At 69.9% G+C, this 57671-nt stretch carries 42 protein-coding genes (1 of these 42 cut by a window edge); 22 read left to right on the top strand and 20 right to left on the bottom strand.

Features of this window, described 5'->3' with window-relative positions; all coding sequences use genetic code 11:
- The first annotated feature begins 320 nt into the window (after window positions 1-320).
- Together WMF44_RS21945 and WMF44_RS21940 are read left to right on the top strand one after the other, a co-directional pair.
- Window positions 321-608 carry a hypothetical protein gene (locus tag WMF44_RS21945; RefSeq protein ID WP_437301054.1) on the top strand — a complete coding sequence of 96 codons (288 nt, stop codon included), beginning with the start codon at window positions 321-323 and terminating at the stop codon, window positions 606-608.
- Window positions 609-914: 306 nt separating this feature from the next.
- Window positions 915-1073 carry a hypothetical protein gene (locus WMF44_RS21940; protein ID WP_437301053.1) on the top strand — a complete coding sequence of 53 codons (159 nt, stop codon included), beginning with the start codon at window positions 915-917 and terminating at the stop codon, window positions 1071-1073.
- A 600-nt stretch (window positions 1074-1673) separates the two neighbouring features.
- Here WMF44_RS21940 and WMF44_RS21935 read toward each other — a convergent pair.
- Window positions 1674-3287: a hypothetical protein gene (locus WMF44_RS21935; RefSeq protein ID WP_437301052.1), complete on the bottom strand. Its 1614-nt coding sequence runs from the start codon at window positions 3285-3287 to the stop codon at window positions 1674-1676.
- A 368-nt stretch (window positions 3288-3655) separates the two neighbouring features.
- Here WMF44_RS21935 and WMF44_RS21930 point away from each other — a divergent pair, with 368 nt between their 5' ends.
- Window positions 3656-4477, top strand: a complete 822-nt coding sequence (locus WMF44_RS21930; protein WP_437301051.1) for a hypothetical protein — start codon at window positions 3656-3658, stop codon at window positions 4475-4477.
- Window positions 4478-4598: 121 nt separating this feature from the next.
- Here WMF44_RS21930 and WMF44_RS21925 read toward each other — a convergent pair whose 3' ends face one another.
- From WMF44_RS21925 to WMF44_RS21915, 3 genes are all read right to left on the bottom strand, one after another.
- Window positions 4599-4985 carry a hypothetical protein gene (locus WMF44_RS21925; RefSeq protein ID WP_437301050.1) on the bottom strand — a complete coding sequence of 129 codons (387 nt, stop codon included), beginning with the start codon at window positions 4983-4985 and terminating at the stop codon, window positions 4599-4601.
- A gap of 426 nt (window positions 4986-5411) precedes the next feature.
- Window positions 5412-6353: a formylglycine-generating enzyme family protein gene (locus tag WMF44_RS21920; protein WP_437301049.1), complete on the bottom strand. Its 942-nt coding sequence runs from the start codon at window positions 6351-6353 to the stop codon at window positions 5412-5414.
- Window positions 6354-6359: 6 nt separating this feature from the next.
- Complete coding sequence (locus tag WMF44_RS21915) at window positions 6360-6866, bottom strand: hypothetical protein (RefSeq protein WP_437301048.1); 507 nt, start codon at window positions 6864-6866, stop codon at window positions 6360-6362.
- A gap of 110 nt (window positions 6867-6976) precedes the next feature.
- On the opposite strand from WMF44_RS21915, the gene WMF44_RS21910 reads away from it, so the two are divergent.
- The gene (locus WMF44_RS21910) at window positions 6977-7423 is read left to right on the top strand and encodes a hypothetical protein (protein WP_437301047.1); all 447 of its coding nucleotides are present in this window, start codon (window positions 6977-6979) and stop codon (window positions 7421-7423) included.
- Between the two features lie 87 nt (window positions 7424-7510).
- Here WMF44_RS21910 and WMF44_RS21905 read toward each other — a convergent pair whose 3' ends face one another.
- From WMF44_RS21905 to WMF44_RS21895, 3 genes are all read right to left on the bottom strand, one after another.
- On the bottom strand, window positions 7511-8170 hold the full coding sequence (locus WMF44_RS21905) for a hypothetical protein (RefSeq protein ID WP_437301046.1): 660 nt from the start codon (window positions 8168-8170) through the stop codon (window positions 7511-7513).
- A gap of 231 nt (window positions 8171-8401) precedes the next feature.
- On the bottom strand, window positions 8402-9010 hold the full coding sequence (locus tag WMF44_RS21900) for a 50S ribosomal protein L11 methyltransferase (RefSeq protein ID WP_437301045.1): 609 nt from the start codon (window positions 9008-9010) through the stop codon (window positions 8402-8404).
- A 133-nt stretch (window positions 9011-9143) separates the two neighbouring features.
- Window positions 9144-9998, bottom strand: coding sequence for a fibrinogen-like YCDxxxxGGGW domain-containing protein (locus WMF44_RS21895; protein ID WP_437301044.1), 855 nt, complete (start codon window positions 9996-9998; stop codon window positions 9144-9146).
- Window positions 9999-10702: 704 nt separating this feature from the next.
- Here WMF44_RS21895 and WMF44_RS21890 point away from each other — a divergent pair.
- The 11 genes from WMF44_RS21890 to WMF44_RS21840 all read left to right on the top strand — a co-directional run bounded on the left by WMF44_RS21890 (window position 10703) and on the right by WMF44_RS21840 (window position 30465).
- Window positions 10703-12022, top strand: coding sequence for a CmpA/NrtA family ABC transporter substrate-binding protein (locus WMF44_RS21890; RefSeq protein ID WP_437301043.1), 1320 nt, complete (start codon window positions 10703-10705; stop codon window positions 12020-12022).
- Window positions 12023-12100: 78 nt separating this feature from the next.
- Window positions 12101-12898 carry a nitrate ABC transporter permease gene (ntrB, locus tag WMF44_RS21885; RefSeq protein ID WP_272092815.1) on the top strand — a complete coding sequence of 266 codons (798 nt, stop codon included), beginning with the start codon at window positions 12101-12103 and terminating at the stop codon, window positions 12896-12898.
- A gap of 5 nt (window positions 12899-12903) precedes the next feature.
- Entirely contained in the window at window positions 12904-13734 is an 831-nt protein-coding gene (locus tag WMF44_RS21880; protein WP_437301593.1) for an ABC transporter ATP-binding protein, read from the top strand.
- On the top strand, window positions 13731-14612 hold the full coding sequence (locus WMF44_RS21875; protein ID WP_437301042.1) for an ABC transporter ATP-binding protein: 882 nt from the start codon (window positions 13731-13733) through the stop codon (window positions 14610-14612). The genes WMF44_RS21880 and WMF44_RS21875 overlap by 4 nt, the downstream gene beginning before the upstream one ends.
- Window positions 14613-14995: 383 nt before the next feature.
- Window positions 14996-16726, top strand: a complete 1731-nt coding sequence (locus tag WMF44_RS21870; RefSeq protein WP_437301041.1) for a hypothetical protein — start codon at window positions 14996-14998, stop codon at window positions 16724-16726.
- A 56-nt stretch (window positions 16727-16782) separates the two neighbouring features.
- Window positions 16783-18024 (top strand): vWA domain-containing protein, encoded by a 1242-nt coding sequence (locus WMF44_RS21865; protein WP_437301040.1) that lies wholly within the window; start codon window positions 16783-16785, stop codon window positions 18022-18024.
- Window positions 18025-18385: 361 nt separating this feature from the next.
- On the top strand, window positions 18386-23455 hold the full coding sequence (locus WMF44_RS21860) for an AAA family ATPase (protein WP_437301039.1): 5070 nt from the start codon (window positions 18386-18388) through the stop codon (window positions 23453-23455).
- A 185-nt stretch (window positions 23456-23640) separates the two neighbouring features.
- Window positions 23641-24663: a sugar-binding protein gene (locus tag WMF44_RS21855; protein ID WP_437301038.1), complete on the top strand. Its 1023-nt coding sequence runs from the start codon at window positions 23641-23643 to the stop codon at window positions 24661-24663.
- Between the two features lie 79 nt (window positions 24664-24742).
- Complete coding sequence (locus WMF44_RS21850) at window positions 24743-26269, top strand: sugar ABC transporter ATP-binding protein (protein ID WP_437301037.1); 1527 nt, start codon at window positions 24743-24745, stop codon at window positions 26267-26269.
- A gap of 45 nt (window positions 26270-26314) precedes the next feature.
- Window positions 26315-27451 (top strand): ABC transporter permease, encoded by a 1137-nt coding sequence (locus WMF44_RS21845; RefSeq protein ID WP_437301036.1) that lies wholly within the window; start codon window positions 26315-26317, stop codon window positions 27449-27451.
- Between the two features lie 386 nt (window positions 27452-27837).
- Complete coding sequence (locus WMF44_RS21840) at window positions 27838-30465, top strand: glycoside hydrolase family 15 protein (protein WP_437301592.1); 2628 nt, start codon at window positions 27838-27840, stop codon at window positions 30463-30465.
- A gap of 31 nt (window positions 30466-30496) precedes the next feature.
- Here WMF44_RS21840 and WMF44_RS21835 read toward each other — a convergent pair whose 3' ends face one another.
- The 3 genes from WMF44_RS21835 to WMF44_RS21825 all read right to left on the bottom strand — a co-directional run bounded on the left by WMF44_RS21835 (window position 30497) and on the right by WMF44_RS21825 (window position 33898).
- A complete protein-coding gene (locus WMF44_RS21835) occupies window positions 30497-31687 on the bottom strand; it encodes an ATP-binding protein (RefSeq protein WP_437301035.1) in 1191 nt (396 codons plus the stop codon).
- Complete coding sequence (locus tag WMF44_RS21830) at window positions 31684-32970, bottom strand: sensor histidine kinase (protein ID WP_437301034.1); 1287 nt, start codon at window positions 32968-32970, stop codon at window positions 31684-31686. The genes WMF44_RS21835 and WMF44_RS21830 overlap by 4 nt, the downstream gene beginning before the upstream one ends.
- Before the next feature lie 187 nt (window positions 32971-33157).
- Window positions 33158-33898 (bottom strand): cobalamin B12-binding domain-containing protein, encoded by a 741-nt coding sequence (locus tag WMF44_RS21825; RefSeq protein ID WP_437301033.1) that lies wholly within the window; start codon window positions 33896-33898, stop codon window positions 33158-33160.
- Window positions 33899-34116: 218 nt separating this feature from the next.
- Between WMF44_RS21825 and pucL the strand changes: the two genes are divergently transcribed.
- Window positions 34117-34962, top strand: coding sequence for a factor-independent urate hydroxylase (gene pucL / locus WMF44_RS21820; RefSeq protein WP_437301032.1), 846 nt, complete (start codon window positions 34117-34119; stop codon window positions 34960-34962).
- Between the two features lie 59 nt (window positions 34963-35021).
- Window positions 35022-36227 carry a PAS domain-containing protein gene (locus WMF44_RS21815; RefSeq protein WP_437301031.1) on the top strand — a complete coding sequence of 402 codons (1206 nt, stop codon included), beginning with the start codon at window positions 35022-35024 and terminating at the stop codon, window positions 36225-36227.
- A gap of 5 nt (window positions 36228-36232) precedes the next feature.
- Here the strand turns inward: WMF44_RS21815 and WMF44_RS21810 are convergent, their stop codons facing one another.
- The 4 genes from WMF44_RS21810 to WMF44_RS21795 all read right to left on the bottom strand — a co-directional run bounded on the left by WMF44_RS21810 (window position 36233) and on the right by WMF44_RS21795 (window position 40518).
- A complete protein-coding gene (locus WMF44_RS21810) occupies window positions 36233-37573 on the bottom strand; it encodes a hypothetical protein (RefSeq protein ID WP_437301030.1) in 1341 nt (446 codons plus the stop codon).
- A 37-nt stretch (window positions 37574-37610) separates the two neighbouring features.
- Window positions 37611-38648, bottom strand: a complete 1038-nt coding sequence (locus WMF44_RS21805) for a hypothetical protein (RefSeq protein WP_437301029.1) — start codon at window positions 38646-38648, stop codon at window positions 37611-37613.
- 345 nt (window positions 38649-38993) lie between these two features.
- Entirely contained in the window at window positions 38994-40121 is a 1128-nt protein-coding gene (locus WMF44_RS21800) for a hypothetical protein (protein ID WP_437301028.1), read from the bottom strand.
- A gap of 61 nt (window positions 40122-40182) precedes the next feature.
- The gene (locus WMF44_RS21795; protein ID WP_437301027.1) at window positions 40183-40518 is read right to left on the bottom strand and encodes a LysR substrate-binding domain-containing protein; all 336 of its coding nucleotides are present in this window, start codon (window positions 40516-40518) and stop codon (window positions 40183-40185) included.
- A 638-nt stretch (window positions 40519-41156) separates the two neighbouring features.
- Between WMF44_RS21795 and WMF44_RS21790 the strand changes: the two genes are divergently transcribed.
- The 3 genes from WMF44_RS21790 to WMF44_RS21780 all read left to right on the top strand — a co-directional run bounded on the left by WMF44_RS21790 (window position 41157) and on the right by WMF44_RS21780 (window position 45871).
- Window positions 41157-42671, top strand: coding sequence for a DUF1592 domain-containing protein (locus WMF44_RS21790; RefSeq protein WP_437301026.1), 1515 nt, complete (start codon window positions 41157-41159; stop codon window positions 42669-42671).
- Between the two features lies 1 nt (window position 42672).
- On the top strand, window positions 42673-44058 hold the full coding sequence (locus tag WMF44_RS21785; RefSeq protein WP_437301025.1) for a DUF1552 domain-containing protein: 1386 nt from the start codon (window positions 42673-42675) through the stop codon (window positions 44056-44058).
- 115 nt (window positions 44059-44173) lie between these two features.
- Entirely contained in the window at window positions 44174-45871 is a 1698-nt protein-coding gene (locus WMF44_RS21780; protein ID WP_437301024.1) for an RICIN domain-containing protein, read from the top strand.
- Between the two features lie 118 nt (window positions 45872-45989).
- Here WMF44_RS21780 and WMF44_RS21775 read toward each other — a convergent pair whose 3' ends face one another.
- A complete protein-coding gene (locus WMF44_RS21775; protein WP_437301023.1) occupies window positions 45990-47933 on the bottom strand; it encodes a hypothetical protein in 1944 nt (647 codons plus the stop codon).
- Window positions 47934-48190: 257 nt separating this feature from the next.
- Window positions 48191-50653: a heavy metal translocating P-type ATPase gene (locus WMF44_RS21770; protein WP_437301022.1), complete on the bottom strand. Its 2463-nt coding sequence runs from the start codon at window positions 50651-50653 to the stop codon at window positions 48191-48193.
- Here WMF44_RS21770 and WMF44_RS21765 point away from each other — a divergent pair.
- The gene (locus WMF44_RS21765) at window positions 50652-51488 is read left to right on the top strand and encodes a cadmium resistance transporter (protein ID WP_437301021.1); all 837 of its coding nucleotides are present in this window, start codon (window positions 50652-50654) and stop codon (window positions 51486-51488) included. The genes WMF44_RS21770 and WMF44_RS21765 overlap by 2 nt on opposite strands.
- Window positions 51489-51514: 26 nt before the next feature.
- Here the strand turns inward: WMF44_RS21765 and WMF44_RS21760 are convergent, their stop codons facing one another.
- Together WMF44_RS21760 and WMF44_RS21755 are read right to left on the bottom strand one after the other, a co-directional pair.
- Window positions 51515-52507: a hypothetical protein gene (locus WMF44_RS21760; protein WP_437301020.1), complete on the bottom strand. Its 993-nt coding sequence runs from the start codon at window positions 52505-52507 to the stop codon at window positions 51515-51517.
- A 68-nt stretch (window positions 52508-52575) separates the two neighbouring features.
- Window positions 52576-53991, bottom strand: a complete 1416-nt coding sequence (locus WMF44_RS21755; RefSeq protein WP_437301019.1) for a protein kinase domain-containing protein — start codon at window positions 53989-53991, stop codon at window positions 52576-52578.
- Between the two features lie 306 nt (window positions 53992-54297).
- Here WMF44_RS21755 and WMF44_RS21750 point away from each other — a divergent pair, with 306 nt between their 5' ends.
- The gene (locus WMF44_RS21750; protein ID WP_437301018.1) at window positions 54298-55065 is read left to right on the top strand and encodes a hypothetical protein; all 768 of its coding nucleotides are present in this window, start codon (window positions 54298-54300) and stop codon (window positions 55063-55065) included.
- 231 nt (window positions 55066-55296) lie between these two features.
- Here WMF44_RS21750 and WMF44_RS21745 read toward each other — a convergent pair whose 3' ends face one another.
- Together WMF44_RS21745 and WMF44_RS21740 are read right to left on the bottom strand one after the other, a co-directional pair.
- Entirely contained in the window at window positions 55297-56703 is a 1407-nt protein-coding gene (locus tag WMF44_RS21745) for a glycosyl hydrolase family 18 protein (RefSeq protein WP_437301017.1), read from the bottom strand.
- Window positions 56704-57196: 493 nt separating this feature from the next.
- Window positions 57197-57671 carry the 3' end of a sigma 54-interacting transcriptional regulator gene (locus WMF44_RS21740; RefSeq protein ID WP_437301016.1) on the bottom strand. Its footprint extends 923 nt past the window's final position, so 475 of the gene's 1398 nt are visible here — the last part of the coding sequence; its start codon lies beyond the right edge, outside the window — the gene reads right to left on this strand; it ends in the stop codon at window positions 57197-57199.

The raw sequence follows: 57671 nt of genomic DNA, 5'->3' as shown, positions 1-57671 counted from the left end.
GCAAGAACTGGGGAGAGACCGGTACCTGCACCTCGCTCTACCAGGGCGATCATGCGAGCCTGGACGAGGCCAAGGAGCGATGTGAGTATGCCAACGGGGTGCACCTCGGCTCGGGAGCGCAGTCGTGCGGCCCGTGCCGGTGGGTGAATGGCGCGAATGGGGATTGCAAGGAGCGCTGCAAGCTGAACTGTGACGCGATTCACGACGGTTGTCATGACGACTGCACAAAACGTGACCCTACGTCAACGTGTCGCGCGAAGTGTAATGCCGAATATTCCAAGTGTCTTCGCAAATGCGAGGATAGCTGCAGGTGAGGTCCCATGCTTGAGCTGACCACGATATTTACCCCGGTGGACGGTAGTCCGAAGCGGACCATCACGCTTCGAATCAGTGATGTACGGCTCGATTCCGATGGCGCTTCGTGGTCTGTTGCCGTGGAGATTCTCGGGTTCAAGGATGATGACAGGGTTCGTCTGAAACAGGTAGACTGGACACAGGCGATCGTGGATGGTGCCCAATTCATCGCTCGGAGGGTCAACGACAAGGTCGAGAACGCGGGCGGCGGAACCCTCGACCCACCCATTTGGAACACGACATGGGGAACTTGAGCGAGTGGACGCGATCGTATGGGGAGCGGAGATCGCATTCGATCGACCGCTGGCTGGTGCGGACCCACTCCATGCTGTGGAGCTAGCTGCTCAGTTTGCGTCCAAGCACCTCCGCGGTCGAGCGGAAGATGAGGGCGGCATGCTTAAACCGCCGATTGTGCCGTAAGGAGAGAAAGTGGATGAACGCGATAATAGAGGTTACGTCCCTGTTCACGCCCTCGGACGGAGGCGCGCCGCGGACCATCACGATCCGCGTCGGCGACCTCCGCGAGGATCCCGACGGACTGTGGTCTGTGGTCTGTGGCCGTGGACGTGCTCGGGTTCAAGACCGATGATCACGTACGTCTCAAGGGCGCTGACTGGCTGAACACCATCGAGAGTGCGGCTGGCTTCATTCGGCAGCTCGCCGGAGGCAAGGTCAGGGATTACGGCGGCACCATGACCCCGCTCCTCCTTCCGCCTTGACGTCTGCGGCGCGGCCTCGGCGTCCTCCTGCGCAGACCGGCGATCCTGCTGCGCAGGCCCGGCGACCCTCCTGCGCGGCCTCGGCGTCCTCCTGCGCAGCCCCGGCGGTGCTGCTGCGCAGCCCCGGCGGTGCTGCTGCGCGGCCCGGGCGGCCCTCCTGCGCGGCCTCGGCGTCCTCCTGCGCAGCCCCCGCGACCCTCCTGCGCACCTACTTTTGTGTCCTATCGTACGATCGCGTGGCTCCTGCGCAGCCCGGGCGCCCTCCTGGCCGCCCACTTGGTGCCTTGCGTCGCCATGGCTCGACGCCTGCGCATGGCCGTCGCTGCCGCTGCGCAGCCTCGGCGTCCGCTTGTGCGGCGCAGAGGCCGAGTCGCTCGGCGACAACACCTCACTCTTTCCAGGCAAGCTCGCCCGACGCGTCCTCTGGTCGAGCCGCATCCAGCTCGCCGCCGAGCGCGACGTGGCGGATCTCGTGCGCACGCCGTTCGCCGAGGACGAGCCCCCGCTCACGCGCGAGGAGATCCGCGGGCTTCGGCCGACAAGACGCTCTCTCTCGAGGCGGTGCGCTAAGCCCCGAGGGCTTTCTCATGAAGGCAAAGATCAGGGCGAGAGCTTCAGAAGGAAGACATCCCGCATCTGGGCGGAGATCGGGCCGTCTCCGAAATCGACCGTGCCCTCGAATCCGCCGAGAACGAAGACGTTGCCCCCGGGGTCTGTGTCGATATCCCATCCGAACTGCGCTCCGGCGCCGCTGAAGCGTCGGCTCCAGAGCGCGTCCCCGTGGGGGTCGAGCTTGGCGACGAAAGCCTCTTCCACCGCGCCGTCGCCGCTGTCGATAGGCCCGTTGCCGAAGTCGATCGTGTCGTCGAAGGAGCCCGTCAGCACGGTGTTGCCCTGAACGCCCACCGCGATCTGGTGATGGACCACGCTCATGCCGTCGCCGAACTGCCTGCTCCAGATGTGCTGTCCGTCGGGATCGAGCTTCGCGACGGCGATACCAGAGCTCGCGGTGAGAGCGCCTCCGCCGAAGTCCACCGTGCCGCTGAGCGCGGCGAGGACGTGCAGAGCCCCATCTTCATCGGTATCGATGTCGAGGCCGGTCTGATTGAGCGCACCACCGAAGCGCTTGCTCCATCGCGGGGTGCCGTCGGGGTCGAGCTTCGCCACGAAGATGTCTCGGTCCCCCGCGCTGGCGAGGGGGCCACCGCCGAAATCAATGGTTCCGTCGAAATCGCCCATGACGAGCACATTGCCCTGCCTGTCGAGCGCGACGCCCCTGCAGGCCTGGTAGTCGTGATCTCCGAAGAGCTTCCCCCAGAGCACCTCGCCGGCGGGATCGAGCTTCAGCACGAAGGCATCGACGCCGCCGGCGCTCACGATCGGCTCGTCGCCGATGGGAATGGAGCCCCTCGCGCCGCCGGTGACGACCGCGTTCCCGGCCCGGTCGACCGCGATGTGGGGCGCGAGCTGAACGGCATCGTTACCGAAGCGCCTCGCCCAGAGGAGGCGGCCATCGGGGTCGACCTTTGCGACCAGGATATCCTGGCCCTCCGTCGCGCCCGCCATGGGACCCGCGCCGAGGTCGATGGTGCCACGGGCCAGGCCTGCGGCGAGCAGATTGCCCTGCGCGTCGGCGGCGAGGGTCGAGTACTTTGCGATGCCGCTCGCCGTGTTCGGCAAGGCGACGTTCCAGAGGCAGGTGCCCGACGCGTCGAGCTTGGCGACGAAGGCGCCGAGTTCCAGGGCGTCGAGGGGCCCTGACCCTGCGCTCAAGGGGCCGCAGCCGAGATCGGTCGACTCGTAGATCTCGGCCGACAAGAAGACGTTCCCTCTTGAATCTGCCGCCACGGCGCGGGGACTCTCCGTTCCGGAGCCCGCGATCGTCTTGCTCCAGGGTAGATCGTCCGGCGTGCCTGTTCCTCCGGTGCCCGTGGTCGTTCCCGCGCCTCCGGTGCCCGTGGTCGTTCCCGCGCCTCCGGTGCCCGTGGTCGTTCCCGCGCCTCCGGTGCCCGTGGTCGTTCCCGCGCCTCCGGTGCCCGTGGCCGTCTCCGCGCCTCCGGTGCTGGTCGCGCCGCCGTCGCCGCCTGTGCCTCCGCTGCGCTGATCCGGAATGACGACCGAGGAGCATGCCGTGAGGCATGCTGCGGCGAGCAGCGCGGCACCGCGTCCGCGCGATCCGCCGTTCTGACAAAACACCCATCGAGTGCTGTTCATCCAATACCTCCGTTGTGAATCGGTGTCGATCGCCCGAACGCTCGACGGCAACATCAGCATGACCGTGGCGCACGCGCCACCGCCGCGACGTAGGCCCTGCGCCTCGGGCCAACCGCGGTCAACAGCGTCCTGGCGCGCATCGCCTTCGCCCGGAGCTGGTCGATCGCATAGAAAGAATTTCCCGTCAGCTACAGCATGGCTGTGTGCGACGCGCACAGCAGCGGACCCTCTGTGGTCCGCGCTGAGGGGGGCACCCGCGCGAGGCGTGAGCCCCGTGTCCGTTGTCACCGGGTCGGGTCGGCGTAGCATTGCCGTCGCGGCGCGCCGCTTCGGCCCGCTGCGTTCGAAAAGGGGAACATCGTATGCACATGCAACTAGCTCGCGCTTGTTTTCGCGCGCTGTCGGTCGCTTCGGTCGTCGCCCTCCTGGGGTGCAACGTCGAGGTCGAGAGCCCGGATCAGGGCAACGGTGACGTCGACGGGGGCGAGGACGAGGCGATCGGCGCCGCCGAGCAGGCGTTTGCCGCGTTCGGGTACAGCAGCGCCACCGCGACGTCGGGCAACGCCTTTCAGAACCTCGGCACCTGGAGCGGGAACGCGGCCTACCTCATGGGCGTGACCGGAAACCTCCGCGACGGCGGCAACGTCGCGATGTACAGCTGGCTCGGCACGGCGCGCGTGTTCGCGCACGCCGACTCGGGTGTGTCGGTTCGTGCCTACGGTGGGCTCGCCAACCCCGGAACCATGATCACGCAGGTCGGTTACTCCAACAACAGCTATACCACGACCAGCCCCAGGGTGTTCCTCGCGTCCACCAGCAACAACCGACGCTGCTTTCTGACGCAGGTCATCAACTACGAGGGCGGCCACAACTTCGCCAGCGCGTCGGACTACATCGGCGTGGAGAAAGACGGCGGCTCTTGGTACCTCCACGGGCAGGGGAAGGTCGCCGGCTACGCGAGCTGCGTCCAGGTGACGGACTACCTCGGCGAGGCTTACCACGGCATCCAGGCAGGGTCGGTGGACCTCGGCCCCGCGGTGACCGGCAAGACGTGCTGGCTCAAGGGGATCGGCGGCATTCTCCGCGGCGGCGTCTCCACCGGCGTGGTCGTCCAGTACGACGCCGCCCAGTCCAGGTGGGAGATGAACGTCTCCGCGAACACGCAGGGCTTCGTGGAGTGCAGCATCTGATCGGCCGAGGTCCGGCGCCGGCGATCCTCTCGAGGACCGTCGCGCGCTCGGCTTCGTTGCCGCCTTCGTCGAGGCCATCGGCGACGCCCGCCGGCGCGCCCAGGGGCTGGGCGCCGCTGGATCAGTGGTCCGTCGACGCGAAGATGCGCAGCCCCTGCGGTGTGCGCAGCAGGTTGTAGCTCTCGCGCCAGCTCAACAGCACGCCGCCTGACGCGTCCAGCAGGTCCCACGACACGGTGGCGAGCAGCGCCTCGCTGCCCATCGTGACCACCTGGAGCTCGCGGTGGCGGCAGGCCGTGCAGCCGTCGCCGCGGTACTGGTCGACGATGCGCTGGAAGTAGGCCCCGACGGCCTCCGCGCTCGTCAGCAGGTCGTGCAGGCCGGCGGCGTGCATCGCGAGGTACGGCACGTGGTAGCGGCGGGCGATCAGCGGCCCGTCGAAGTGCACGAACGCGGCGACGAAGTCGTCGAAGAAGGCGGTGGCTTCGGCGTGGTGGACGTCGGTCATCGGCAGGGCTCCGGGGCGGGCGACCCGCCATCGCGGCGGGCGCGGGGGACGACGACACGGCTGCCGCCATGGATAACACACGCCCGGCCGCCCGCTCCTGGACCGCGGCCTGCGGTCACGACCCGACACCTCGCGCGTCGGGGCGAATGGACAGGAGGTACCGATGGACGACGAGCCCTGCGGACGCGACCTGGCGAACAACGCGGTGGTTCCCGAGCGGCTGGCGGAGCTGTTCCGACACGTTGCCGACAACCTGGAAGCCCACGCGCGCTGGGTGGGCAGGGCGACGCCCGAGGCCCGCCTCGAACACGACGTGATGCGCCGGGTGGCCGACCCGTTGTACATCGCACCACCTCGCGGAGAACGACCTGAAAGCGGGCTGCGAGCAGCCGATTCCCGTCTGGCGCTCGGCCGACGCTGCGCAGCTTACTTGATCGCCTGGGCCGCCGGCTCGACGACGCAGCGGATGCCGAGGAACCCGCAGCGGTACGTCGCCTCGAAGCCGCCCGGCCGCGCGGTCCTGACGAGCGGCGCGATGCCGTCGCGCCAGCTGCCGCCGCGGGCGATGCGCATCTTGCCCTTGCCGTCGTTGGCGTTGGTTGTCCACTCGAAGACGTTGCCCGCCAGGTCCTGGATGCCCTGCGGGCTCGCGCCGGCGGGGAAGCTCCCCACGTCGCACGCTGTCTTGCGGACGGTGCCGCCGCCGGACCAGCAGAGCTGATCCTTCGGCGCCTCCTCGCCCCACGGATACGGCCGCGCCTCCTCGCCGCCGCGGGCCGCCCACTCCCACTCGTCGTCGCGCGGTAGCCGCTTGCCCTGCGCCGCGCAGTAGGCCTCGGCCTGCGCGAAGTCGACGCAGACCATCGGCTGCTTCTCCTTGCCGGCCACGCCGTAGGTCGACGCCTCCTTGGCGCAATCCGCGAATTTGTCCGTGCACTTGCCATCCTTGACACACGCCGCGAACGCCTCGGCGGTGACCTCGGTCCTGTCGACGCAGAGGTCACCCACCGTGGCCTTCACCTTGAGCGGGCCCATCACGAAGCTGCCGCCCGGGACCCGGGCCATGCCCTCGGGGCAGCCGTCCGATGGCTTCGCCGCCTCGGCGGGCGCGGCGGGCGGCTCGGCGCCGGCCTGCCCGGCGCTCGCCGGCGCCGAGGCCACCGCCGGGTCGGGCGGGGGCGGCGCCGGGGCGAGCGCCGCCCCGGTCGGGGCGAAGCTCGTGGCCGCGGGCTGCGCGGCGGGCGCCTGATCGGCGGGCGGGCCGCCGGGGGCCGCGGGGGCCGCGCCGCACGCGGCGACGAGCACGCCGCTCGCAGCGGCGAGGAGGAACAGCGAGGAGATGGCGCGGAGCGGGGTGGGGGATCGCATGGTGTCTCAGGAGGCGGTCACGGTCGGCGCCGGCTCGTCTTCCAGCCATTGCTCCTGGATGACGATCGCCGGCAACAAGGTGAACGGCCCGTCGTAGCCCGGGCCGAACGTCAGGATCTGGATCACCCGCCGATCGCCGCGGCGGATCGGGAACATCACCTCGCCCCCGCGCGGGAGCTCGCTGCCGCCGCGGGGCGGATCGATCCAGAAGGCCACGCCCTCGGACTTCCCGCCGAGCAGCGAGATGGCCGAGACGGTGAGCTCCGGGCAGCGGACGCGCAGCCACTCCCTCGCCCTGTACGCGCGGCAGCCCGCGGCCGCGGGGCCGGCGCGGGAGAGGCGGACGCGGGGCGCCGCCTTCCACTCGGCGGCCGTGGGCTGCCTGGACGGCTCGGGCGGGAAGGGCGCGGCGTCGAGGGGCAGCTCGTCGCCGGCATCGGTCGCGCCGGCGTCGGTCGCGGCGGCGTTCCTCGCGCCGGCGAGAGCCCGAGCGCCGCGCCCGACGCGCTCCACGCGGCGTTTGATCCGCGAGCTCGAACGAACTACCGTCGCCGGGACGACATGAACGCCATGCGGGGCGGACCGGCGGCGCTGATCGCGGCGAATTGACGCCTGGAGCGCGAATGTTCTGGATTGAGGGCTGGGTCGAGGTGACGCGAATGTTGCCGTTCGAAGAGGACGAGCACGCATGGCAGGGCGTCCTCCGCGTGCTGCCTCTCATCGACGGTGCGGACGCGATTTCCCAGCGACTGTTCGGGCTATCGAGGGACGTTGTCGCCGCGGGTGAGCCGCTCGGAGCTGTCGCCGCTCGGCGGGGAATTCCACCAAACCCATCTGCTCAGCTTCGTGCAGACCTCGATCGGATCGCCGAGCATGAGCGGCGCTACGGTCCGGGCGAGCTGGGCGGCACCACCTACGCCAGCTGGACAGAGTTGTCGGCATTTCGCGACTCGTGTCCGGAAGTGCGATCGAGCGACTGGGCCACCGTCTTTGAACTCATGGACCGAATCGCCAGCGATGAGCGGTTTTCAAGCGCCCGTTTGCGGCTCGTCGTCTGGTATAATTGGTAGCTCGCGGCCCGACCTGCCGTCGCTGTCGACAGCGCCCTCGGGAGCGCTCCTCGCGACAGGGCCGTTCAGCCCGCGGAGCTCCGCGCATCAGTCCCAGCACGCCGACAGCCGGACGTGGATGGCCCCCTCACCGGAGCCGGTGCAGGCGTCGAGGCAGATTCGGGACGCGCCCTCGCCGAAGTACGATCCATTCACGCCGTCGGCGAAGTACGCCGCGATGCAGTCGCAGTCGGTGCAGCCGTCGTAGGCCGGGAGAGCCGTGCAGATGTCGTGGCCGTCGCAGCCCAAGTACTCGGCCTTGTGCTCGCACGCCTCGGTGCCGCGGTCGCAGTTGGTCTCCCCACACCGGAACTCGTCGGCGCTGGGCTCAGGGTCGGCGTCGGTGCAGAAGAACCAGGGCGGCTCCCCCTCGTCGTCCGTCTGGCAGCTCTCGCAGACTTGATGCGTGCCGCAGACCGCGTCGCCGCACGCCGTCCCACCACCTCCGCCAGTCGCATCGCCGCCGCCGGTGCTCGTGCCGCCGCCCCCGCCGCTCGCCTCGCCCCCGCCGCTCGCGCCTTCACCTCCGGCGCCCGTCGTCGTCGTGCCGGCGTCGCCGTCACCTCCGCCTGTCGCTCCCATCGCCGTTGAGGTAGCCGTTGACGCGGTGCCGCCGCCTCCGCCCGGGTCGCCGTAGATGTAGTCGCCGCATGCGGCGACCGTGAGGAGGGAGAGAATCATCGAGGCGAGGAGCGGGCGCGAGGTCATGTGCCGCGACCAAGCAGCTCTCGTACCGTCACGCAACACAGCGGAATTGCACGCCGGTGCCGGAGCGCTCGTTCCTCATCGGCAAAAGCTGGCACAGCTGGGCACATCCAGGGCGGCACCCTGGTCCGCGCGGTGTTTGATCCGTGAGCTCGAACGAACGACCGCCGCCGGGCATGGAATCGTCATCTCCGGGGGGACGCGGCGGCTCGGATAGCGCCCAGGCACCTCGGTTCACGCGGCTCCGGCATCGGCGCGGGGCTCGGCGTTGCGCCACACGAGCGCGCGCCACGCACCCCGCTCGAAGATCTCCGGTCGACGCTCGGCGAGGAGCGGCGCGTAGCGCGCGACGATCTCCGGAACGTCGGTGGACACGAGCCCCGAAAGGATCAACGTCCCGCGCGGCGCCAGGCGAGCCACGATCCGAGGGGCGAGCGCCGAGAGGACCTCGCGAAGGATGTTGGCCACGACGATGTCGAACGTCCCGTCCGGCCACGTCGTCGCGAAGCGCACGCGCGCCTCCACCGCGCTCCGCCGCGCGTTGTCCGCCGCGATCGCGTTCGCGGCGGCGTCGATGTCGACCCCGATCGCCTCGCCGCCGAGCTTCGCGGCGCCGATCGAGAGGATCCCCGTCCCGCTCCCCACGTCGAAGAGGCGGAAGCCGCTGCGCGGCGCGAACGACGCGAGCGCCTGGAGGCACATCCGCGTGCTCTCGTGCCGGCCGTCGCCGAACGCGTGGCTCGGGCCGAGGACGATGGTGCGCTCGTCGACCCCCGCGTCCCGCGGATCGATGATCACGCGGAAGCGAGGAGGCACATCAACGATGGTCGAACGGTCGCTCATGGGTCGTCGGAGTCTGCCACCGCGGTGGCCGGAGCGTCATCCGTACCGTGGGCCCCGGGGGCGCCGAGCGGCGGGGGCTCTCGGCGCGCCGCCCCGGTCCTGCGGCGAGCGCTCCGACCCAGGTGGGCCGGGCTCACCAGCGGGTCCAGCGGGAGATCCGCTGCACACGCGTGTACCCGCTGCCGTCATCCGAGAGCCCGTACGAGGTCGCGTCCGGAGTGCTCATGTGCGGGCCCCAGCCCTCGTCCTCGATCGGCTCATCGTCGTCCGCGCCGAGGTTGTAGACGAAGCAGTGCCCGTAGTGCTGCGTGACGCCCGCATAGGCGCCCGCGCAATTGCCGTCGTCCTTGGTGTCTGCGTCGAAATCCGGCGACGACCATCCGGTGCCGAATTGCCATGAAAAGAGCTGCTCATCCCCGCCGACCCGTATCGGCGTGAGGAGGTGCATGTCCCCGGTGTCGATGCCCTCGGCGGTCGCCCGCATCACCTCGGCGACGGTCCCTGCGATGTCCTCGATCTCGTCGCGGTATTCCCGGCCGGCGATGTACAGCGACGGCTGGTAAAGGTTGTCGCCGAGCGACGGCGTCCCCTTGGTGGCGAGCCGATCGGCATACAGGATCTTCCAGAACGCGAGCGTCGCGCCGTCCGCTGACCCGACGCTGTTGTAGACGAGCGCCCAGCGATCGCCGTCCACAGGCTCACCGCAGTAGACCTCGGCCTGCTCCTCTGGGCCGGGCCCGTCGGGATCGAGCGTGTAGACGCCGCTCGGGGCGCTCTCGGGGACGGCGCCGCACCGGTCATAGACGCACCCTTCGCTCGCCTCCTCGGCGCAGTCTTGCCCGCCGGCGCCGCCGCCACCTCCACCCCCACCGCCGGCGCCCCCGCCCGCCTCCAGGTGGTAGGGCCCATCGAGGCCGGCGAGGGAGGTGCACCCGCCCGCCACGAGGCACGCCGCCGCCCCCACCCACGCCGCGGACCCGCTCGTCATCGTCGCTCCCATGACCTGCTGCCTGCCGCATCCCACCCGCCGGATTGGCGTGGCGCTCCTCCCGCGCCGCGCGGACGCTACAGCCTCACCCCAGGCCTGGCAAGCAACCGGTCCGTTCGCGACGCTCCCCGACCGCTCGCTCGGGCGCGCCGCTGCCCCGCAGTCATTGAAACTGAAGACGAAGGCGGCGTGACGAGCGTAACGAACATGACGAACATGACGAACATGACGAACATGAAGTGAATGAAGAAAAAATATCCTACAGAAACTTCATAGAAACAGGCGCCCATGCATCGTCCTTGGCAAATCCTGGGCCCGTGAATGGCTGAGGCCATCCAGGGCGCACACCCGCGGCGAGCGCGAGCTCACCCTGCCGATCTCGCCGCGGAGCTGGCCTAGGACACCGATCAGCTTGGCAACCATAAAAATGAGACGCCAGAAGACGCCCAAAGACGCCAAAAGACGCCACGAAAACAATAAATTCTGGCGTCTTTTGGCGTCTCTTGGCGTCTTCTGGCGTCCCAACTTCTCGCTGTCTGCGTGCGGCTTCAACCCGTTTGTCGCTCTAGCTCATCCTCGAACGAACAGGCGATTTCGCGGACGGCGCCTCCGGAGCGCAGCCCGTCCAGTCTGCCCCGACCGGCGGGCGTGCCCCTCTCCATGCGCCCGAGGCTCCACGGTCATCCCAGCAAAGGATCTTTGGAATGAAGAGACGAGAACCTGCGCGTGAGGCCCCGAGCGCCACGCCCCTCCACCGCCGGCGTTTCCTCGGCGGTGCGCTGGCGCTCGGGGGAGCCGCGCTCCTCCCCGCTTGTGAATCGCGGTCCGAAGCGTCGGCGAAGCCCGCGGCGAACGCCGCGCCCCTCATCCCGGACGCCGCCAAGCCCGAGGTGCCCGATCTGCGCTTCGGCATCATCGCGCTGACCGACTGCTCTCCTCTCGTGATCGCCCACGAGAAGGGGTTCTTCAAGAAGTACGGCATCAACGCGACCATCGTGAAGGGCGCGAGCTGGGCGGCGATCCGCGACTCGCTCTCGAACGGGGATCTCCAGGCGACGCACATGCTCTTCGGCATGCCGCTCGCCTCGACGATGGGGCTCCTCGGATCGCCGAAGATGCCCATGGTCATCCCGTGGCTGCTCAACCGCAACGGCCAGGCGATCACGATGAAGAGCGACCTCCGGGGCAAGGTGGCCGGAGATCCCAAGGCGCTCAAGCCGTTCGTCGAGGAGGCGAAGGAGAAGGGGGCGCCCATGACCTTCGCGATGACGTTCCCGCCTGGAACGCACGCCATGTGGACTCGCTATTACCTGGGCGCGGGCGGCGTCCACCCGGACAAGGACGTCGCGCTCGTGACCATCCCGCCCGCCCAGATGGTCGCCAACATGAAGGTGGGCAAGATGGACGGCTTCTGCGTCGGCGAGCCGTGGAACGCCAGGGCGATCTCCGACCAGATCGGCTACACGGCCGTCACCACGCAGGAGCTCTGGAAGGACCACCCCGAGAAGGTGTGCGCGTTCACCGCGGAGTTCGCCGGCAAGAACCCGAAGACGGTGAAGGCGGTGATCAAGGCGCTCCACGAGGCGAGCGTCTGGCTGGACAAGCTCGACAACCGCCCCGAGCAGGCGGACGTCGTGTCGAGGCCCACGTACATCAACTGTCCGCCGGAGCTCATCCTCGGCCGGCTGCAGGGGCGCTACGACTACGGCGACGGGCGCACGAAAGAGGACAAGGACTACATGATCTTCAGCGATCGGGGCTGCAACTACCCGCAGCCCAAGTACGCGCTCTGGTGGCTCAGCCAGTTCCGCCGGTGGGGCATGGTGGAGGGGAAGCCGGATTACGAGGGCGTCGTCAAGCAGGTCATGCGCCCCGATCTCTACGAGGAGGCGATGAAGGAGCTCGGGGTCGCGCACGGCGGCCGGAGCGACGCGCCCGAGACGCTGTTCGACGGCGTGACGTTCGATCCGAAGGACCCGGAGAAGTACGCGACGTCGTTCCAGGTCCACGCCCTGAAGGGATGAACCCACATCGCCATCGCCGCGCCGGCGGGAGGCGCGGCGGCGGAAGCGGAAGCGGAAGAAGCGGAAGAGGAGTGCTGCATGAGCGAGGCGAAGGCGATCTCTCCGAGGATTCGAGTCGACCACATGATCCTGCCCCTCTTCGGGGTGGCGTGCGTGATCGGGCTGTGGGCCGCCGCGAGCAGCCTGTGGACCCAGACGCTGCCCTCTCCGCTCAAGACATGGGAGGTGAGCAGGCCTTACATCTTCGAGCCGTTCGAGAAGCGGGGAGAGCTCGACCAGGGCATCCTCCGCTTCACCTGGTACTCGCTCCAGCGGGTCGCCAAGGGCTACACGCTGGCGATCCTCCTCGGGACGCCGATCGGCTTCTTCCTGGGCGCGTCGAGGCTGTTCAGGTCGAGCTTCGATCCCATCATCCAGATCCTCCGCCCGGTCTCGCCGCTCGCGTGGCTCCCGCTCGGCCTCGTGCTCTTCCAGAAGCCCGACCCCGCCGGCGTCTTCACCATCGCGATGTGCTCGATGTGGCCGACGGTCCTGAACACCGCGCTCGGGGTGCGATCGATCCCGCAGGACTACATGAACGTCGCCCGGGTGCTCCGGCTGTCGCGCATGAAGACGCTGTTCAAGGTGCAGCTCCCCGCGGCGCTCCCCTACATGTTCACGGGCTTCCGGCTCAGCCTGGGCATCGCCTGGCTCGTCATCGTCGCCGTGGAGATGTTGACCGGCTCGCCCGGGGTCGGCGGCTTCCTCTGGCAGGAGTACAACAGCCTCATCTACGAGCACATCATCCTGTGCATCATCACCATCGGGGTCGTCGGCTTCCTCCTGGACGCCCTGATGAGCCTCGTCGAGCGCCGGCTCAAGCTGGCGGGAGCGTGACGTCCATGCCGCTGGTCGAGCTCTGCAACGTCGGGAAGAGTTATGGTGGCGGGGCCACCCGCACCGAGGTGCTCAGGGACATCCACCTGGAGATCGAGAAGGGCGAGTTCGTCGCCGTCGTCGGCTATTCTGGCGCCGGCAAGACGACGCTCATGTCCCTCATCGCCGGGCTCCTCAGGCCAGACACCGGGGAGGTCAAGCTGAACGGGAAGGTCGTCCTGGGGCCGGGCCCCGACCGCGGCGTCATCTTCCAGAACTATTCTCTCCTGCCCTGGCTCACGGTCTACGAGAACGTCTACCTGGCCGTCGACCAGATCTTCGGCTCCTGGCCGACGGACAAGAAGCGGGAGCACACCGAGCGCTACATCGCCATGGTGAAGCTCACCGAGGCCCGCGAAAAGAAGCCGGCGCAGCTCTCCGGCGGCATGCGCCAGCGGGTCTCGGTGGCGCGGGCGCTCGCCATGGATCCGGAGGTCCTCCTGATGGACGAGCCGTTCGGCGCGCTGGACGCGCTCACCCGCGCGACGCTCCAGGACGAGATCGCGCGGATCTGGCGCGCCACCCGGAAGACGGTGCTCCTCATCACGAACGACGTCGACGAGGGCATCCTCCTCGCCGACCGGATCGTCCCGCTCAGCAAGGGCCCTCGGGCCACGCTGGGGCCAGGGATCACCGTCGATCTCGAGCGCCCTCGGGATCGCAAGGCCCTCAACCACGATCCGCGGTTCAAGGAGATCCGCGGCGCGGTGATCAGCTACCTGCTCGGCCCGGGCGCCGGGCCCAAGGCGGGCGAGAGCGCGCCCGATGCAGCGCGGAGCGCGGAGGCGGTCGCATGAAGAAGTACCTCGAGATCTGGAATATCACGAAGACCTTTCCCACGCCGAAGGGCCCCTCGGTCGTCGTCAGGAACTTCGATCTGAACCTGAGGAAGGGAGAGTTCCTGTCCCTCATCGGCCACTCCGGGTGCGGGAAGTCCACCGTGCTGTCGATGGTCGCGGGCCTCTCCGAGATCACGAGCGGCGGTATCGTCCTCGCGGGCAGGCAGATCCAGGGCCCTGGCCCGGACCGCGGGGTCGTGTTCCAGTCGCCCTGCCTCCTGCACTGGATGACGGCGCTCGAGAACGTCCTGCTCGGGGTCGAGCAGGTCCACCGGCAGAAGAGCAGGAAGGACTGCATCGAGATCGCGACGCACTACCTCGGGCTCGTGGGGCTCGAGGAGTCCATGCACAAGAAGCCGCGCGAGCTGTCGTCGGGGATGCAGCAGCGGGTCGGGCTGGCGCGCGCCTTCGCCCTGTCGCCCAAGATGCTCCTCCTGGACGAGCCCTTCGGCATGCTCGACTCGCTCACCCGGTTCGAGCTCCAGGAGGTGCTCATGAACCTGTGGGCGGAGGACCAGAAGACGGCGCTGATGGTCACGCACGACGTCGATGAGGCCCTGTTCCTGTCGGACCGCATCGCGATGATGACGAACGGCCCGGGGGCGCGGGTCGGCGAGATTCTGGAGGTCCCGTTCCCGCACCCGCGGGACCGCCAGGAGGTGCTGGAGGACCCGATGTACTATCCTCTCCGAGAGCGGCTGATCACCTTCCTCGAGGGCCAAGCCCACAAGGAGAAGCCCGCCGAGGAGAGCGCCCGAGAGTCCGTCCCGGAAGGCGCCGTGAAGACGGGGCGGTTCTGGAGCGCGCTCTGGAAGGGGACGAGGACATCAGCGTAAGCGGGAGAGAAGGGAACGGGCGGCCGTGCCGGGCTGCCCCATGAACGTGCCTCTCCAGACAGACTGCATGTCCTCTCCTCTCGAGGACTGTAGAGCGTACAGCGTCGCTTCCTCCGTCGAGGGCTCTTTGCGACGAACCTCACCAAAGCGCGGATTGCGGTCTCGCTGACCGTTCGGGGCAGAGCTCATCACGACCAGGCGAGCGCGAGCTCTGCGCTGCGCGCGCAGGTGCGCGCAGCGCTCACGAGGCTCACCACCTCCGACAAAAATAGAGGGAGAGGGGCATGCCCTGAAACAAAAGCCATACGGACAAGCTGGAGTTGCGCGAATGTATCCTCTCTTCGACTGCGTCGGTTGCGGCGAGCGATCAAGCGAGGAAGTGCATGCGCGTATCTCGAATCTTCGCGGCTGTCGGCATCGTAGGGCTCTCTTTCGCCTGCGGCTCGTCCGAGGGCACCGGCTCGGGAGGCGAAGGGGGTGTCGCCACCACGTCAGGCCCCTCCAGCGGCGTGGCCGGGGGCAGCTCCTCCGCCGGTGGCTCCGGAGGGACCAACGCTGGCAGCGGCGGGACGACTGGAACGGGCGGCGGCGGCGAGACGACCGGAACGGGCGGCGCCAGCGCGACGGCCGGCTCTGGAGAAGGCGGCGCGGGCACGGGCGTGGGTGGCGCAGGCACCGGCGGCGCGGGCGGCGCGTTCGCCAGCGGGACGGGCGCCGGCGGCACGGACGGCGTCGGCGGCGCGGGCGGCCCTGACACGGGGGTCGAGGTGCCGACCTGCGCGCCTTTCGGGTCCACGTGCGCGCGCTCCGGAGATTGCTGTTCCGGCATCTGCGACAGCGCGACGAGCACCTGCGCGTCGCCGCTCAGCGTCTGCCTCGGGACAGGCGCCGCTTGCGAGGAATCCTCGGAGTGCTGTGGCCTCAACTGCGCTTCGGGCAGGTGCAGCGCGACCGCCTGCGTCCCCGATGGATCCGACTGCACGGCAGGCGGCGCCGCGTGCTGCAGCGGCATGTGCGTCGGCGGGACGTGCAGCGACGTCAACGGCGCCACGGCATGCCAGACGGGCGGCAACCCGTGCACCGAGGACAGCCAGTGTTGCTCCCAGCTCTGCGGGCGAGACAACCGCTGCGTCCTCTACTCCTCGTTCTGTGTTCAGCGCAACGACGTCTGCAAGGGCGACAGCGACTGCTGTACCGGCGTATGCGTGAAGCGGAACACCTCCGATCCCGCGGGTTACTGCGGCGCGGAGCCGTCGACGGCGAGCCGCTGTAGCAGCGGCGGCATCGACGGCGCGGTCTGCGACAGCTGCGGCTTCTGCTGCAGCCGCGTCTGCGCGCCGTACGGCCCCACCGGGATCGCCGTCTGCCAGCCGCCGAGCGGCTGCCGCGTGAACGGCGCCCTGTGCCGGCGCAACGAGGACTGCTGCGGCGGCGATCCCACGGCCGCTCTGCCGGGCGCGGGCAGGGTCGTCTGCGACACGTCGGGGGATCCGGACGGGGAGATCGGCCGCTGCCGCAACCCGAACGGCTGCACGCCCCAGGGCGGCGTCTGTCACTTCAAGGACAGCTATTGCTCGGATACGTCCACCAGCGCCCCCAACAACTGCTGCGGCTACCTGGGGAACGCCAGCAACTGCCGCCTCGACGCCCTCGGCGTGCCTCGGTGCAACGCGCTCACGGCCTGCCGCCAGGGAGGCGAGGATTGCGCCTCCGCCGACGACTGCTGCGACGGCGCTCCCTGCGTGCGGAATAGCGAAACCGGCAAGCTCCAGTGTTACGACACGCCAGGAGGGACGGGGCCCCAGTGTGTCACGGCGGGCGGACCCTGCACGAACAACGGCGACTGCTGCGTCGGAACCACGTGCGCGTACGAGCCGGGCTCCCTGTCGGGCACGTGCACGACAGACTCCCCGTCAGGCGCGACAGGGAGCTCGAGCGCGACCGGCGGAACGGGCGGCGCAGGCGGCGCAGGCGGCGGCGGTGGCTCGGACGGGGCGGGCGGCACCCCGCCGCGATGCGCCGAGTACGGGCAGCTCTGCGGCGCCACGTCCGACTGCTGCAACGCCGGAACCGTGCAGTGTTACAACGGCATCTGCCGCATTCCTCCGGGCTGACGCCGCGTTCGGGCGCGTCGACTCGTGTCGATTCACTCGTGTCGAGGAGAATGGATATGACCGGCAAGAACCGCGGGATCCACGCCCGCTCCTTGTTCCTGACGTCGCTCTGGTGCCTGGGCTGGGCGCTCGCGTCGGGATGTTCGGGATCGGATCGCGGGACGGGCGCGGGCGGCGACGGCTCCGGAAACAGCGGCTCCGGAAGCGGCGGCGCCGGTGGAACGGACTCCGGTGGAACGGGCGGCGAGCCCTCCCTCGGAGGCGGCTTCATCGCGACCGGGCCGGGCGCCAGCTCGGGCGGCGGGGAGGGCGGCGGCGACTGCGGCGGCCAGCAGGTCGAAGCTCAGCCGCGGCAGGTTCACCTCGTGATCGTGCTCGATCGCTCCGACAGCATGACCAAAGCGTGGGAAGCGAGCGATCGCTGGACGATGATGAAGGGCGCCGTCGGCGCCGCGCTCGACGTGATCCAGGACAGGATGTCCGTCGGGCTCCAGCTCTTTCCCTCCGACGAGCACTGCGGCATGCCGGCGGGGGAGGACCTGAGCGTGGCCGTGGCGCCGGGCGCGACCTCTGTCCCCGCCATCAAGACCCTCCTGGATGGCACGGACCCCGGCGGCGCGACGCCGACCGCGGACGCCCTCGCGCGCGCCCTCGGGTACCTCACCGTGGGCGCCGGCGGCGCCCTCGAGGGCGACAGGTACGTCCTCCTGGCGACCGACGGCGGCCCCAACTGCAACCAGGATCCGGCCATGACCTGCGAGGCCGCGACCTGCACCACGAACATGGATGGGGACTGCCCTTCGGGCATACCGAACTGCTGCGTCGCCGGCTTGACGGACGTGTGCCTGGACGACGTGCGCACGGTGCAGCGGGTGAAGGACCTGCGCGCGGCCGGCATCAAGACCTTCGTCGTCGGCATCCCCGGCGCGACGGCCTATGCGAATGTGCTGGACCAGCTCGCCGTCGAGGGCGACACGGCCACGTCGGAGACCTCGCCCCGTTATTTCGAGGTGGTGGACGCGGCGAGCCTCGGCGATACGCTGACCGGCATCACGCGGGATCTCGTGAGGACCTGCGCGCTCTCGCTGGAGACCGAGCCGCCCGACCGCGCGAAGGTGAACGTCTTCATCGACGATGAGGTGCTGCCGAAGCCGGGCGACGACGGCTGGGATTACGACGATTCGACGACCCCGCCCACCCTCGTGATCAAGGGCGCCACGTGTGAGCACGTGAAGTCCATGGGGGCGGAGAGCGTCCGGGTCGAGTTCGGTTGTCCCACCGTCGAGGTGCCGCAATGACCTGCGCCCGCGACGCGCCCTCCCGGCGCGCCGCGTGATCGACCTCCTCCAGCCCTCCGAGAGCCAGCCCACATCGCATGAAGCGCCGCGCTAGCGCGCCGCACTGCCGCGCTCGGTGACGGGCGCGAACGCCAGACTCCGTCCGAGTTGGATGTCTAGCGCACAAATACTGAAAAATATTGCCCTGGACGAATCAATGTTCCGATTTCGGTGGTGACTCGGGAGCACCGATCTAGACATAATCCGCCCATGGTGCGCTTGTGCGAGAACACCGTCCGTCCTGTCTGCTCGATGCGAGCAGCAGCGGCGGCGGGCCGGACCAGCGCCCCGGCGAGGTGAGATGCTCTCCGCGACCTGTTCCGTGAGCCAGCCGATCTACGTCGACTCGAGCATCGAGGTGTTCGAAGGAACCTGGGGTGACGAGCGCAAGCCCGCTGTCTTCAAGGTCCTGAAGAGCGAGTTCCCGAGCGCGCGTGAGCTCGCGGCGCTCCGGCACGAGTACAACGTGCTCTGCGCGCTCGACGTCGACGGCGTCGTCAAGGCCTACGGGCTCGAGAAGCACAGGAACGGCCTCGCGCTCGTGCTCGAGCGGCCGAGCAGGACGACGCTCCACGACATCCTGCGCGCCGGCCGGCTGGAGCTCAAGGCGGCGTTGACGATCGCCCGCTCGGCGGCCCGGGTCCTCGACGAGTTCCACCGCCGCAAGGTGATTCACAAGGACATCAAGCCGCACAACCTCCTCGTCGACCCGGACACGCTGGAGGTCCATTTCGTCGGCTTCGGCATCGCGACGCTCCTCCCGCAGGAGACGCAGCAGGCGATGAGCCCCGAGGCGCTCGAGGGGACGCTCGCGTACATGTCGCCGGAGCAGACCGGCCGGATGAACCGCGTGATCGACCGCCGCACCGACCTCTACTCGTTCGGCGTGACCCTCTATCAGATGCTCACCGGCGTCGTGCCGTTCACCGGCAGCGACCCGCTCGATCTCATCCATGGCCACATCGCGCGGACGCCGGTGCCGCCGCCCGAGCGAGTCCCGGGCGTGCCCGACGCGGTGTCCCGGATCGTGATGAAGCTCCTCGAGAAGAACGCGGAGGACCGGTACCAGAGCGCCTTCGGGCTCTTCGCCGATCTCGACGCGTGCCTCCGCCAGCTCTCGACCTCCGGCGCCGTTGCGCCCTTCGCGCTCGGCCTGCGCGACATCCCCGATACGCTGCGCATCCCGCAGAAGCTCTACGGCCGCGCCGAGGAGGAGCGCGCGCTGCTCGCCGCCTTCGAGCGCGCCGCCGGCGGGGAGGGCGAGCTCCTGCTCGTGTCGGGGTACTCGGGCATGGGCAAGTCGGCCCTGGTGAACGAGATGCACAGGGCCATCGCCCAGCGAGGCGGCTACTTCACCGCGGGCAAGTTCGAGCAGCTGAACCGCGGGGCGCCGTACGCCTCGCTCGCGCGCGCCTTCCGGGAGCTCCTCCGGCACATCCTCACCGAGCGACCGGAGCTGCTCGCGCGCTGGAGCGCGGCGCTCGGCCGCGCGGTCGGGAGCGCCGGCCAGCTCCTCGTCGACCTCATCCCGGAGCTCGAGTGGATCATCGGCCAGCAGCCCCCGGTCCAGCAGCTGCCGCCGGCGGAGGCGCAGGGCCGCTTTCACGCGACCTTCAAGGCGTTCGTCCGCGTCTTCGCGACCGCCGAGCACCCCCTCGTCCTCTTCCTGGACGACCTGCAGTGGGCCGACCCTGCCTCGCTCAAGCTGCTCCAGGTCCTGGCCGCCGATCCAGAGCGCGGCCACCTGCTGCTGCTCGGCGCCTTCCGCGACAACGAGGTGTACGCGGCCCACCCGCTCCGCGTCGCGCTCGACGAGATCGAGAAGGCGGGCGCGCCGCTCCGCGAGCTCAAGCTGGGGCCGCTCGCCCTCGCCGACGTGATCGCGCTGCTCTCGGACGCGCTCTCCGCGGCCCGCGCGGACGTCGAGCCGCTCGCCCGCGTCGTGTTCGACAGGACGCAGAGCAACCCGTTCTTCGTGCGGCAGTTCCTGGGCTCGCTCCACGCGGAGGGCCTGCTCCGCTTCGAGAAGGGCGCCTGGACATGGGAGCTCGACGGCATCCGGCGGCGCACGGTCACCGACAACGTCGTCGACTTCATGGCGCGCAAGATCGAGGAGCTCGAGCCGGAGCTCGTCCGCGTCCTCCGCCTCGCGGCCTGCATCGGGCACGAGTTCGACCTGCGCACCCTCGCGGTCATCAGCGAGCGGCCGGCGCACGAGACCGTGGCCGCGCTGTGGAAGATCCTGCAAGAGGGCCTGATCGCGCCCGTGGACGCCGACTACCGCCTCGCGCACGCAACCGACGCGACGGACGACGAGGCCCAGGCCGGCGTCGACTGGCGCGTCACCTACCGCTTCCTGCACGATCGCGTCCAGCAGGCGGCGTACTCGCTCATCAGCGAGGATCGCAAGCGCGAGGTCCACCTCAGGATCGCGCGGCTCATGCTCGCCAGCTGCGAGGGCGCCGCGCGGGACGATTCGCTCTTCGCCATCGTGAACCACCTCAACATCGCGGCGCCCATCGTGACCTCGGCCGCGGAGCAGGCCACGGCCGCGGAGCTGAACCTCGCCGCCGGCAGGAGGGCCAAGGCCGCCACCGCCTACGAGGCGGCGGCCGGCTATTTCCGCGCGGGGCTCGGGTTTCTGCCCCACGGCGGCTTCGACGACCACTACGAGCTCGCCCTCGCGCTCCACAGGGAGCGCGCCGAGGTCGAGTCGCTGTGCGGCGCCTTCGAGGAGGCCGAGCGGCTCTGCGCCGCGGCGCTCGCGCGCGCCCGGACGGCCATGGACAAGGTCGCTGTCCTCCTCGTCCAGGCGAACCAGTACCTGCTCCAGTGGCGCAATCACGAGGCGACCCTGGTCCAGAAGGCCGGCCTCCGGCTCCTCGGCTGTCCGATCCCCGAGGCCCGGGAGGAGGTCGCCGCGCTGCTCGAGCAGGAGCTCCGGGCGGTGCCCGTCCTCCTCGGCGCGCGCAGCATCGAGGAGCTCGCCCGCGCCCCGAGGACGACGAACCCCGAGCACCCCGTGACGCTGGAGCTGCTCGTGAACCTGTTCTTCGGGGCCTACAACTCGAGCGACCAGACGCTCGCGAACCTCGCCATCGTGAAGATGGTGACGCTCTCGCTGCAGCACGGGAACAGCGATATGTCCGCGTTCGGATACGTCGCGTACGGCATGGTGGTCGGCCCGCTGCTCGGCGAGTACGAGACGGCGTACCGGTTCGGCAAGATGGCCGTCGAGCTCGCGGACCAGCTCGACAACCTCGTGCTCCGGGCCAAGACCTACCACATCTTCTCCGCGGACGTGCACAGCTGGACGCAGCCCCTGCGGAAGGCAGATCCCTATTACGACCGGGTCTACGACCTCGGGCTCCAGGCCGGCGACTGGACGGCCATGGGGTACATGATCAGCCAGAGCGGCTCGGACCGGCTCACCTACGGGATGAACCTCGCGGAGCTCTCGCAGCTCACCGAGACGCACCTCGCGTTCCTGCGGCGCGCGCGCAGCCATGACATCATCGACATCCTCCTCGCGGGCGTGGTCCAGCCCCTCCGGTGCCTGCAAGGGCTGACGAGGGGCCGGCTCAGCTTCGACGACGACGGGTTCGACGAGGCGTCCTACGCGGCGAAGCACGGCGGCTCGCCCTACCACATGGGGTGGCTGTACTACGCGAAGATCCGGAATGCCTACCTGTTCGGCGACAGGGCGAGCTTCGCCGATCTGATGCCGAAGCTCGCCGTGATCGAGGGCGCCTTGCCGACGCACGCCAAGGTGCCCGAGGCGACGTTCTACGCGGGCCTCATGCGGATCGCCGCGTGGGAGAGCGCCGAGGGCGCGGCGCGGCGGGAGCACGAAGCGCACCTCTCGCGGCTCCTCGGGCGGATGAAGCGCTGGGCCGACGCCGGGCCGGACAACGTGCTTCACAAGCACCTGCTCCTGCTCGCCGAGCAGGCCCGCGTCGAGGGGCGGCGGGCCGAGGCGATGGACCTCTACGAGCGGGGCATCGAGGCCGCGCGCCAGGCCGACTACGTCAACAACCAGGCGCTCGGCAACGAGCTTTACGGCAGGTTCTGGCTCGCCCAGGGCAGGGTCGAGTTCGCGCACATCTTCCTGCGCAGGGCGGTTTACCTGTACGATCGCTGGGGGGCGACCGAGAAGGCCAAGGCGCTGCGCGACGAGCTCGCGCCGGCCGACCCCTCGGCCCTGGGCCAGCCTCTTCCGCTCTCGCCGACCGGCACCGCGCTCCAGGGCCTCGTCGCGGGGGAGAGCTTCGATCTCGCCACGGTCCTCAGCACCGCCCAGGCCATCTCGAGCGCGATCGTGCTCGACAAGGTGATCGAGCAGGTCCTGCGCAGCGTGATCAAGAGCGCCGGGGCGAGCCGGGGGTTCCTCATCCTCGCGCGCGGCGAGGTGCTGACGGTCGAGGCGATGATCGCGGTCGGCCCCGACACGGTGAGCCTGGGCCTCTCGATGCCCCTGGAGGCGCGCCTCGATCTGGCCCGCTCGGTCGTGCATTACGTGGCGCGCTCGCGCGAGGCGCTCGTGATCGGGCGCGCGGACGACGACCCGCGCCTCGCCGGCGATCCGCACGTGATCGCGCGCCGGCCGAAATCGATCCTGGGCTTGCCGCTCCTGCACCAGGGCCGGCTGAGCGGGGTGCTGTACCTGGAGAACCACCTCGCCGAGCAAGCGTTCACCGCCGATCGCATCGAGCTCTTGCGGCTCCTGTCCTCGCAGGCGGCGGTGGCGGTCGAGAACGCGCTGCTCTACGCGGACCTCTCGGCCGTGAGCGCCGAGCTCCGTGAGGCCAACGAGCGGCTGGAGCAGGAGGTGAAGCAGCGGACGGAGGAGCTCTCTCTGGCCAACGTGCGCCTCTCCGCGCAGAGCGCCGAGCTCCGGGACGCCAACGTGCGCCTGCTCCACGAGCTCGGCGAGCGCGAGCGCGCCGAGGCGGCCCGGGCCGAGCTGCAAGAGGAGGTGATCCGCTTCCAGCGGGCGAAGATCTCCGAGCTGTCGACCCCGCTCGTGCCCATCACGAGCGACGTCATGGTCATGCCGCTCATCGGCACGCTGGACGAGGAGCGCGCGCAAGACGTGCTCGAGACCCTGCTCGACGGCGCGACGAGGAGCGGCACCCGCACCGTCATCATCGATGTCACGGGGATCAAGGGGGTCGATCAACGCGTGGCGAACGCCCTGCTCAAGGCGGCGAACGCCCTCCGGCTGCTCGGGGTCCAGGCGGTGCTGACGGGCATCCGCGGCGAGGTCGCGCAGGCGCTCCTCCGGCTCGACATCGACATGTCGCGCGTCGTGATCCGCGGGACGCTGCAGAGCGGGATCGCCTACGCCGTCGGCCGATCGGGCGGCATGAGCGCGCCGGGCACGCGGCCATAGGGGGGCGATGCGCGCGGCGATGCGCGCGTCGAATCGTGTAGACACGTCCGGAGCGGATCGCGCATCATGAGCTGGCCAGTTGACCGGGGGTTCCTGCTCTGTCGTGGCCCGCGCGGCGGCACGAGGCGTATGGGCCCGTCGCGCGAGGCGGCTCTTGTCGGGTGGACGGGTGGAGGGGAGAGCGCATGTTGAAGAGCATCGGTCGGTTCATCGTCGGGGTCTGCGTGGCGGCGGGGCTCGCGGCCCTGGGCTGCGACAACGGCGGCGCGCCCGCGGCGGGGGGCAAGCCGAAGCTCGCCTACATCACGAACGGCGTCGCCCCGTTCTGGACCATCGCCGAGAAGGGCGTCATCGACGGCGCGAAGGAGCACGACGTCGAGGTGAGCGTCGTGATGCCGAGCGACGTGAACGACCAGCTGCACCGGGTCGAGGATCTCCTGATCCGCGGCGTCGACGGCATCGCGATCAGCCCGATCGACGCGGAGAACCAGGTCCCGCTGCTCAACAAGGCGGCCGCGAAGACGAAGCTCATCACGCAGGACTCGGACGCTCCGAAGAGCGATCGCATCGTGTACATCGGCATCGACAACTACGTCGCTGGCCGGATGGCGGGGCAGCTCGTGAAGGAGGCGATCCCCGGCGGCGGCAAGGTGGCCATCCTCGTCGGGCGGCTCGAGGGCGACAACGCCCGCAAGCGCCGTCAAGGCGTGCTCGACGAGCTGCTCGATCGAAAGGACAATAGCGCCGGGAACGACCCGCTCAACCAGGAGCTGAAGGGGGCGAAATACACCATCGTCGCGACCCTGACCGACCAGATCGACGCCGCCAAGGCGAAGGGCAACGCCGAGGACATGATGTCGGCGCACCCGGACCTCGTGGGCCTGATCGGCCTGAACGCGTACCACACGCCGGCCCTGCTCGAGGCGGTGAAGCAGGCGGGGAAGATGAGCTCGATCCAGGTCGTCGGCTTCGACGAGCAGGACGCGACGCTGCGCGCGATCCAGGACGGCGAGGTGGTCGGCACCGTGGTGCAGAATCCGTACATGTACGGCAAGGAGTCGGTGCGCGTGCTCGCGGCGCTCGTGCGGGGGGACAACTCCGTCGTGCCCCAGGACAAGTTCATCTCCCTGCCGGCCCGGCAGATCCGCAAGGGCAACCTGGACGCGTTCTGGGCCGATCTGAAGCAGAAGGCGGGCAAACAACCGTGAGCCTGGCGCCGGGCAGCGCGGCGCCCGCGCGGCGCGCGCGCCCGAGCCGATCCCGGCGACGCTCGACGCGCCGACGCGAATGACAGCCTCCTCGCCTGAACCGGACGCGACGCCGCTGCTCGAGGCGCGCGGCCTGACCAAGCGCTTCCCCGGCGTGCTCGCGCTCAGCGGCGTGCACCTCGCGCTCGGCCGGGGGGAGGTGCTCGGCATCGTCGGCGAGAACGGCGCTGGCAAGAGCACCCTCATGAAGATCCTCGCCGGCGTCGAGGCGCCCGACGCCGGCGAGATGCTCTTCGACGGGCGGCCTGTCGCGCTCGGCTCCGTCAGGGAGGCGCTCTCCCTCGGGATCGCGCTCATCCACCAGGAGCTCAACCTGGCGGACAACCTCGATGTCGCGGCCAACATCTATCTCGGCCGGGAGCCGCGGCGGGGCGGCTTCATCGACGAGGGCAGGATGGAGCGCGAGGCGCGGGCGATCATGGCGCGCGTCGGCCTCGCGTGCTCGCCGCGCGCGCTCGTCGGCGGCCTGTCGCTCGGGCAGCGGCACCTCGTCGAGATCGCGAAGGCGCTCTCCGCGAACGCGCGGGTGCTCATCATGGATGAGCCCACGTCGTGCCTGTGCCCGCACGAGGCGGAGGCGCTCTTCCAGGTGGTGCGGGAGCTCCGCGCGGGCGGGATCAGCGTCGTGTACATCTCTCACCGCCTCGGCGAGGTGAGGGCGCTCTGCGATCGCGTGCTCGTGCTGCGCGACGGCGAGAACGCGGGCGAGCTCGCGCGCGGGCAGGAAATGAGCCACGAGCGCATCGTGCGATTGATGGTGGGCCGCGATCTCTCGCAGTTCTATCCGCACGTCCCGAACCCGCCCGGCGAGCCGGTGCTCGAGGTCTCCGGCCTCCGGACGCCGAGGCACCCCGGGCGAGCGCTCTCCTTCACGGTGCGCGGCGGGGAGATCGTCGGCGTGGCCGGGCTCCTCGGCGCGGGGCGCACGTCGCTGCTCCGGACGCTGTTCGGCGTCACGCCGGCGGCCGGTGGCGCCGTCCGCGTGGCCGGGCGGGCGATCTCGCCGCGCGCCCCGCGAGACGCCATCGCCGCCGGGATAGGCCTGGTCCCGGAGGACCGCCAGCAACAAGGCATCATCCTGGAGATGGCGATCCGGGCCAACGTGAGCCTCCCGAGCCTCGGCGCGGCGCAGCGCTACGGCGTCCTCGACCGCGCGGGCGAGCGCCGGATGTCGGCGCGGATGATCCGGGAGCTCGGCGTGCGGACGCCGAGCGACGTGCAGCCGGTGCAGCACCTGTCCGGCGGCAACCAGCAGAAGGTCGTCATCGCAAAGTGGCTGTCGATGTCGCCGCGCGTGCTGCTCCTGGACGAGCCGACCCGCGGCATTGACGTCGGCGCCAAGCACGAGATATACCAGCTCATGGAGCGATTGGCAGCGAGCGGCATGGCCACCCTGTTCGTCTCCAGCGACATGGAAGAGGTGATAGGCATGTCCGATCGTGCGCTGGTGATGCACGAGGGGCGCATCGCCGGCGAGCTCGGCCGCGCCGAGCTGAGCGAAGAGGCGATCATGCAGCTCGCGACAGGCAGCGACGCCGCGGCGTGACGCGGCGTGACGCGGCGTGACTACTACCCATCGAGGCCAGAGAGCATGTCTGTGACGACGACACATGATCTCCGGGCGCGCGGCGCCGCGCCCGCTGCGCTGCTCGTGCCCAGCGCGCGGCGGAAGGTGCTCGGCGTCTTCTGGCTCCTCCTCGCCGTGTCGCTCGGCACCGCGCTCCTGAACGGGAGGTTCCTCCTCGCGGAGAACCTCGAGAACCTGATCCGGAGGACGGCGCTGTTCGGCATCCTCAGCATCGGGGCGGGCTTCGTGATCATCACGGGCGGCATCGACCTGTCGATCGGGTCGGTCGTGGCGCTCGCCGGCTGCATGCTGCCGTGGCTCCTCTCGGTGCAGCACTGGCCGGCGTCGCTGGCGGTGCCCGTGCTGCTCGGCATCTCGCTCTGCATCGGGCTCGCGCACGGGCTGCTCATCACGAAGCTCCGGCTCCAGCCGTTCGTCGTGACGCTCTGCGGGCTCCTGCTCTACCGGGGCACCGCGCGCGGGATCTCCGGCGATCAGACGCAGGGGTTCGGCGTCGGGTTCGAGTCGCTGCGTTACCTGTCGGTCGGCAGCCCGCTCTCGGTCCCCGTGCCGTTCCTCTCGTGGATCTCCGAGGGGCGCTTCAGCCCTTACGCGGTGCACCCGTTCACCGGCGTGAAGACGCGGCTCGCGCCGATCACGTGGATCGACATCCCGATGCCGTTCCTCCTGTTCCTCGCGATCGCGGTGGCGGCGTCGATCTTCCTGAACCGCACCGTCTATGGCCGCTATCTGATGGCGCTCGGCCGCAACGAGCAGGCGGCCCGCTACAGCGGGGTCGACACCGACAGGATGACGATCCTCGCGTATGTCCTCTGCTCGGTGCTCGCCTGCTTCGGGGGCATGCTGTTCGCGCTGGAGGTCAACTCGGCCCAGCCTGTCGATTTCGGCAATTTCTACGAGCTGTACGCGATCGCCGCGGCCGTGCTGGGCGGCTTCAGCCTGCGCGGCGGTGAGGGCGCGGTGCTGGGCGTCATCCTGGGCACCGCCCTCATGCAGGTGCTGCGCAACGCCATCAACATGCTGGGCGTCCCGACCCAGATCGAGTTCGCGGTCATCGGCGCCGTCATCCTGATCGGCGTCATCGCGGACGAGGTGGTCAGGCGCTACGCGGCGGCGAGGCGCAAGGTGGTTGGCGCGTGAGCTGATGAGCTCGCGGCGGCGAGGTCGGCGCCGCGCTCCGTCGCGCATGGAGCGCAGCGTCTCTGTCCTTGCCAGGAGCTCGGCATGGCGGCGCGCAGGTGCGCGCAAGCGCGCGAAGATCGCGTGCTACGCTACAGCATTGCTGGCGTCCCACGCGGAGCCGGAGCGAAGCGAGCGCAGGGGGCCCGGGCCGCGATCCGCCGGTTCCACGTAAAAACATCAACCAAGTCGCTGGCTTACGGTAGCCGTGGGGCGGTCTTCACGCGACGGCCACCCGATGGAAGGGGAATGGCGTGATGCTGAAGCGCATTTCTTGTGACACTGCAATTGTTTGCCTGACACTCGGGCTCGCGGGCTGCGCGCTCGACACGGAGGCAGAGGAGCCGATGGCCGGGGAGTCCGCTGTCCCGTTTCCGTTCGGCACCGCCGGCAGGGCCCCGTCGAAGGCAGAGGCCCTGAAGGCGCTCGGCGCCGGCATTGCCGCCAAGGGGGTCGGGGTACCCTCTGTGTGGGGACCTGCGGAGAAGTCGTTCCTAGGCACCTCGACGACCGCGGCCTCGAGGGTCTACTTCACCGGTCATCGCGGCATCGTGTCCGAGGTGTTCTATCCGGTGCTCGACACAGTGAACACCGTCGATCTGCAGTTCCTCGTGGGGGACACGGCGAAGACCTTCGTCGACGAGGAGAAGCAGCAGAGCTTCACCGTGACCCAGCCGGACAAGCGGTCCATGCGCTGGCAGGCGACGACGACGAACAGCGCCCACAACTGGCGGATCACCAGGACCGTCTTCACCGATCCGGGGCGCCACGCGTTGATCCAGCGCGTCCGGTTCGACGCCCTGGGCGGCAGGAACGTCACGCAGTTCAACCTCTACCTGCTCCACAACCCGGCGATGGACAACTCCGGGGCCGGCGACACGTCGAGGACGGTGGAGGCAGGGGGGCGCACGCTGCTCGTCGCCTCGGAGAACAGCCGCGCCTCGGCGCTCGCCGCGTCGCGCCCATGGAAGGTGGTGAGCGGCGCGCCGATGGTGTCGAGCGGCTTCGTCGGCGAGTCGGACGGCTGGACCGACCTGCTCGGCGGGAACGTCGACAGGACCATGACCTGGCGAAACGACCTGGCGAGCGGCGGCAATGTGGCGCAGATGGGCTGGATCGACCTCGGCACGAGCGCCGTCACCAGCGTCTCGTTCGACGTCGTGCTCGGCTTCGGCGCGACCGAGACAGAGGCGGCCGCCACCGCGAACGCGACGCTCGGCAGCAGCCTGAGCGCGCTGCAAACCACCTACGACAACGGGTGGAAGACCTACGCGGCCGGGCTCAGCAGCCAGAGCGCCACAGCCGACGACCAGTATTACCTCGCGGCGATGTCGCTCAAGGTGATCCAGGACAAGTCGAACGGCGCCATGATCGCGGGGATGGGAACGCCCTGGGGCGAGACCAACGGCGACGGCAATAGCGGCGGCTACCACCTGGTCTGGGCGCGCGATCTGTTCAAGTTCGCCAGCGCGCTGGTGACGGCCGGCGACACAGCGACCGGGACCTCGGTGGTCAACTACCTGTTCAACACGTTGCAGCAGTCGAGCGACTGCGGCGTCGCCGAGTACAACGCGCCGGGCTGCCCGCAGGGCTACAGCCGCGTCGGCCGCTTCCCGCAGAACGCCTGGGTCAGCGGCTGGCAGTACTGGCAAGGCACGCAGATGGATGAGCAGGCGATGCCCATCCTCCTCGCGTGGCGGCTCGGACCTTCCGTCTACAACCCGCTCTGGAAGAAGATCAAGAAGACGGCCGACTTCATCGTCAACACCGGCCCATGGACCCAGCAGGAGCGGTGGGAGGAGAACGCCGGGTACTCGCCGTCGACCATCGCGGCGGAGATCGCGGGCCTCGTCTGCGCCGCGACGATCGCGCGCGCGAACGGCGACACCACCAGCGCGGCGCGCTACATGGCCGCCGCCGACCACTGGCAGCAGAGCGTCGACCGCTGGACGTTCACGACCACGGGGTACCACGGCGACGGCCGGTATTACATCCGCATCAACCCCTCCGCGCGGGGCAACACGGGCAGCGGGCCGCAGGTGTACAACCCGGTGTCCGGGCCGGACGCGGCGGTCCGCTTCACGATCGGCAACGGCGGCGGCACGCACGACCAGCGGTACATCGTCGACGGCGGGTTCCTCGAGCTCGTGCGGATGGGGGTGAAGCGGGCCGACGATCCCTCGATCGTCGCGACGCTGCCCGAGTACGACGCCATCCTGAAGCGGACCATCGCCGGCAAGGGTGAGGCGTGGTTCCGCTACAACTACGATGGATACGGCGAGAAGAACGACGGCGGCAACTTCGACGGAAACGGCGGCCGGGGCCGGCTGTGGCCCATCTTCACGGCCGAGCGCGGCATGTTCAAGATCGCCAGCACGGGTGTCGGCGCCGACGGCAACCCCTACCTGACCGCGGTGAAGGCGTTCTCGACGCCGCAGGGCTTCATCCCGGAGCAGGTATGGAGCGAGTCGACGGACGTCACCGGCTGGTCCGTCCAGAAGCCGGCGAACGTCGCGGCGGGCACCCCGACGCGGTCGATGAGCCCCCTGAACTGGGCCATAGGCGAGTACATCAGCCTGGTGGCGTCGATCCGGGCGGGCAGGGTCGTCGATGTCCCTTCGGTGGTCTGTGACCGCTACAACGCGTGTGGGGTGCCGCCCGGCTCCGGCGAGGCAGGCGTCACGGTCAACGTCACCGCGACAACCGTGGTCGGCCAGCACATGTACGTCACTGGCAACACCGCGGCGCTCGGCAGCTGGAACACCGATCTCGGCGTCCCTGTCGATCCGCGCGGTTACCCCGTGTGGACGAACCGCGTCAACCTGCCGGCCAGCAGCGCGCTCCAGTACAAGTACTATCGCAAGAACGCCGACGGCACCGTGACCTGGGAGAACCTCCCGGGCGGCGGCAATCGCACGATGAGCACGCCCGCGTCCGGCGGGGCGCTCACGGTCAACGACACCGTGAGCTGGTGAGTGGTCGGCCAAGCGCGGCGCGCGGGCGAGCCTACGCCGCGGGGCGCTCGGGCTCGCAGGCGCGCCCGGCCTTCGTCGGGAGCGTGAAGAACACCCGCGTTCCCCGGCCGAGCTCGCTCTCCACGCGGATCGCGCCGCCGTGGCGCTCGACGAGGTTCTTGCAGATCGACAGGCCGAGCCCCGTGCTCTTCTCGCCGCCGGTCGACCGGGTGCTCGTCCTCCGGAACTTGCGGAACAGGCCGCTGATCTCGTCCGGGTGAATGCCCAGGCCCTGATCCTCGATCATCACCTCGACCGCTTCACCGAGCCTCCGCGCGCGCACCGTGACCGTCGTGCCCGGATGAGAGAACTTGAACGCGTTGCTGAGCAGGTTGCTCAGGACCTGCTCGATCCGCGCGACGTCGCAGCAGACGAGCGGGAGGTCGGCGGGCACGTCGACGTGCACCGCGATCCCCTTCCGGCCGGCGCCGTGCTCGTTCAGGGAGACAGCCGCCAAGAGGATGCCTCGCAGGTCGGCCTCCTGCAGGTGAAGCCCGCCGTTCCCATGCTCCAGCGTCGTGATGTCGAGCAGGTCCTCGAGCAGCTGCAGCGCGAACTCGGCGTTGTCCTGGATCTTCAGGGCGTAGCGCCGCGTGTCCTCGGGCCCCACGCCGGCGCCGGCCAGCTGCATCTTCGAGAACCACTGGATCGCCGCGATCGGATTGCGCAGATCGTGGGCGGCGACGCCCATGAGCTCATGGGTCCTCTGGGTCACCTCGGCGAGCTGCTGGTTCTCGAGGTGGAGCGCGTCGGCGCTCGTCTTGAGGCTCGAGAGGAGCCGCTGGCAGCGGCTGATGCGCTCGTGCTGCGCGAACGCGTCGCTCACGATGCCGGCGAGCTCCGGCGGATCCCACGGCTTGGAGATGAACCGGTACACGCCGCCCTCGTTGATGGCCTGGATGGCGGCGCTCGTGTCCGCATAGGCGGTCATGAGGAGGCGGACGGTCTCCGGGAATTCGGCCCTGAGCCTCACGTAGAGCTCCGTGCCCGTCGTGCCCGGCATCCGCTGGTCGCTGAGGACGACAGGGATGGGCCGATCGCGCAACATCGCGTGACCCTGCTCGGCGCTCTCCGCGATGAGGACATCGTAGTCGCGCCGAAGTTCGCGGCGGAGCGCCTTCAAGGTCTCGGGCTCGTCGTCGACGATGAGCAGCGCGCGCCGCTCGCCGGAGGCGCGCGTCATCGGTCGGTCTCCTTCGGGAGCGTGATCGTGAAGGTGCTGCCCACCCCGGGGGTCGATCGGACGGTGATGGTGCCGCCGTGCTGATCGACGACGATCTTGTGGGAGATGGTGAGGCCCAGCCCCGTGCCTTGCCCGACGGGCTTGGTCGTGAAGAACGGATCGAAGATCCGGCCGAGGACATCAGGGGTCATCCCGGCGCCGTTGTCCTCGAACTCCAGGGCGATCCGGCGCGCTTCGTCGCGCTCGCGGATCACGATGCGACCGTTCCCCCGGCCCCGGCACTCGACCGCCTGGGCCGCGTTGATGAGGAGGTTCAGGAACACCTGGCTGAGCTCCGCCGGCTTGCAGCGCAGCATCGGCAGCTCGGCCCACTCGACCGTCACCTGGACGCCGCCGTCCTTCAGCGCCGGGCCCGCGATCGCGAGGGTGCTCTCCAGGCACTCCTTCAGGTCGCAGCGCTCCTCCTCCGCCCGGTCGATCCGCGTGAAGGTCCTGAGGTCCTCGACGATCTTCTGCACGCGCGCGAGGCCGCCCAGCGTGCCTTTCACGAGATCCCCCGTATCCTCGCGCAGAAAGTCGGGCTCGACCTCGGCGCGGAGCGCCTCGGCGAGGCCCTTCACGTCGTCCGAGCCCGCGCTGACGGCGGCCCGCTCGAGCGCCTCATAAGCGGCGAACAGCCGATCGAGCGACTCTGCCAGGGTGTGCACGTTGCTGCGGACGAAGGCGAGCGGGTTGTTGATCTCGTGGGCCACGCCGGCGGCGAGCTTGCCGAGCGCGTTCATCTTCTCGGAGTGGACGAGCATCGATTGCGTGGCGCGCAGCTGCTCGAGCGACCGCTCGAGCTCCTTCTGCTCGGAGACGAGCCGCCGCTGCAGGCTCGTGATCCGCGAGTTGAGCGCGGACACCTCGGCGACGACGCGCTCGAGCTCGATGACGTCGAACTCGGCGAGGATCAGCAGGTCGTGGCCGAGCCGCCAGACCTCTCCCCGGAGGCTGTGCGCGATGGACCGGAGATCCCCGAAGTGCAGCATGCCGCGGTAGATCGGCTCCTCGGCGCCGCGCCCGGCCGCGGCGAGCTGCGCGAAGCTCGGGCTGACGAGGCGAGCCTCGGCGCGACCCGGCTCGCCCGCCGCCCCGAGCAGCCGGCGCATGCCGTGGTTGGTGAGCCTCGGCGCGCCGTCCGGCGCGAACACGCCGATCGCGAGCGCGGTCGAGGCCATGAGGAAAGCGGCGGCGAGCTCCGCGATCGGACCGCCGAGCTCGTGTCCAGGCGGCGGGGTCACGAGCGGTGCCCCTTCGTTTTCTCCTGCGCTTTGCGCCATGCGCGGTTCCATCGGAGTCATCGGAATCCTCCGAATCAAAGCCTCTCCCTCGCTCGCGGCGGAGGCGATCTGTCTTTGGCAGGCCGGCGCGGAGCTCGCTATGCGAAACGCACCCCGCGGGGCCGGCGGTTGAAGGCGCGGAGCGGGGTCATGCGCTCCGCGCCGCGAGGAGCTGCTCCGCCGCGTGGACGGCGTGCTCCGCGCTCGGCGCCGAGCCGTCGGCCCCGAGCTGCCTCCAGAGGTCGTCGACGACGCGGAACGGCTGGCCGCCGACCAGGACGACGACGCCCCTGCACCGATCGTCGCTGCGCGCCGCGGTGATCACCTGGCAGACGCTCGACAGCTGATCGCTGAGCGCGGCCGAGACCGCGAGGACGTCGGCCTTCCGCTGGACGACCTCCTGGATCACATGCTCGGCGGGCGTGCTGGCCCCGAGATAGAAGGTGTCCCACCCCGCCATCTCGAAGAAATCGGCGACGAAGCGCGCGCCGATCTCGTGGAGGTTCCCGTCCACGGCGGTGGCCACGAGGCGGCGGCCGGCGCGATCGGCGCTGACGACGAGCGGATAGAGCTGGCCCAGGATCATCTGCGTGACCGCCGTGCAGTAGTGCTCCCCGGCGACGCTGAGCTGACGGAGCTGCCAGCGCCGGCCCAGCTCGTACTGGCACGGCTGCAGCACGTGAACATAGATGTCCTTGATCGGCGCGCCGGCGTCGAGCGCCTCCCGGATGGCCCGCACCGCTCGCCTCCGGTCCCGCTCGATCAGCGCGTCGAGGTAGCTGCACGCGACGGCCCCGAGCGGCGCCTCCCGGCGGACGAAGCTGGCATCCTCGGCGTGCGTCCGAGCGACGAGCTCATCGGCCGCCCTGTCACGGTCTGTGGTCACCATGCCCGCGTATGTGGTGCCGCGCCCTCGCCACCGCACGCGCGATATCGCACGGGTCCGCCCGACGCCCCTCCGGCGGGCGGCCGCCGCCGGCGCGTCGCCGCGCGCCGCGGGTCGAGGGCGAGGGGACCCGCCAGGCTTGAGCCGGCGTCGCGCTTCGAGCTACCGTCTCTCCCGCGTCTCAAAAGAGCGTCGTCGCCCGGCGCGGGAGCTGAAGAACGATGTCGATCTCGTTGGTGCGGAACGCCTACGGCAAATCGAGGGTGCGGCTCGTGAAGGTCCGCCGCGCGGGCGCGCGGCACGAGCTCACCGACGTCCAGATCGATGTCCAGCTGGAGGGCGAGTTCGACGACGCTTACACGAAGGGTGACAACAGCAAGGTGCTGCCCACGGACACGATGAAGAACACCGTGTACGCGCTCGCCAAGGGCCACCCGGTCGAGCCGATCGAGGACTTCGGCGTCCTGCTCGCCGACCACTTCCTCGGCAGGCCGCACACCCGGCGGGCGAGGGTCGCTATCGCGGAGAACGTCTGGTCTCGCGTCGACGCGGGCGGCGCGCCGCACCCTCACGCCTTCCTCCGCGCGGCAGGGGAGCGGCGGACCGCGGAGATCTCGGCGACTCCCGGCGGGGTCGAGATCACGTCCGGCGTCGCGGACCTCCTCGTCCTCAAGACCACCGGCTCGGCGTTCTCGGGCTTCCCGCGCGACGGGTACACGACGCTCAAGGAGACGGGCGACCGCATCCTCTCGACGCTCATGGTGGCCCGCTGGCGCGCGGCCGGCCGCGACCCGGCGCCGACGGCGACGTGGGAGCGCGCCCGCCGCGCCCTGATCGAGACGTTCGCAGAGCGACACAGCCTCTCGGTGCAGCACACCATTCATGACCTGGGGGAGGCGGTGCTCGCCGCCTGTCCTGCCATCGACGAGGTGAGCCTCTCGCTCCCCAACAAGCACTGCCTGCTCGTCGATCTCGCACCCTTCGGGCTCACCAACGACAACGAGATCTTCGTCCCCGTCGACGAGCCGCACGGGCTCATCGAGGCCACGATGAAGCGAGGGAGCTGAGCGTCGGGCGCGGCCGTTTTTCTCGACATGCCGACGACGCGCCCGGTACAGTGCGGCGAATGGACCAGATGGCCGGCCCGGACGAGCTCGAGATCGCGACGAGCTACATGAACGCGGTCCTCAACGGACCGTTCATCGCCGTGGAGTGCACGGGCGACGTCGGGTCTCTCGAGATCGCCGCGTGGAGCGCCGGGGCGGAGCGGCTGCTGGGTTACACCGCGGAAGAGGTGATTGGCCGCCGCCTCGCGGACACGGCGCTCCGCAGCGCAGACGTCGACAACTGGCGACGCCTCTGCGACGGGCAGGGCGGCGCGCCGCTCTCGGCCGAGCACCGGCGGAAGGACGGCCGCGTCGTCGCGTGTGCGTGGGTGCACGAGCCGATCCGCGGCGTCGACGGCCAGGTGGTGCGCAGGCTCTTCCTCGGGCAGGACGTGACCGACCGCGGCCGCCTGGCGGACGCGTCGCGGGACGACTCGATCATCCTGCGATCCATCCTCGATCACGTCCCGATCGCCGCGTGCAAGTATGATCGCGATGGGGTCTTCACCCATCATGACGGCAAGGGGCTCGAGAACTCGGGCGTGAAGCCTGGGGCGCTCATCGGCAAGAACGTCTTCGACCTCTACGGGTCGAGCCCCGAGGCCGCGGACGGGATGCGGCGCGTGCTGGCGGGAGAGGTCGTGGAGAACCAGGTCGAGACCCACGGCGTCGCCTGGCGGTCCTGGCTGCTCCCCGTCTTCGACGAGCGCGGCGCGGCGGACGGCGCGGTCTCCGTGACGTTCGACATCACGGACATGAAGCGCAAGGAGGTCGAGCTCCAGGCGAGGCTCGACATGATCCAGGCCCAGCAGCAGGTGATTCGCGCGCTGTCGACGCCCATCATCGAGGTCTGGGATCGCGTGCTGACGCTCCCGATGGTCGGCGTCGTCGACAGCGTGAGGACCTCCGAGGTGATGGACAGCCTCCTCGACGCGATCGCGACCAAGGGGGCGCGCTTCGCGATCCTCGATCTGACCGGGGTCGACGCCGTCGACACGAAGACGGCCAGCTACCTCATCGAAATGGTCCGCGCGATACGGCTCCTCGGCGCGGAGGGCGTGATCACGGGTATCCGCTCGAACGTGGCGCAGACGATGATCGCGCTCGGGGTCGATCTCTCGGGGATCATCACGATGGGCAACCTCCGCGCCGGCCTCAAGCTCTGCATCCAGCGGATGAACCGCGCCGACGCGGCCGACGGCGCGCGGCGGGCCGAGGCACGCTGATCGGGCTAAGGCGCTTTCGTCCGCGGCGGCGAGACGTCGAGATCCGCCATCTTTCCCTCTCGCTCCAGCCGCCAGATGTCCTCGTCGGTGACGAACTCCTGCGCGAGGAGCTCTCGCGCCCGCTTGATCTTCGCGAGGAGGACGGGCTCCGTGACCGGTATGCTCGACTCCTTGGTCGGCGCGGGCGGCGGCTTCATCAGCGAGAACGTCCCGCGCGCAGCGTGCCCCTCTGCCGTCTCGCCCTCGAGAACGTACGTGATGGTGAACACATCCGGTTCACGCGCCGTGTCGAGCTTCACCTCCACGTCGACCCCTTGCCCCGGTGGGATCTCGGTAAGGCCGAGCGAGGCCTCCTCGTGCGGTGAGGCGCTCGACGCCCCCGCGAAGTGCCGCACCGCCGTGACCGTATCGATCCGGACCGGCGCGTCGCGGTGATGCCAGAGGCGGAACGTCTGCCGGACCACGCCGTCGCCGTCCTGCTTGGGAAATCGGGGCGTCGGCGTCGCCGCGATGGTCACGATCCCCCGCTCGGCGAGGTCCTGAAACATCATGTTCGGGATCTGGAGCAGGGTGCGGCCGGTGAGCTTCTCGCCCGCTTCGCTCTTGACCTCCACCCGGATCAAAAACTCGGAGACGAGCGTGGTTTGCGGCCGGCGCTCGTAGCTGTGGGTCACGAACGGCGCCTTCGTCTCCTCCGAGCCGCCGTCGTCGAACACCCAGGCATAACTCGCGGGCTTGAACGGCCTCGCGGCGGGGTTGTCCTTGATCCCGACGTCGACGATCTGCGCCGTGAGCTCGAATTCACCGGGGGTGCTCGGCTGGAGCCTGTGGGTGACGACGACGATCCGCTCCGGCTTGCAGGCGTTGACCTTGTATCTCGGGACCTCGATCTGAGTCACCGCGTTGTTCCGCCCGAACACGGAGATGGCGGGCATCTCGTACGATCCGTCCGTGTCGGGCCAGATGCGGAGTGGTACCCGCGATCCGGCGCGCGTGCCAATGACGCCGTGGAGGTACTCATCTGTCCCGTTCGTGGTATGCGATCGCACGGTGATGAGGTTCTCCTCGCCGGCGCACACCTCCGGCTTCTCGACCTCGATCTCGTCGATGACGGGCGCCGGGTCCTCCGCGGGCGCGCTCGCCACGGCGGCGCTCGCCGCGGCGGTGCTCGCCGCGCGTCCGGCGCGCGGCGGGGCCTCCGGCGCGCTCGTCTTCGCCGCTGCCTGCACGGGCTCGGGCGCCTTGGAAGGGCGGACCGACCAGACCAGGGCCCAGAGCGCGGCGGCGAGCACCACCACACCGACCCATTGCGCCTTTGACCGATGCTCGCCGATCCTGGTCGTCATGGCCGGAGCTCCTCACGTCGCTGTGCTCGAACGTCCGTCAGTACCAGCACCCGTAGACGTTGCCTCCGGAGTTCCACTGGACATTGTGGTTCGTATCGGCAGACCAGACGGTCGCGCCGGCCTGCGTCCCCCAGGGGTGCCCGTTCCAGCCGCCGATGCGGTCGGGGCTGATGGACACGGCGACGGTCTTCGGGTCGTCTCGGACTCCTCTCCACACGCTGCTGCTGCCGGTGTTGCATGCGTGCGAGGCCATGCAGTTCGCGACCTGATTGGCGGCCTTGTCGCAGACGTCCGTGAAGCATGCGAGCGAGGTGCCGACCATGCCCCAGAACCCCAGGCTGTTCTCGCAGCTGTCCATCACCCCGCCGTGAAGGGCGTTGGCCGCGCTGACGAGCTTGGCGTGGCTGTACGTGTACGGCGGGATGGCGCCCTGGCCGTCGAGATGGTGCGCGAAGGCCAGGAATGAGGAGCAAACCATACCGTTGTTCCACGCCGGCCCGCCGGTGGGCGTGCCCTCGGTGTTGCGGTACTGGAAGAACGAGTAGTGCACCCGGTCGCCGCGGACGCTCAGCCGAGGGATCTCGACCCCTCCGTCGATGATCGAGCGCTCGGCGTAGTAAGGCACCTCCCACCAGATGGTTTCGCCGATCGACGCGGCCCGCTTGGGATCGCCGACCTGATAGGTCAGCGCGGCCGGGCCGCTCCCGCCGCTCCCGTAGAGGAAGCGGTAGATCCCACCCTGGTTGACCTGCGCGAGCCCGGGATAACCATCGAGCAGATCGTTCGATACGATGGGCGTGCTGCACACATCAGGCCAGGAGTTCTCGCGCGGCTGCTTCATGGTGGCGTGCGTCACCCACCGTCCGGGTCCGTGCGACAGCATCGAGTGCGTTCGGAACTCGCCGACGGCGTTAAGGACGTCTCCGATCGGCCCGGAGCCGGCGCTGAACACGGCCGCGCCGTTCGGCGCGTTCCAGCCGGCGCTGGAGTACCCGCACGCCTGCTCGGCGGCGGCAGCGGCGGAGGCGAGGCACGATGATACGATGACGAGCGGCAGGACGATCGCTGGTTTCACGGGCGCACCTCCGAGAGCAGGGCCGTCGGGACACAGGGCGGTGAAGCGGGCGCGTGGAGCGTCCTGGGCTCTGACGGACGAACGCCGCGAGCGGCCCGAGCCGGAGGCGGCGCTCGCTCGAGATACGGAAGGATGACGCTCCAGGGGCGGCGCGTGCGGGTGCCCCACCCCCGGAAGATAGTGTGGTCTGCGGAAACCGTGGGCAAGCAGAAAATGGAGGCGCGATTGCCTTCTACCGCCGTGATCGAGCCCCTCAGGCGGGCGGGCCTGGCGGATGCACAGAACGATGGACAGGACGATGCACAGGACGATGCACAGGACGGACCGGCGGGACCCGGGGACGCCTCATCGGTCGACTGGAGGCGGCGAGCCCCGTCCCGGGGCTCCGAGCACCTCGACCGCCCCCTCCGACGACAACAAGATCTGCGGGTTGGCCTGCGCCGGCGAGATCACGTTGAGCACGCCCCTCGCGCGCACGCGCAGGCCTGGTTTGATGAACTTGTTGCGCGCGTCCACCGGGGCGCCGGGGTGCGCCGCCCAGCCCCGCGCGAGTTTGTCGCGGATCGCCTCGAAGAGCCCCGGATCGCTGAAATTGACGAGCGTATACTCGCGCTCCACCCGATCCCCGTCGACGACGCGCAGCGCCCAGATGTCGAATTTGATCTGCGGGCTCCTCGGGAAGAGCACGAGATCGCCCTCCAGCGCGATCGGCTGGCCATGACCGGCCTGCATGCGCTCCAGCACCTCGACTGGCCTCGAGACGGCCGGATCGAGCCGCAGGTGGATCGGGTGATCGGGGCGCTCGGCGATCACGTAATGCAACCGGATCTTGTCATTGCGCCACAGGTCCCGGACGTGCTCCGGGCGGGTCACGAACACCGGCACCACCTTGTCTGCGAGCTCGACAACGAGGATCTTGCCCTCGGCGTCGACGCCGTGCACACGACCCACGAGCTCGCGCCCCCCGAGGAGCGCCGCGTGTGTGGTCGTGTCGTGTGCATACGGCGGCGCGTCCACGCCGGAGGAGAACCGCGTGATCACCTCGATGCGGCGCACGCGGACATGGCGCTGAGGGCCTTTCTTCTCGAGGCTGCCGAACACGCGCAGCCTGTCATGCCGCTTTAGCCCCGCGAGCTCCCGCGCGACCTCCGGCGACCCCGGGATCATCGGAAAGTCAGCGTAACGGAAGAAATCGTGCGGGAGCCGGTAGGTGAAGACGAAGAGACCGGACGCAGGCGCCGCGCCGTGCATCCATCCATCGAGCCCGTGGCCGGCGAGCGCCGCGGCGATGCCGGCATCATCGTCCGGGTCAATCACGGCCGACGGATCGCGCGGGGTCGGCGTCGCGTGATGGCTCGGAGTCGCGCGCGCGGGCAGCGCGGCCGGAGCCTGTGCTGGCGGGGGATGGCAGCCGGACGGAACGACCAGGAGGGCGAGAAGCCAGCCGAGCACCGCGACCGCGCGTTGACCCATGCGCCAGCATAGCAGTCGCGGAGTCGAACCTGCACGGCGGCCGTGGAGCGCCTGAGCGGCGCTATCGCGTGCTCCGGTCGAACCGCGCCCACGCCGGCACGTCACGCGATCGTTCGAGCGGCGCGATCGCCCGCTGCACCGGCGAGAGCCCCGGCAGCGAGGTGCCCACGACGACGTGCCCGCACCCGAGGTACCGCTCGAACGTCGCGCGCCCGCGCGCGAGCGGGTGCCCGCGACGCGTCACGATCACGTGTTCGTCGTCGACGATGGGGCGGAACACGAACTGCTCCAGCCCGTCGATGTCCGCCCGCGGGACGAGCGCCAGGTCGACGTCTCCGCGCTCGAGGGCGCCGACCGGCCTCTCCGCCCCGTTCGAGCGTGAGCCGTTCGGCGACATCCGCGCGCCGTGACGCCTCGAGGCGCGGCGCGCGTGACGTCGCTGGTCAAAATTCGAGAGGATTCGGCGGTTCGTGATCAATACGCGCTGGAGCGGGAATTCTTCCAATGACTACTCGTGTGCGCGGCGTGGGTGGCCTGGAGAGGTGCGACGAAGTCGCGCTCTCGCCTCGCTGCCCAGGCCGTAGTTCGCCCGGTTCTGCTGGGCTGACGCGGCGCGTGCCGCGTCAAGTGACGGCCAGCCGATCCATAATATGACGGGAGTGGAGTCTTCGGGCAGTACCAGACTTCGCCAGCCGATGGTCCGTTGTTGACCGCTGTCCGGCCATTGAACGTGGGCGTCTTGCGCTGTGGATTGATGGGAGCAGCGCTTGACGTCTGCCGAGGCTTCACCGTAGGTTGTGACCGACGGTAGGAGGTCACGGTATGGCTGACTTAGGATATCGTCGCTGGCGAGCCGGTTCGGCGCTCGTAGCGACGCTCGCGCTGACGGCCGTAGCCGGGTGCGGTAACGGGCAGATTGGAGCTTCGGGCTCCGACTCTGGCCCCGGCTCCAGCTCCGGGGGGGACGGCTCGACGTCCGGACAAGGAGATCCACCGGTGTGCGGCGCCGAGCGGATCCTCGCACCGCAGCGGCGTTTGACGCGATTCGAATACAACAACACGGTCCGAGATCTCCTCGGAACGTCCCTCACCCCTGCCGATCAATTCCCCCCGGATGAGATCGCTGGCGGCTTCAACAACAACGCGACGGTGCTGACCGTGTCTGCGCTGCACGCGGAGAAGTACCTCCTGGCTGCCGAGGCGCTCGCGACCGAGGCCGTCGCGGGCGATCTATCGAAGCTCGTGCCGTGTGATCCGGCCGCGGTGCAGGGGCAAGTCGCCCAGGAGGAAGCGTGCGCGCGGCAATTCGTCCAGGACTTCGGCCGTCGCGCGTACCGTCGACCGCTCGAGACGTCGGACGTCGACCGGCTGATGCGCGCCTACGCCGCGGGGCGCACCGACGGGTCGTTCCGTGAGGGCATCGAGGTCGTCATCCGGGCCGCGCTGCAATCGCCGAAATTCCTGTTCCGCCTGGAGCTGCGTCACGATCTCGATGCCTCCTCGTCGCGGGTGCGCCTCGACCCGTACGAGATGGCGTCGCGCCTGTCGTACCTCGTCTGGGCGTCCGGCCCCGACGACGCGCTGCTCGATGCCGCGGAGGCGGGCCTGCTCGATACCCGCGAGCAGCTCGCCGAGCGAACCCGCCAGATGCTGGAGCACCCGCGGGCGCGCCGGGCCGTCACGGAGTTCTACAAGCAATGGCTCAACCTCGGGAAGCTCGAGACCATCGTCAAGGAGGAGAGCCAGTTCCCCGGGTACGACGACGAGCTCGTCGCCGGGATTCGCGCCGAGACCCCCGCGTTCGTCGAGCACGTGCTGTGGTCCGGGGATCACAAGCTCTCGAGCCTGCTCACGCTGCCCGTCGGCTTTGCCACCGAGTCCGTCGCCGAGCTCTACGGCGTGACGGTCCCGCCCGGCTCGACCACACCCCAGCTCGTGGAGCTCCCGCCGGACCAGCGCGCAGGGGTGCTCACGCAGCCCGCGTTCCTGGCCGTCCACGCGCACCCCGATCAGACCTCTCCGGTGCTGCGGGGCAAGGCCATCCGCTCGAAGTTCATGTGCCAGGATCCGCCGCCTCCTCCTGACGACGTCGACCTCACGCCGCCCACCGGCGAGGAGGGCGTCACAGCGCGTGAACGGTTCAACCAGCACGCCTCGAATGACAGGTGCGCCGGCTGCCACAAGCTGATGGATCCGATCGGCTTCGCGTTCGAGAACTTCGATGCCGTGGGCGCGTACCGCACCCAGGAGGGCGGGCAGGTCATCGACGTCTCCGGGGAGATGGTCGCGTCCGAGGACATGGACGGCCCGTTCGTCGGCGTCCGCCAGCTGGCGGAGAAGCTCGCCGGGAGCGCGCAGGTCCGCGAGTGCCTCGCGACGCAATGGTTCCGCTACACGGCGGGCCGCTTCGAGAACGTCGACGACGAGTGCTCGCTCGACGGGCTGCGCGCAGGGTTCCACGGTTCGGAGGGCGACCTCGTGGAGCTCATCGTGGCGACGACGCAGACCGACGCGTTCCTGTACCGCAGCGCGATCGCAGAGGAGGAGTGACATGACACCGCGAATGATCTCTCGACGGCGGATGCTCCAGGGCGCGCTGGCGGCGACGGCGACGATCCCGCTGCTGAACTCCGAGCTGGCCCGCGGGCAAGAGGCCACGGCGCCCAAGCGCTTCGTGGTGTTCTATACGCCGAACGGCACCATGGAGTCGAAGTGGATGCCCACGGGCACCGAGAACAACTTCACGCTGAGCCCGCTGCTCCAGCCGCTCTCGCCGTTCAAGTCGAAGATTATCCCGATGCGCGGGGTGAACATGAACGTCGTGGTCAACTCGAACATCGGCTCCGAGCACGCTCGGGGCATCGGGGGCCTCTTGACGGGGCGGGCGCTGCTCAAGGGCAACTTCAAGAGCTTCATGTCCACCAACGCCGGCTGGTCGTCGGGGATCTCGCTCGATCAGCACATCGCGAACAAGCTGCAGCCCAAGACGCTGTTCAAGACCCTGGAGCTCGGCGTCCAGGTCCGTGACGCGGAGGTGCGCGGCCGGCTCAGCTACGCCGGGCCGGACCAGCCCATCCCCCCCCGCGAGGACCCTTACGACACGTTCCAGCAGCTCTTCGGGGCCTCGGTGCCCGACCCGGGCCAGGACCCGGGCGGCTCCACCGCGCTGGATCGGCTCCGCGCGCAGCGGCGGACCGTGTTCGATCTCCTCCGCGAGGACATCGCCGACGTGCGGCCCCGCATCGGCAAGGAAGATCGCCTCAAGCTCGACTCGCACCTGCAGTCGATCCGGGACATCGAGGCGCGTCTGGCCGGCGGCGGCTCCTCGACCGGCGGCGGCGGCACCCCGACCACGGGCAGCTGCAAGGCCCCGGCGCTGGGCGACCGCATCGACCTCTCGAAGGACGACAACATGCCCGCCATCGGCAAGCTCCAGATGGACATGATGGCCGCGGCGCTCGCGTGCGACCTCACCCGGATCGCCACGATCCAGTGGTCGTACGCCGAGAGCGAGCACCTCTACCCGTTCCTCGGTCTCACGCAGAATCACCATGCCATCTCCCACGAGTGGAACGCGGCGGGCGACGAGAAGTACATGAAGATCCACACGTGGTTCGCGGAGCAGCTCGCCTACCTGCTCGGGAAGCTCGATTCGTACGCGGAAGGGGATCGCACGCTCCTCGACAACACCGTCGTCCTGTGGGTCACCGAGATCGGCGAGTCGAGGCAGCACGCGCTCACGAACATCCCGTTCTTGCTCGCCGGCAGCGGGGGCGGGGTCTTCCGCACCGGCCGCTTCGTGGACTATCTGGCGAACGGCGGCTCTGCCCGCCAGCACAACGATCTTCTCGTCACGATCGCGAACGCGATGGGCACCGACGACAAGACCTTCGGCGACCCGCAGTACAGCACCGGCGCGCTTCCCAGCCTGACGTAGCCAGCTGCTGGCAGATCGCACGGGAGCGGATCAATTCACCCAAGCCGCTGCGCGCGAGAAGGACTTGACTCGTCCGGTTGAAGGCACCGAGATCTCGCTCTTTCTGGAGGGCATCATGCGTCTCGGTTCCTTGTCTCCGGTGATGGGCCTGCTGGTCGTGGGGCTCGGCGTCGCGTCTTGCGCTTCCGACTCGGAAGAGCTCCCTGGGGGCTCATCGGAGGGCAGCGGCGGCGCTTCCGGGGTCGGCTCATCGTCCGGCGGCGGCGGGGCGCCCGGCGCGTCGGTCGGCTCGTCGTCCGGCGGCGGCGGGGCGCCCGGCACCTCCAGCGCTTCGGCGGGCGGGGCGCCGGGCACCTCCGGCGCGTCTGTCGGCTCGGCGTCCGGCGGCGGCGGCGCGCCTGGCGAGGGTGGGGGACCGGAGCTGCCGCCGGCGGTCGGCCCCCTGGTCAACGGGATCCAGTGGGCCGACACCTCGGGCAAACCCATCCAGGCGCACGGGGGAGGGGTGATCCGGGTGGGCGACCATTATTACTGGTTCGGAGAGAACCGGAACCCGGACGGGACGTTCTATGCCGTCTCCTGCTATCGCTCGACCGATCTGCGGCGCTGGGAGTTCAGGAACCATGTCTTGACGATGGACTCGGACAAGGACCTCGATCCGGCCAACATCGAGCGCCCGAAGGTGGTCTACAACGCATCCACGGACAGGTTCGTGATGTGGATGCACTGGGAGAACGGGGTGAACTACGGTGAGGCCCGCGCCGCGGTCGCGAGCTCGAGCACCGTGGACGGCGACTACACGTATCACGGCAGCTTCCGGCCGCTCGCCGGCAGCGGGGTGACCGATCACGGCAAGCCCGGGTACATGTCCCGCGACTGCGGGCTCTTCGTCGACGACGACGCCAAGGGCTATTTCATCTCCGCCACGAACGAGAACTACGATCTCAACCTCTACGAGCTGGCCCCCGACTACCTGTCCATCGCCCGCCTCTCCGCCACGCTCTTCCCCGGCGGGCACCGGGAGGCGCCGGCCCTGTTCAAGCGGAACGGCACCTATTTCCTGCTGACCTCGGGCGCCACGGGCTGGTCGCCCAACCAGGCGAAATACGCGACGTCCCGCGCTCTCGACAGGGGCTGGTCGGCGATGACCAACGTCGGTGACGGCACGACCTACCACTCCCAGTCGACCTACGTGCTCCCGGTCCAGGGCAGCGCCGGGACGGCCTACCTGTACATGGGAGACCGGTGGGCAGGGGCCTGGAGCGGACCGGTCAACAACTCGACGTACGTCTGGCAGCCGATCTCCTTCCCGTCGGACACCACCATGAGCATGCGCTGGAACAACACGCTGATCATCGACACGTCGGCCGGCGCCGTCGCCGGAGCGACGAACAATTTCAAGCTCGTCAACAAGAAGAGCGGCAAGGTGATGGATGTCGTCGGCGCGTCGGGCGACGACGGTGCGGACGTCGTCCAGAACGCGGACAGGGGAGGAGACAGCCAGAAGTGGAGCTTCAACTACAATGGATCGGGCTACTTCCGGCTGACCAACGTCAAGAGCGGCAAGGTGCTCGATGTCCCTGACGAGTCGACGAGCGACGGGGTCGCGCTGGTGCAATGGGAGAACCACGACGGCGACAACCAGGCGTGGCTGTTCATCGATCTGGGCGGCGGTGATTTTCAGATCAGGAACAAGAAGAGCGGCAAGCTGATCGGGGTCTACCAGGGCTCCACCGCGGACGCCGCCGCGATCGAGCAGCGGGGGGGCGGCGGCGGCGAGGAGCAACGATGGCAGATCGTCGTCGCCGAGTGATGCGTGGATGACGGGCGGGGCGCCTGCGAGGGCAGGGCCGCGACGAGGCGGGCGCCGATGAGCGCGGCGGCCCGGCCCGATCGAGGTCGACCGGGCCGGGTGGAGGATCGCGGCGCCGCTACGACCGCGCGCGCCGCCGCCGCCCGAGCACGAGGCCCGCGGCCGCCGCCGCGAGCGCGGCGGCGCTGCCCGCGGAGCCCGCCGGGCCAGAGGCGCTGCACCCGGCCGCGGCCGGCGCGAAGCCGCCGTCCGTGTCCGCTTCGGCCGACGCCGGCAGCGCGTCGGGCTCGTGCAGATCCCGAGCCGACATCGGCTCATCGAGCACCTCGTCCACGGCGAACGAGGTGGACAGCACCTCGCGCTCGCCGCCCAGGCCCTCTTCCGGCGCGAACTCCGCGTTCCCCGGCGCGGCGAGCTGCGCGACGGCGCCCTGCGGGCTCGAGACCTGGAAGATCGTGTTGCCGATGGTCACATACCAGCTCCCGTCGAGCCAGCGACCATGCCCGAGAGACGAGCCGATGGTCTCGGGCGCGCCCCCCGCCCGGCCCAGATAGCGCTTGCCGCCGTTCAGGAAGAGGACCTCGCCGGTGTCGCTGATGCCGTCGTGGCCGACCCGGAGCTTCACCTGATCGAACTGGCTCGACGTCGTGAAATCGCTGATCTGATGCTGCTCGCCGTCGGGGGTCCGCAGCCAGACCTGGTTGACGGCGCCGTCGCTCTTCAGGAAGGCGGCGTGGCCCGCGTGAACCAGCAGCCCGGCCGAGGTGCCGGTGATCGAGTCGCCAAGGAACACCTCCTCTCCCTCCGCCGTGTACAGGTAGCTGGAGCTCGTCATGCCGTCCCACCACCGGCCGGCGACGTTCGTCCCGTCGGTGATCGGCCGCTGCAGGTTCCCCTCGTGATCGCCGAGGCGCACCCCGCTCGGCCCGACGATGGCGGAACCCTCGTAGGTGCCGAAATAGACGCCGCCGGAAGGCGTGATGTCGGCCTGGAACGGTGACCTGCTCCCGTCGATGCGCCAGAGGGTCCTGCTCGTCCCCGCCGACAGCGAGGTCGCGACGGCCCAGTCGTCGCTGTTCGTCGTCCACACGATGTTGTCGCCGTTCACCGCGTCGAGGCGCGCCGCGCTCGTGATGGTGCGCCGGGCGCCGTTGACCCAGGCGAGGATGTGGCCCGTCGTCGACTGATGTACGGACCCGGACGGCGTGAGCGCCCCGTAGACCTCGCTGAACGGCAGATCTCCTTGAGGGATGGTCGCGACCCAGGTCACCTGCTGCGTGGCGCGGTCGAAGATCCCGAGGCGCTGGTAGAGGTCCCGGAAGAGGATCCGCGCGGCGTCGAAATCGAGGATGGTGCCGGGCGCGCGCTGGACGGCGGTGAGCCTCGGGCTCCTGTCGACGTAGATGGGGCCGATGGTCCTCGTGACGGTGGGGCCCACGCCGTCGCTGGCCTCGAGCGTGAGCGTATACGCTCTGCCCGACGGGAGCTGGTAGCCGTACCAGGCCTGCTCTTCCTTGAGGTAGAGGTGCCCCGGCACGGGCTGCGGGTTGCCCGGCAAAAGGGTGACCTGTCCTTCGGCGCTGTGGAACGTCGCCCGGAGGCTCTTGCACGTGTACGGCGGCGTCGGGACGCACTTCGCGGCGAAGCGCCAGCCGTCGGTGAGGGTGTCGTTCACGACCGCGTTCCATCCGAGCGTCGGCGGCGCGTACCGGTGTACGGTGCCCTGCGCGCTCGCCACCTCGCCAAGCGTGCTGTACGCGTGGACCGTCACGATGTGGGGCCCATAGGCGAGCTCGCCCGCCAGCTCGCCGAGGTCGAACGCTCCCTGGAAATGACCCCCTTCCGTCGGCGTGAGCTCGATGGTGAGCCCTTCGAACTCCGCCTCGACATAGTAGATGTCCTCGGGGGACGACGCCGTTGCGTGCACCGGGATCGTGCTGCTCTCGATGATCACATTGGTCGGCTCGATGAGCCCGACGGTGACGGCGGCATCGGCGGCGTGGGCCGAGAGGGACAGGGCAAAAGCAATGGCTGTGCCAAGATGCTGGCGATAAGCTCTCATGGATCCTCCGTATTTTGAACGCTTCGGTGCATCCGTGGCTCCGATCATTCACTCACCGGGTAGCCGCCCTGCGAGCGGGCGTGAAGCGGAGCGACGCGCTGCCGAGCGCTTCGCTTGCGCGATGAGCCGGCTGCTCGGGATAACAGCGCGACGAGCGCGCTGCTCGTCGGCTTCTTGCTTTACCGCGTCGGGCTGCAAACGCGACAGGAACGCGCCGCTTTTGCTGTGTCCGCGGGCGCACGCCCGCGCGCGGCGGGCTACGGCCGACCGAACGCGCGTAGCCGGAGGGAGTTGGTGAGCACCGACACGCTCGACAGCGACATCGCCGCGCTCGCGAGGACGGGCGACAGGAGCCATCCGGTGAACGGGTAGAGCAGGCCCGCCGCGATCGGGATGCCGATCACGTTGTAGATGAACGCCCAGAACAGGTTCTGCCGGATCGTCCGCAGGGTGGCGCGGGCGAGCCCGAGCGCCACCGGCAGGCCCGCGATCCCGCCGCGGATCAGCGCCACGTCCGCGGACGCGACGGCGATGTCCGTGCCGCTGCCCAGTGCGATCCCCACGTCCGCGCCGGCGAGCGCGGGCGCGTCGTTGATGCCGTCGCCGACCATGGCCACCCTGCGGCCGGCGGCCCGCTGCTCGCGGACGATCCTCGCCTTGTCCTCGGGCCTCACCTCCGCGAACACGGCGCGGATGCCGAGCTCATCGGCGACGGCGTGCGCGGCGCCCGCCCGATCGCCGGTCACCATCGCCACCTCGACGCCGAGCTCGGCCATGGCCACGACGGCGCGGCGCGCCGCCTCGGTGGGCCGATCGGCGACCGCGACGAGGCCCGCGAGCCGCCCGTCGACGGCCACGAACGACGGCGTGCGGCCCAGCGCGGCCAGGCGATCGGCCTCGGCCTCCAGCGCGGCCGTGTCGACGCCCGCCCGCTTCAGCCACGCCGCGGTCCCGATGCGGACGAGCCGCTCCGAGACGCGCGCCTCGATGCCGTGGCCGATCTCCGCGCGGAACGCCGAGGCCTGTGCCATGCCGACCCCGCGGCCGCGGGCGCCCTCGACGATCGCCCGCGCGACCGGGTGCTCGCTCTCTCGCTCGGCGGCCGCCACGAGGCCGAGGAGCGCCGCCTCGCCGTGGCCCGCGAGGTCCACGACGTCCGTGAGCTCGGGCCGACCCGAGGTCAGGGTCCCGGTCTTGTCGAGCAGCACCGCGTCGACGCGGCTCGCGGCCTCGAGCGCCGCGCCGCCCTTGACGAGGACGCCGAGCTCCGCGCCGCGCCCCGTCCCGACGGCCACGGCGGCCGGCGTTGCCAGCCCGAGCGCGCACGGGCAGGCGATCACGAGCACGGCGACGAACCGCTCGACCGCCGTGGCGAGCCCCGCGGCGGTCGGGTCGATCGCGAGCCACGCGGCGAAGGCGAGCGACGCGACGCCGAGGACGACGGGCACGAAGACGCCGCTCACCACGTCGGCGAGGCGCGCGATCGGCGCGCGCGACCCCTGCGCCTGCTCGACGGCCTCGACGATGCGCGCAAGCGCGGTGTCCGCGCCGGTCTTCGTGACGCGGAAGACGAGGGCGCCGCTCTGGTTGAGCGTCCCGCCGAGCACGGCCGAGCCCGCCGTCTTGTCGACGGGCATGCTCTCGCCGGTGAGCATCGCCTCGTCGACCGCGGACGCGCCGTCGACCACCTCGCCGTCGGTCGCGATGCGCTCGCCGGGCCGCACCCGCACGAGGTCGCCCGGGGCGAGCGACGAGGCGGGCACCTCGTCCTCGGCGTCGCCGCGGACGCGCCGCGCTGTCTTCGGCTGGAGCGCCACAAGCCCGCGCACCGCGTCGGCGAGCCGCTTCCGCGCGCGCGTCTCGAGGAGCTTGCCGAGCAGCACGAAGGTGACGATCGCGGCCGCGGCCTCGAAGTAGACCGGCGGCGCGTGGCCGTGCTCGGCGTGCGGGAAGAGGCCGGGGGCCGCGACCGCGGCGGTCGAGTAGAGCCAGGCGGCGCCGGTCCCGAGGCTCACGAGGGTGTTCATGTCCGCGGCGCGGTGCCGGAGCGCGCTCCAGGCAAGGCGAAAGAACCGGCGCCCCGGCCCGAAGACAACGATCGTCGCGAGCGCGAGCGAGAGCCAGCGCGCGGAGGCGCCTTCGAGCGCCGGGATCGCGCCGTGGGACATGGCCATGGCGAGCAGCGGCGCGGTGAGCAGCGCGGCGATAGCGAAGTCGCGCCGGAGCGTCCGCTGCTCCTTCTGCTCGGCCGCGTCCATGGCGGCGGCGCGATCGGCCGCGCTCGACTGCAGGCGCTGCGGTGGGGCGTCCGCCGTCGCTGCCGGGCGTTCGGGCGCCGTGGAGGTCGCGGGGACGCCGGCGATCGGCGGGCTTGCGGGGACGCCGTCGGCCTGCGGGGCCGCGGGGAGGCCGGCGGTCGGCGCGGCTTCAGGGACGCTGGCCGCCGGGGGGATCTCGGGCACCTCGTACCCCGCCTCCACGATGGCGCTGGCGAGCGCGGCCGGCGTGGTCGCCTGCGCGTCGTAGGTGATCGTCGCGCGCCGGGTCACGAGGTTGACGGCCGCATCCTGGACGCCGGGCGCGGCGCGCAGCGCCTTCTCGACGCGGCGCACGCACGCCGCGCAGGTCATGCCCTGCACCGGAAGCTCCGTCCGGGCGCCCTGCGCGGCGGGCGCGGCCTTCGCGCTGGTCGGCTGCACGGGCTGGGGAATCGTCGCCATGGCTTTCTCCTTACACGAGCTCGCGGCTCGTCTCCTGTCGCCTGCGCAGACGCGCCGTCGCTCCGGTGATTACGGTCTACCCCTGCAGGCCCGGGTGAGCTCCGGCGTCGGCCGGTTCGGAGCGGCGCCCGCGGCGCCCGCGCCCCGCCGAGCGGACGCGAGCCGCGGGAGGTGGTACGTCCGCGGGCGCGCCATGGAGCAGATCCTTCCGGCTGTCGGGGTGAGCGTGGTCGTGTTCGTGTCCACGAACATCGACGACATCCTCCTTCTCTCGGCGCTCTTCGCGGATCCAGGCTTTACCCCTGCTCAGGTGGTGGCCGGCCAGCTCCTCGGTATCGCGGCGCTCGTGATCGTGAGCGCCGCGTGTGCGCTGCTCGCGGTCCGCGTGCCGGACGGAGGGATCGGCCTGCTCGGCCTGGCTCCCCTCGCGCTCGGCCTGAGAGGCCTCTGGGCGCTCTGGCGGGGCACGAGGGCGGAAGCAGGCGCGGCGAGCAGAGCGGACGAAGCAGACGCAGCGGAGAGCGCGCGCGAGCCCCAAGGCAGCGCGTCGCGCTTCAAGGTGATCGCCGTGGCGAGCGTGACCCTCGCGAACGGCGGGGACAACCTCGGCGTGTATATCCCGCTGTTCTCCAGCTCCCCTGCGCACATCCCGCTTCATGCGGCCGTGTTCGCGGTCATGACCGGCGCCTTCTGCGCGCTAGGGCACCGCCTTGTCAACCACCCGATCCTGGGCACGCGCATCCGGCGTTTCGGCCGTGCGGCGCTGCCGTTCGTCTTGATCGGCCTCGGGCTCTGGATCCTGTCCGACGCCCTCGTGCTTGTCCGCGCGCGGTAGCGCCCGGGGGGCGCACGCGAGCCGCGTCACCAGCGGCCGCGCACCACGACGCCGCCACCGGCCTGGCCCGCAGTCAGCTCCCAGCTCACCTCGGGCGCCGGCTGGCGGCGCGGGGATGGCTCCAGCAGGAAGAGCAGCGCCGACGCGCCGGCGAGCGCCACGCCGGCGCCGAAGCCGACCGTGCTCACCAGCCCAAGCTGCTTCGCGCGGTTGCCAGCGTCGAGCCCGTCGGGTTTGCATCGCGCCCGGTCGGGGCTCACGTCCCTGCAGTTGTCGGCCGCGACGCCGCTCGCGTCGAGCGCCATCCACCCGGTCACCGATCCGACGATCAGCCCGGCCACGCCGAGCCCGCCCGCCACATAGGTGACCACCCGCAGGCCGCTGGGCCCCTGATCCGGCGCCGGCGGCTCGGCGAGCGGCGGTTTGACGGCCGCCGGGGACTTCACCTCGAGCACGATCGCCCTCGACTCCGACCGGTCGATCGTGAATCGCGTCTCGGTCACGGCCCCTCCCGGCGCCTGCGTCGTCACGACGTGCTCTCCGGGATCGACGGGGAGCGCGACGCCGAGCGAGGGTCTCTCCAGCGTCATGCCGTCGCACTGCACGCGTGTCCCCGCCGGCGCGCCCGGCGGCAGCGACAGCGTGAGCTGCGGCACGAGCGGCGCGAGCGCGCCGCGCTGCCCGAGCGCGATTTTCTGTCGCGCCGACTGCTTGACCCGCTCGGGCTCATTCATGCGATCGACCATCGCGAGATAGTCGTTGTAGCGCGCGACCGCTGTCGCGATACGCCCCCATTTGGCCTCGCACTCGGCGAGCGTGAACAGCCGCCCCGGGCGGGGATCGAGACGCTGGCTTTCGGCGAGGGCAGGGCAGCCGGTCTCGTACCGGCCCGCCAGCATGTCGGCGAGCCCGCGATCGAAGTGCGATTCCGCGACGGCGAGCGCCTGCGCGCTGGCCGGCGCCGCGACGGCGACGCCCAGCACGCCAAGGCAGATGGACCGGAACCAGGAGAAGCGCATGAGTGAGCCGCCAGATACCATCGTTCCCGCTCGCTCCTGGCGAAGGAGTGTCCGCCCTGCCATCGTGCTCAGTCCGGCTTGTACAGCGACTCAGGGCTCGGCTCTGCGGCCGGCGGGGCTGGCGCGAGCCTGCGCCGTGAGCCGAGCGCTGGCGGCGGCGACGCGCTCGCCGCCCCCGTCGCGGGGGCGAGCGCGCGGCTGCCCTTGCCCAGCGGCACGGAGGCCGCGGGAGCGGGCGTCGCGACGCCCGGCGCCGTGGCTGTCGCCGAGGCGTCGGGGAGAGGCGGCGTCGGATGGACTTCAGGGGGCGCGGAGGCGGGCGAGCGCGCGTCCCCCGCGGTCTGCGCGGGCTCCGCGCTCCCGTCGGCGGGCAGCGCGCCGCGGCCCAGCGAGGCGAAGGCGAAGGCGCCGCCGCCGAGGAGGACGAGCGCCGCGACGGTGATCGCGGCTCGGCTCCGTTGCTTCGTGGGGGGCAGCGCGGTCAGCACGGCCGCGGTCGGGAGCTGGACGTCGCTCGGCAGCGACAAGGAGCGGGAGCTCAGGGGGCCCTGTCCACTCGGCGTCTCCGCGGGGAGCAGGCGCGATGATCGCACCGGCGCGGCGGGCAGGTCGAAGACCTCGGCGAGCGCCTCGACCGCGGCCGAAGCGGTGGCGAAGCGCGCCTCGGGGGCGCGGGCCGTCACCTTGGTGAACCACGCGTCGAAGGCCGGAGGCAGCTTCACCCCCTCGGCGTCCGCGCGCGCGGACGCGGGCTCCTGCGGGCCGTTCACGGCGAGCGCCGCGAAAGCGAGCGCACTGTCGTACTTCCGCCTGTCGTTCAGCCAGTACGCCTTGCCGACGAGGAGCGTGTACGCGATCATGCCGAGGGCGAAGATGTCGGCAGCCCGCGAGATCGACTCCCCGCTGAATTGCTCGGGCGCCATGTAGAGCGGCGTGCCGAGGACCGCGGTCGCCGCCGAGTCCGTCGCCGTCTCGACCACGAGCTTGGCAATGCCGAAGTCGAGCACCTTGAGCCGGGGCGCCCCGTCGTCGGTCTCGGCCAGGAAGAGGTTGGCAGGCTTGAGGTCTCGGTGGACGACCCCGGCGGCGTGTGTCTTGTCGAGGGCGATGGCGGTCTGGCGCAGGAAGGCGACGGCCTCTTCCGGCGGCAGGCGCCCGGCCTGGCGGAGGCGCTCGTCGAGCAGCGTGCCGCGGAGCAGCTCCATCACGAGGAACGGCTTGCCGGTCTCCGCGTCGATCCCGGCGTCGAACACCTCGACGATGTGGTCGCTCTCGATGCGCGCGGCGACGCGCGCCTCCAGCTTGAACCGGGCCTGGAAATCGGGGTTGCCGGCGAGGTGCGAGTGCATCACTTTGAGCGCCCGCCGGCGCTCCGTCTCGATGTGCAGAACCTCGTAGACCGCGCCCATCGCGCCGCTGGCGATTCCGCGCACCACGCGGTACCTGCCAGCAAACAGCATCCCGTCGTCCAGACTCAGCGACATGGGTTCCACCAGCAGGCGAACTTATACACCAGCGTACGCGACGCCTGCACTCAGGAACTGACGGATCGAAGCGCTGTTTACAGTGTTCCAGCAAAGATCTAGGGTGCGCTCCGTCGGTCTGCGCCGTCGCGCGGCGGAATGGCCGGTGGTCGCTCGCTGACCGATCGGTGACAGCCGTGTGACTCGATGGGAACATCATTCCATTTCGGCGGCCAACCTCCTCTCCTCCGCGACCAAAACCTCTCGAAATTTCACATGAAAATGAAGACGATATTGGCTTTCGCTCGGTGCGCCGGCGGATGTGCCATGGCGCTGCTCGGGCTCGGATGTGCGCAGATCTTCGGCTTCGACAAGGTCTACGAGCCCGAGGACCCGATCTCCGGAGGCGGTGGCGCAGCGGGCTCAGCGGCCGAGAGCGGTGACGGCGGCGCGGGGGATCCATGCGAGATCCTCGCGGTGCTGCCCGGGGAGAGCCTCGCCCTGTCGATGATCGACGACATGGAAGACGGAGACACCCGGATCTCCGGAGGGAACGGGTCGAACCCTTGGGCAGGGTTCTGGTTCGAGGACAACGACGAATCACCGGAAGGAAGGCAGGATCCTGCGAACCCGGCGGACCTCGTGAGCCCTCTCGACCCTCCGCGCGGCGCCAGCACCAAGGCCGTGCACACGAGCGCCGATGACGGCTTCCTCCTCTGGGGAGCCGGCGTCGGCTTCCATCTGGACGACGAGGCCTACTACGACGCGTCCGGGTATCGTGGCCTCACGTTCTGGGCCCGCGCCGAGGAGGGCTCCACCAGGAGAATGAAGGTGATGTTCATCGATCAGCAGACCTATCACCTGGGGGGCATCTGCAACGAGGCCGAGGGGGAATGCAACAATCACTTCCACAAGCCCGTGATGCTGGAGAGCGACTGGAAGCACTTCAAGATTCCGGTGGAGTGCCTCAAGCAGGAGCCCTACGGCAAACAGCTGTTGGCGCCCGCCCTGGAGCGGCTCTGGGCCATCGAGCTCTTCTTCGACAAGGAGCAGGCGTTCGACATCTGGATCGACGACGTCGCCTTCTACCGGTAGGCGCAGATCTCCTTCAATCAAGGGGAGCGCGCGCTGTCCGCGATCGGCGGGCGGAATCGCTGCGCGCTCCACGTCCGCGATCGGCGGGCGGAGTCGCTGCGCGCTCCACGTCCGCGATCGGCGGGCGGAGTCGCTGCGCGCTCCACGTCCGCGATCGGCGGGCGGAGTCGCTGCGCGCTCCACGTCCGCGATCGGCGGGCGGAGTCGCTGCGCGCTCCACCCGAGCCCGCTTCAGTCCGTGACGAGAGGTCCCACGCCGTTGGCGAACTCCCATCTCTTGCTCTCGTCCATGTGGATCTCCCAGTCGAACACGCCGCGGAGCTCCGGGTGGTTGCTCTCGACTTGATTCCACGTGGGGATCGCCTCGTCGATCGACATGTAGTATTGCCGGTCCGAGATCCCGAACCCCACGACGACGTGCGTCGAACCGAGCAGCGAGACCCACTCGTTCACGCTGTTCACGATGTAAGACTGCTCGGCGAGCTCGGGGCCATCGTAGTACTGCGGGGCCGCGTAGTCCAGGGCGCCGGCCTCCACCATCTGCTGGCAAAACGTCTTGTCGCGGCTGTTCCAGGGGGCCGGAGGCGCGGTGATGATGAAGCCGGGGATGCGCCGCTTCAGCTCCTGGCTGATCCAGATCATCTCGGAGGTGTCGGGGGCCTGATCGGCCTCGAAGGTGTTCCAGTCGAGGCCGTCGAACCCACCCAGGCGGTCGTAGATCCCGATCACGCTATTGACGAACGTCTCCGACTTCGCGCGCGTCGGGAAGCTCATCCCATTGTGGGCGCCGCCGACGGTGAGGATGATCCTGCGATCCTGGACCGTCCGTGCGTACTCGATGTCGGCGTTCAGGTGCGTCGCTGCTCCCTTGCCATCACCCGGCGGCTCCCAGTAGACGGCGCCCGTGGTGCCGGGCGATCCTCCGAAGGGTTTCGCGGCAAAGAGATAGATCACGTTGTAATTGCTGTTGATGTCCCGGATGCGGACGGGCGCTTCCGTCCAGTTGGGGTAGTAGCCAGCGACGACCTTTTCGGGGAGCCCAAAGCCCGCGCGGGGTCTGCCGTCGTCGCCGGGGCTGTCGCTGCAGCCGGAGTACGGCTCCCAGAAGTACGTGCTGACGGTCGGGATGAAGCCGGGATTGTCGAACTTGGCGATGTAGGCCGACCCCTCGTAATTCACGATGTCCCCCGCGGCATACGGGTGACCCTCTTGCCATTGCGGATAGCTGCACGAGCCCTCGGTGGGCTCGGAGCTGGAGCCCTCGGTGGGCTCGGAGCTGGAGCCCTCGGTGGGCTCGGAGCTGGAGCCCTCGGTGGGCTCGGAGCTGGAGCCCTCGGTGGGCTCGGGGCTGTCGCTGCAGCCGGAGTACGGCTCCCAGAAGTACGTGCTGACGGTCGGGATGAAGCCGGGATTGTCGAACTTGGCGATGTAGGCCGACCCCTCGTAATTCACGATGTCCCCCGCGGCATACGGCTGATCCTTCTGCCACTCCGGAAAGTCTGCGCACGCGGCGGATTCGTTCTGATCCACCTCGAGCTCCTCCGGCGAGCTGGAAGCAAGGCATCCGAGCCCGCTCGCGGTGAAGGCGACGAGGAGAAGTGAAAGCTTGGGAGAAATCTTGGAAAGATGGAGAGACATGGTGGCCTTTCTTCGACGAGAGATGAACGATCGCCGATGGTGGTCTCGCCGAACGCAGCATTGCCATGCTGCGATCCGGCGCCGCTGGGCCGTGACTCGCCGCTGGGCTCGACCTCGATCACCACCCGTTGATGGGGACATCGTGGTACCGAGCGCGGCCGGGTCGTCGTGGCCCGATGCAACTGCGCTGCTGCTGCTGCGCTGCTGCTTCAGGGAAGAGCAAGCGATGTACCAGTCGTGATCATGGCCCCGACGATGGGCGCGCGGCGTCGGGGCAGCCCGTCGCTGAGCTCTTCCTGGAGCCGACGCGCGGCGATCGAGCCCGGCAAGCGGGGGGCGCGCGTGGGCGATCGGGGAGATCGCACCGCGATCGCCTCGATCGCGAGCGTGGGAACTCCTGGATCGCCCCCGGCAATCCGGCGCTCTCGGGCCGCCTGGAGCTCACCCGCGGCCTGTCACGCGCCTGTCGTCCGGCGCGCCGGCGCCGCAGGTGTCAGGTGGAGCGCCGTGCGCGCAGGATCTGGAAGTACCGCCGCGCGATGCCCGACGCGGCCGCCGCGTTGCTGACGTTGCCCCCGTGCTGCGCGAGGACGCGCTGCACGTAGCGCCGCTCGAAGTGCTCGACGACTTGCTCCCGCGCGCGCGGGAGGGGCAGGTTCAGCGCGAGGATCTCCTCGACGATGTCGCCGGATGTCCCGGGCTCTGCGCCTCCGCGCGTGGAGGGCGGCGCCGGCGCGCCCGGGGAGGCCAGTCCGGCCCGGGTGATCTCGATCGGCGCGTCCTCGCCGAGCGCCACGCGCCGCGCCACGGCGTTGTAGAGCTCGCGCACGTTGCCCGGCCAGTCGTAGTCTTCCAGCCGCTCGCCGAACCCCTGCGGGAAGAGCGCGCCGCGGCCGGCGAGCTGCCGAAAGAAGTGGTGCGCGAGCACCGTGACGTCGCCCCGCCGCTTGCGCAGCGGCGGCAGCTCG

It is taken from the genome of Sorangium sp. So ce426, assembly GCF_051475585.1.
In the GTDB taxonomy this organism is placed as follows: domain Bacteria; phylum Myxococcota_A; class Polyangia; order Polyangiales; family Polyangiaceae; genus Sorangium; species Sorangium cellulosum_B.
This window is presented reverse-complemented; position numbering and strand designations above follow the sequence as displayed.

Excerpts from the sequence above, each read along its gene's own strand:
- WMF44_RS21855 (WP_437301038.1), top strand. The coding sequence starts at position 23,641 with ATGTTGAAGAGCATCGGTCGGTTCATCGTCGGGGTCTGCGTGGCGGCG.
- WMF44_RS21850 (WP_437301037.1), top strand. The coding sequence starts at position 24,743 with ATGACAGCCTCCTCGCCTGAACCGGACGCGACGCCGCTGCTCGAGGCG.
- WMF44_RS21890 (WP_437301043.1), top strand. The coding sequence starts at position 10,703 with ATGAAGAGACGAGAACCTGCGCGTGAGGCCCCGAGCGCCACGCCCCTC.
- WMF44_RS21810 (WP_437301030.1), bottom strand. The coding sequence starts at position 37,573 with ATGACGACCAGGATCGGCGAGCATCGGTCAAAGGCGCAATGGGTCGGT.
- WMF44_RS21920 (WP_437301049.1), bottom strand. The coding sequence starts at position 6,353 with ATGCGATCCCCCACCCCGCTCCGCGCCATCTCCTCGCTGTTCCTCCTC.
- WMF44_RS21780 (WP_437301024.1), top strand. The coding sequence starts at position 44,174 with ATGCGTCTCGGTTCCTTGTCTCCGGTGATGGGCCTGCTGGTCGTGGGG.
- WMF44_RS21875 (WP_437301042.1), top strand. The coding sequence starts at position 13,731 with ATGAAGAAGTACCTCGAGATCTGGAATATCACGAAGACCTTTCCCACG.
- WMF44_RS21770 (WP_437301022.1), bottom strand. The coding sequence starts at position 50,653 with ATGGCGACGATTCCCCAGCCCGTGCAGCCGACCAGCGCGAAGGCCGCG.
- WMF44_RS21755 (WP_437301019.1), bottom strand. The coding sequence starts at position 53,991 with ATGTCGCTGAGTCTGGACGACGGGATGCTGTTTGCTGGCAGGTACCGC.
- WMF44_RS21775 (WP_437301023.1), bottom strand. The coding sequence starts at position 47,933 with ATGAGAGCTTATCGCCAGCATCTTGGCACAGCCATTGCTTTTGCCCTG.
- WMF44_RS21765 (WP_437301021.1), top strand. The coding sequence starts at position 50,652 with ATGGCTTTCTCCTTACACGAGCTCGCGGCTCGTCTCCTGTCGCCTGCG.
- WMF44_RS21750 (WP_437301018.1), top strand. The coding sequence starts at position 54,298 with ATGGCGCTGCTCGGGCTCGGATGTGCGCAGATCTTCGGCTTCGACAAG.
- WMF44_RS21825 (WP_437301033.1), bottom strand. The coding sequence starts at position 33,898 with ATGGTGACCACAGACCGTGACAGGGCGGCCGATGAGCTCGTCGCTCGG.
- WMF44_RS21935 (WP_437301052.1), bottom strand. The coding sequence starts at position 3,287 with ATGAACAGCACTCGATGGGTGTTTTGTCAGAACGGCGGATCGCGCGGA.
- WMF44_RS21785 (WP_437301025.1), top strand. The coding sequence starts at position 42,673 with ATGACACCGCGAATGATCTCTCGACGGCGGATGCTCCAGGGCGCGCTG.
- WMF44_RS21930 (WP_437301051.1), top strand. The coding sequence starts at position 3,656 with ATGCAACTAGCTCGCGCTTGTTTTCGCGCGCTGTCGGTCGCTTCGGTC.
- WMF44_RS21845 (WP_437301036.1), top strand. The coding sequence starts at position 26,315 with ATGTCTGTGACGACGACACATGATCTCCGGGCGCGCGGCGCCGCGCCC.
- WMF44_RS21840 (WP_437301592.1), top strand. The coding sequence starts at position 27,838 with ATGGCCGGGGAGTCCGCTGTCCCGTTTCCGTTCGGCACCGCCGGCAGG.
- ntrB (WP_272092815.1), top strand. The coding sequence starts at position 12,101 with ATGAGCGAGGCGAAGGCGATCTCTCCGAGGATTCGAGTCGACCACATG.
- WMF44_RS21760 (WP_437301020.1), bottom strand. The coding sequence starts at position 52,507 with ATGCGCTTCTCCTGGTTCCGGTCCATCTGCCTTGGCGTGCTGGGCGTC.
- WMF44_RS21880 (WP_437301593.1), top strand. The coding sequence starts at position 12,904 with ATGCCGCTGGTCGAGCTCTGCAACGTCGGGAAGAGTTATGGTGGCGGG.
- WMF44_RS21925 (WP_437301050.1), bottom strand. The coding sequence starts at position 4,985 with ATGACCGACGTCCACCACGCCGAAGCCACCGCCTTCTTCGACGACTTC.
- WMF44_RS21945 (WP_437301054.1), top strand. The coding sequence starts at position 321 with ATGCTTGAGCTGACCACGATATTTACCCCGGTGGACGGTAGTCCGAAG.
- WMF44_RS21900 (WP_437301045.1), bottom strand. The coding sequence starts at position 9,010 with ATGAGCGACCGTTCGACCATCGTTGATGTGCCTCCTCGCTTCCGCGTG.
- WMF44_RS21800 (WP_437301028.1), bottom strand. The coding sequence starts at position 40,121 with ATGGGTCAACGCGCGGTCGCGGTGCTCGGCTGGCTTCTCGCCCTCCTG.
- WMF44_RS21870 (WP_437301041.1), top strand. The coding sequence starts at position 14,996 with ATGCGCGTATCTCGAATCTTCGCGGCTGTCGGCATCGTAGGGCTCTCT.
- WMF44_RS21865 (WP_437301040.1), top strand. The coding sequence starts at position 16,783 with ATGACCGGCAAGAACCGCGGGATCCACGCCCGCTCCTTGTTCCTGACG.
- WMF44_RS21895 (WP_437301044.1), bottom strand. The coding sequence starts at position 9,998 with ATGACGAGCGGGTCCGCGGCGTGGGTGGGGGCGGCGGCGTGCCTCGTG.
- WMF44_RS21910 (WP_437301047.1), top strand. The coding sequence starts at position 6,977 with ATGTTCTGGATTGAGGGCTGGGTCGAGGTGACGCGAATGTTGCCGTTC.
- WMF44_RS21905 (WP_437301046.1), bottom strand. The coding sequence starts at position 8,170 with ATGACCTCGCGCCCGCTCCTCGCCTCGATGATTCTCTCCCTCCTCACG.
- WMF44_RS21795 (WP_437301027.1), bottom strand. The coding sequence starts at position 40,518 with ATGTCGCCGAACGGCTCACGCTCGAACGGGGCGGAGAGGCCGGTCGGC.
- WMF44_RS21745 (WP_437301017.1), bottom strand. The coding sequence starts at position 56,703 with ATGTCTCTCCATCTTTCCAAGATTTCTCCCAAGCTTTCACTTCTCCTC.
- WMF44_RS21815 (WP_437301031.1), top strand. The coding sequence starts at position 35,022 with ATGGACCAGATGGCCGGCCCGGACGAGCTCGAGATCGCGACGAGCTAC.
- pucL (WP_437301032.1), top strand. The coding sequence starts at position 34,117 with ATGTCGATCTCGTTGGTGCGGAACGCCTACGGCAAATCGAGGGTGCGG.
- WMF44_RS21835 (WP_437301035.1), bottom strand. The coding sequence starts at position 31,687 with ATGACGCGCGCCTCCGGCGAGCGGCGCGCGCTGCTCATCGTCGACGAC.